This window comes from Pyxidicoccus caerfyrddinensis, from assembly GCF_010894405.1.
GTDB classification, from domain to species: domain Bacteria; phylum Myxococcota; class Myxococcia; order Myxococcales; family Myxococcaceae; genus Myxococcus; species Myxococcus caerfyrddinensis.
On record NZ_JAAIYA010000012.1, the window covers coordinates 297,741 to 355,000 of the forward strand.

Genomic DNA, 57,260 nt, shown 5'->3' on the forward strand with positions numbered 1-57,260 from the left:
GTGACGTGGTTGCCTCGCTCCACTTCAAGGAGCTGATCCGCGAGGCCCGCGCCGCCCTGTGACTTCCGCGCCCGGGTAGGGCACGGATGTCATGGTTGACCCTGAAGCCCCCGGGAATCCGGGGCACCTGATGAACCCGCCACCCCGGACCGCCCGAAACGAGGCGCTCCGGGGTGAGTCGTTTTTCGGGGCAGGGTGCCGGGCTTCCGGAGGGTGGTGCCGGAAATCCGCAAGGGGCGCCGGAGGGAGCTCCGGCGCCCGGGGACTACTTGTCGAGCTCGTCCACCAGGGCCGTCCAGTCGTCGTCTTCCTTCGCGACGCCGGCGGGAATCTGGATCATGACGGTGCGGTCGGTGGGCTCGGACTCCTCCGGGGCAGGGGCCGGGGCGGGGGCCGCGGCCTTCTTCGCGGCGGGCTTCGCCGGAGCCTTCGCGGCGGCGGGCTTCGCCGCGGCGGGGGCGGCGGCCGGGATGACCTGGTTGAGCTGCGTCCTCACGGCCAGGTCCTCGTCCTCCGCAGGGGCGGGGGCTGCCTTCGCCGCGGCGGCGGGCTTCGCGGGGGCCGGGGTGGCGGCGGAAGCGGGAGCCTTGCTCTTGAAGCGGGCCAGCTCCAGCTCGGCGACCTTGAGGGCCTTGCTCTTCTCCTGCACGGACTGCTGCAGGCGGGCCACTTCCTGGGCCTTGATGGTCTCCCGGCGCTCCAGCTCCGCCTTCTGCTTGGCGGAGAGGTCCTCCAGCTCCTTGAGCTGCCGCGTCTCCAGGTCCTTGCGCTCCTTCTGCGCGGTGGCGAGTCGGGCCGCGGCCTCGTTGGCCTTGCCCTCGGCGGTGGCCACGCGGGCGTTGAGCTCCTTCTCCACGCGGGCCTTGGCGCCCTGCGCGTTCTCCACCGCCAGCTCCAGGTCCTGGATCTTCTTCGTGCGGGTGGCGAGCTGCCCTTGCAGGTCCTTGGCCTTCGCCTCCGCGTCGGCGGTGCGGGCCTGGGCCTCCTGGGTGAGCTGGGCGACGCGCTGCTCCGCCTTGGCCAGCTTCGCGGCCAGGTCGTCCGCCGACTTCTTCGCCTCCGCGCGCTCCTGGGTCGCCTGCTGGGCCTGCTGCTGGAGCTTCGCCTCGGACTGCTGGAGGCGGGTGGCCACGTCGTTGCGCTCGGCGGTCAGCTTCTGGTGGGCGGTGCCCGCGGCGCGCAGCTGCTCCTCGCGGTCGGCGAGGGCCTTCTTGCCCAGCTCCAGCTGGTTGTTGAGGCCGGCCATCTGCTGGCCGAGCGCGTCCGCCTGGCGCTTCGACTCGGCGGCCTGCGTCTGGAGCTTCGTCTCCAGCGCCTTGAGCTGCTCGGTCCGGGTGGCCACCTCGCGGTTGAGCACCTCGGCCTGACGCATCTTCTCCTGCGTCACCTGGGTGAGCTTGCGGAGCGTGTCGGACAGCTCCTTGCCCTTGCTGGCCAGGTCGTTCTGGAGCAGCTCTTCCTTGCGCTGCGACTCCTCGGTGAGCGCGTGCAGCCGCTCCTCCAGGGTGCCCTTGGCGTCCTCCAGCTGCGCCAGCTGCGAGGAGAGCCGCGTCACCTCGGCGACGGCGGCGCCCAGCTCATGCTTGGTGAGGGTGAGCTGCTCGCCCAGGTCCTCGCCCTGGTTGCGCGCCTCGTTGAGCTGCGACTCCAGCGCGGACTGGGCGCTGGCGGCGGCCTGCCGCGTGGCGGTGTGGGCCTGCTGCTCCTTGCCCAGCGCGTCGCGAGTGGAGGCGAGCTGGCCCTGCGTCTGCTCCAGCGTCTGGCTGGTGGCCTCCAGTTCCTGGCGCAGCCCGTCGCGCTCGCCAGTGAGGTCCTGGATGTGGGCGCTCGACTCTGCGGCGAGCTTCTCGTGGGCGGCGCGCTCGGCCTCGTAGTTGCCCTGCGTCTCGGACAGCTCGCCGCGCAGCTGGCCAATCTGGCCGGTGAGCTGGTCCTCCAGCGCGTCCTTCGCCACGCCCAGGGCCTGCAGCTCCGCGGTGCGCTGGTCGCGCTCGCCGGTGGTGCGGGCCAGGGTGTCGTTCGTCTCCTGGAGCGCGCCGCGCGTCTCCTCCAGCTCGGCGTGGAGCGCGTCGCGCTGGCCGGTGGTGCTGGCGAGCTGCTCGCGCGTGTCCTCCAGCGCGGACTGCGTCTGCGTCAGCGTCTGGCTGGTGGCCTCCAGCTCGCCGCGCGTCTCCGACAGCGAGCCCTCCGTCTGGGACAGCCGCGCCTGCGTGTCCGCGAGCGTCGCTTCCGTGGAGGAAAGGGTGTCCTGCGTCTGCGCGAGCGTCTGGCTGGTGGCCTCCAGCTCGCCGCGGGTGTTGGACAGCGCTTCTTCCGTCTGCGAGAGGCGCTGCTGGGTGTCCGCCAGCGTCTGGGAGGTGGCCTCCAGCTCGCCGCGCGTCTCGGAGAGCGTCTCCTCGGTGCGGGCCAGGGTGCCCTGCGTCTCGGAGAGGGTGGCCTCCGTGCGCGACAGCGTGTCCTGCGTCTGCGCGAGCGTCTGGCTGGTGGCCTCCAGGTTGCCGCTCAGCTCGGCGATGCGCTCGTCGCGCGTCGCCACGTCGCCTTGCAGGCCCTCGATGGTGGCCTCGCGCTGGGCGACGGTGTCCTCCAGCGACGCCACGCGCGCGGTGAGCTGCTCGCCCGTGTTCTGCGACTGCTCGAGCTGCTGGGTGAGCGCCTGGATCTGGCCGGTGAGGTCCGCTTCCAGCTCGGACTTGGCGGAGCGCAGGTCCTCCAGCTTCTGGGAGAGGTCCTGCTCCAGGGCGTCCTTGGCCGTGTTGAGCGCGTGGAGCCGGTCGGTGAGGTCCGTCTCCAGCTCGTCCTTGGCCTGCTGCAGGGCCTGCAGCTCGGCGGACAGCTCCGCCTCGCGGTCCGCCAGGTGCGTCTTGACGGACTCGACCTCGCCCTCCAGCTCGCCGATGCGCTCCAGGTGCTGCTGGATGTTGGCGTTGAGCTCCGCCTCGCCCTGCTCGTTGCGGGCGATGGTCTCCGACAGCTCGCGCTCGAGGGTGCCAATCTTCGCGTCGCGGTCCTCGACGCGCTGGGTGAGCTCGTTCTCCAGGGCGTCCTTGTCCAGCCGGAGCTGGTCGCGGTCGCTGGTGGTGCTCGCGAGGTCACCTTCCAGGTCCGCCACCTGCTGCGTGAGGCGGGCCTCCAGGGCCTGACGCTCGGCGTTCAGCCGGACGATTTCGGCGTCCGCCTGGGTGCCGTGCTCCTCGGCGGCGGTGGCGCGCGCCTCCAGGGCGCGGACGGTGGTGTCGCGCTCCTGCTCGGTCTCCTGGAGCCGGTCCTGGAGGGCCTGAATCTCTCCGCTCAGCTCGGCCTGGCGCTGGTCGCGCTCGCTGACGGTGCGGCCCAGCTCGGCCTCGAAGTCGTCACCGCGCTTGCCCAGCCGGGCGACCTCCGCCTCGTGGGCGCGGAGGGCGTCCTGGAGCTTCTGCTCCTTGACCTCGAACTCCAGCGTGACGATGCCGAGGTGCTTCTCCAGCTTGTCGTACTCGCCTCGGAGGTTGTCCAGCTCCGAGAGGCGGCGAGACAGCTCGTCCTCGCGGTTGTGGACCTCCTTGCGAAGGACGTTGATGTCCTTCTCCTTGGAGGCGACGACTTCGATGAGGTCCTTCTCCGAGGAGAACTTCTGGAGGAGCAGGTCGTCCACGGCGGCGCCGTGCTCGCGCTCCTTCTGGAGCATGCCCTGCTGGGCCTCGTTGAAGCGGCGGAGCAGGTCGTCCACCTGCATCTTCAGACCTTGCAGCTCCACGTCCTTCTCGTGGAGCCGGTCCTCGCCGGAGAGGAGCTCGCGCTCGCGCACGCTCCAGATTTCGGAGAGGCGGGCGAGCTGGGCCTCGCGCGTCTTCAGCTCGTCGCGGAGGATCTGGATCTTGCCTTCCGGCGTGCCCATCAGCTCGCGCCGAGGGGGCGGGCGCTTGAGCTGTCGGGACTCGGCGAGCAGCTCCGCCTTGCGGTCGGCGATGGACTGGAAGGCGCGGTCGAGGAAGGCGCGGTCCTCCTCCGTCATCGCGCTGCGGCGCTCGCGCTTGGGCAGCTTGGGCGGGCCGCCGGCGCTGGTGCGCATGGGAGGCGGCATGGGGGGCGGCGCCTCGCGGGGCGTGCCGTTGAGCGCCGCGTCGAGCGAGGCGTCCGACTCGTCCGTACCCGGCGGGATGATGCCGTAGCTCATGGACGCGAGCTCCCCCATCTCGAAGGGGATGACGAGGTAGCCGTCCGCGGCGCCCGGCGTCTGCCGGTGCTGCGTCAGGCCATCCACTCCCGTGTCGGAGGAGAGCAGGAGAACCTTGAGGTTCTGTCCCCACTTGCCCTTCTTGATCTGCCCACAGAGAACGAAGCCGGACTGATCCGGCAGCTCGGCGCGCAGGACGACCAGATCCGGCCGACGCTTTTCCAGCTCACGCTGCGCGTCAGACGCAGTCGCCGCCATGGCCGTCTGATACCCCGCGCTCTTGAGCACGGTGGCCATGCTGAGGGCGAATTCGTTCTGGCTTTCGACGATGAGGACCCGACGCTCCATGAAGCCCTTCTGACCCGGAAAAAGTGCAGTGAAAACCGCAGCATCCTATCGGGCGCGTGCAAGCCTTGGAAAGTTTATGGGTGGCGCTCGGTTGGCTGCTTCACGAGCTCTTGCCGCGACCGACGCCCGGGGAGGTACGTACGGCCGGGGGGACGCGGGAGGGGCTGGTGTCCTCGTCCCGACCGGGGAACGTGGTCGGTGGCGTGTGGCGGTCGAACCGGATGCCATCCGGCGGACAGTACCCGTGGGCGAGCTGGGCGAACCACGGGTTGAGTGACGAGGGGACGGGCTCCGGCGCGGCGCCGTCGTCCTCGGGCTCCGGTGCGGGCTCGGCCTCCACCTCGTGCAGCTCCGCGTCCTCGTCGAGCAGGCGGGCGGCGCTGCTGACGGAGACCTCGGCTTCCTCCACCTCGTCGCTGCTGATCTCGTCCGGCTCGTCGAGACGTGGGCGCGAGTGCGCGGGAGTCGGAGAGGTATCGGAGCCATCGTCGATGGCCTGGGCCTCGTCCGGGGAGATTTCCTCGGGCTCGTCCTCAGGGGTGGCGGACGCGGGGATGGAGGCCTTGAGCGATGGAGGCGCCTGGCGCGAGGCCTGGGGGTCCACCGGGGCGAGGCGGGGCGGGCCTTCGGCCATCAGCCGTGGCGGCCGCTGGCGGGGGACGGGAGGCGGCGCGGCGGCGCGAGGCGGCAGCGAGGGCGGGCGCTCCGGCTCGGAGGGCGGGGTTCCGCCGCGGATGGGCGGGGGGCGGTCCTGATCCGCGCCGGGGAGGCCTCCGCGGATGGGCGGGGGGCGGTCCTGATCCGCGCCGGCCGTGTTCCCACGGATCGGCGCCAGACGGTCCGCTTCCGAGGAGGCGGAGCCAGGGCGCAGGACGGGGAGCGGGCGCTCGACGTCGGAGGCGGCGGTGCCTCCGCGGATCATCGGAGGCAGCCCGGAGTCAGAGGGAGCCGCGCCCGGCCGCAGCACCGGGGGAGGGCGCTCGGCCTCGGAGGAGGCGGTGCCTCCGCGAATCATCGGAGGCAGTCCCGTGTCCTGGGACGAGGAGCCCGAGCGCAACACCGGGGGGAGGGCGGTCTCCGAGGTCGGAGGGCCCGAGCGCACCACTGGAGGCAGCCCCGTCTCCGAAGGCGAGGAGCCCGGACGAACCACCGGGGGAAGGCCGGTTTCCGAATTGGGCGCGCTCGGTCGGACCACCGGAGGCAGCCCCGTCTCGGAGGTGGGGGCGCCCGAGCGAACCACTGGAGGCAGCCCGGTCTCTGAGGTGGGCGCGCCCGAGCGGGGCACGGAGGCCGCGCGCTCGGACTCGACGGACGAGGTGCCCCGGGCCGGCGTGGAAAGCGCGGACATGCGCCGCGAAGGCGTCTCCACGCGGGCCGACGTGCTGCGCCCACCATTCAGTGCGCGTGAGGGGACGCCGGGCGTCGGCGGCTCATCCTTCTTGTTCGTGGTGCCCGAATCGCGCCCCGCGGAGGACGGCGCGAACGCCGCGTCACGCATGAGCAGTGCCGCGGGCACCTTGACGATGGGCGTCGGAGCCGGCGGCTCGTCGCGGTCGAATGTGGCGGGCGTGCGGCCGCCCGAAGCAGGACCCGAGGACTCCTCACGAAGGCCCGCGCCGGAAATCCGGGGCGCGGGAGGCTCCTCGCGGTCCGCCGCCACGGGAGCGCGGACGACAGGCGTGGGCGCCGGAGGCTCCTCTGCTTCGGCCCTGGACGGCGCGCGGACGATGGGCGTGGGAGCGGGAGGCTCCTCCGCTTCGGCCCTGGACGGCGCGCGGACGACGGGCGTGGGAGCAGGAGGCTCCTCTGAATCCTGGGTGACCGGGGCGCGCACGACGGGCGTGGGCGCCGGAGGTTCCTCCCTGCTGGAGGTGCTGGGACCCCGGACGAGGGGCGTCGGCGTCGGCGCGGGCGGCTCCTCCACGAGCGAGGGCGACGTGGCCTTCCCCGGAGGGGAGTACCTCAGCGACACCGGCCCACCGGACTCCGCGCCCCCACGGCTCGAAGCGGGAAGCGCCGGGTCCACGATGACGGAGGCGGGCGAGGCGCTCTCCGCCCCCCTGCCTTTCGCGGAGCTCTCGCGCAGGGGCAGGCCCATCACCACGGGAGGCTCGGAGGGCTGCGACTCCAGCTCCGTCTTGACGAGGCGCGTGTCGACTCCCTCGTCCAGCACCTGGCCCATGACCAGCGGCACGTCCTCGCCCGTCGGCTCGGAGCTGTCGGCCTTCGCGGCCTCCGGCTTCGACGCTTCCTTCCTGGGCGTCGGCTCCGGCGGCAACAGGGCCGCGAGCCGGTTGGTGGGAGTGCCCGTCACCGTGGTGGGGGAGGGCAGGTCGTCCTCGCTCCGGGGCGCCACCGATACCGACCGCTTGTCCAGGAGCGAGTCGTAGAGGTCCAGCAGCCTTCCGCGGATGATGCCCGCGTCGAGCACCTGCTCCGCATGCGCCCGCGCCCGGCGTCCCAGCTCCATGCGGCGGGGAATGTCGCGCGCCAGGTCGACGATGTGGTTCGCGAGGGCCTGCGTGTCTCCGGGCGGGAAGAAGAGGGCCGCGCTCTGGGGAATGAGCTCGCGGGTGACGGGCAGGTCCGCGGCGATGACGGGGCGGCCGGCGGCGCAGTACTCGGACACCTTCGCCAGGGGACCGCCCTGCAGCCGGTTGCGCTCCACGTCGTCCAGGGGGAGCACGCCCACGTCCGCCAGCGCGAGCACCTTGGCCACGTCGTCGTGGTTGACGGGCGCCTGGAACTCCACCCGCTCCTTCAGCCCCAGCTCCTTCACCAGGTCATCCAGGTGCGGCTGCCAGTCCGCGTGCTGCGCGCCCACCAGGGTGAGCCGCACCTCCGCGCGCTGGGCGGCGAGCGCCACCGCGCGCAGCAGCGTGGGCAGTCCCTGCCACCCCACCTGGCTGCCCAGGTACATCAGCCGCAGCGGCTGCCCGTCCGGCGCGCCCATCGCCTCGGGGTCGTAGGCCTTGAGGTCCACCGGCGCCCGGACCACGTGGATGAGGTCCTCGCTCGCCCCGAGCGACTGGATGTACGAGCGCGTCGTCTGCGAGCCGGTGATGATGAGGTCCGCGTTCATCAGGCAGAACAGCTCCTGCCTGCGAATCTTGGAGAGGAAGCGCCGGTCCCCTTCGGTCTGCGGGTGCGTGTAGCGCAGCTCCTGGGACGGGAAGGTCTGCGCCTCGTAGACGAGCCGGTGGCCGTAGTCCGCCTTCAGCTCGCACAGCGCATAGCCGCCGAAGGGGTCGGTGAAGTGGGCGAGCGCGTACTCCTCGCTCTCCAACTGGCGGCGCACGGCGCGCTCGAAGGCCTGGATGCGAGAGGCCAGGTCGCCCGAGCCTACCGGCACCCGCAGCAGGCGGGCACCCTGGTACTTCTCGATATGGGAGTGGTCAGGGGTCTTCGCCGACAGCACCACCACGGAGAAGCGGTCTGGAAGCGCCTTGAGGTACTCCGTGACACGGCGCGACGAGCCCGACGGACCGGGGATGACGTCGAAACTGCACAGGAGCAGTCTGGGCAGGTCGCTCAAGCGTGGGCAGGATACTTTGCCCCATCGTGGGTGTCATCGGGCGATGCAGAAGAGGGGGGTCGGGCGACGAACACATGTAATGCTGGCACGTTGACCCTCCACAGCCAGCGACCTAAAGGCGACCTTGCCTATGGACGACCTCAAGAGCGTAACCGTCAGCCATCTGAGAGAGCTGGCCCAGAAGCACCTGGGGAGCGGTTACAGCAAGCTGAAGAAGGAGGAGCTCATCGCGGCGCTCGCAGCGTATGTCCCCGCGCTGGCGAAGCTCGCTCGCCTGCTGGGCATCACCGTGCCGCGCAAAAGTTCCGCCAGCAAGGCTCCTGCTCCCGCGAAGGCCGCCGCTTCCAAGGCCGTCGCCACATCCAAGGATGCCTCCAAGGACAAGAAGCCCCGGGACGCGAAGGCCGCTGCCAAGGGCGTGAAGGCGTCGAAGGCGCCCGCCCGGGAGAGCAGGGCGGCTGCCAGGGCGGCGAGCGAGTCAGGTGCCTCCACCGGGAAGCGAAAGCCGGCCGTCGAGGAGAAGAGCGTTCCGGCGAAGGCGAAGCCGGCCGAGAAGATGGGCCAGGGCCGCGTGTCCGCGCCCAAGCGGGTGGCAGCCAAGCGAGCGTCGGAGAAGCCGGGTGATGCCCCGCCGGCCCGCCCCGCTCAGGTGGTGACGTTCCCGCCGAAGCCTCGCGTCCCCCGCGAGCCGGCGATGCCCACGGCTTCCGCGCCGGTCTCCGCGGCCTCCGAGAACACGGCGGCTCCTCCCGAGAGCACTCCGGCACCTTCGCCGGAAGTCCCCGCCGCTGCCGCGCCCGCTGCGCCGCCTCCTCTTCCCGAGCAGCACGACGCGGAGCCGGTGCTCGAAGGCTTCTTCGTGGCGCGCGTCATGGGGCCGGACGAGGCACGCCGCCACCACCTGGTGGACGCGGCGTCTCAGCCGCCGACTTCACCGGAGGACGACGAGGGACTGGGCGAGCTGCCAGCGGGCTATGAGGACGACGGCGCGTTGCTGCTGCCGAGGGATCCGCAGACGCTCTTCGTCTCGTGGGACTTCAGTACGGCCGCGCGGACCCGGGCGCAGCAGGGACTGGACGCTCCGCGCGCCGTGCTGCGCGTGTTCGACGGGGAGAAGATGGCGCGCGAGCTGGACTGCGTGCTCGAGTCCCGGAGCTTCTACATCCACGGCCTGGAGCCGGGCCGGCACTACCGAGTGGAAGCGCACTTCATAGGGAGGGATGGCCGCAGTCGCCGTATCGGTCACTCCAGCAACCGGGTTGCGTTGCCGCCCAGCGGCACGTCCACGGACACCTCGATTCGTTTCCTCCGCGTGCCTCAGCGCATGCCCGAGCCGCAGCCCCTGCCGGAGGTGGTGCCGCCGGTGCGTGCCCGGACGCAGGAGGTCGAGGAGCGCGAGTACATCACCTGGCGTCGCGTGAACCTGCCGGGCAGCGCGGGCGCGCGGGACATCCCCGAGTCGCACCGCGAGCGGACCGTTCCCGCCGAACAGCCCGAGTCCCATCTCGAAGCGCCGCCGCGAGCGCCGGGTGCCTCGGACATGCGCTACATGGAGTCGCAGGAGCGCGTCCCGGGTGCTTCGGACATGCGCTACATGGAGTCCACGGAGCGCGCGCCCGGAGCGTCGGACCAGCGGTATCTGGAGTCGCCGGGCAGGGCTCCGGGGGCGTCGGAGCAGCGCTATCTGGAGGGCCGTGCGCAGCCGAGCGGGCGTCAGTACCTCGACGTGGGGCGCGCGCCGGGTGCTTCGGACATGCGCTATCTGGAGTCACCGGGCCGTGCGCCCGGGGCTTCCGACCAGCGCTATCTAGAGGGCGGCTCCCGGCCGGCCGGTGGTGCCCGGCCGCATCAATACCTCGACGTGGGCCGTGCTCCGGGGGCTTCGGACATGCGCTACCTGGACTCTCAGGGGCGTGCAAAGGGAGCCTCGGACCAGCGCTATCTGGAATCTCCTCCGCGTGCATCGGGAGCCTCGGACATGCGCTATCTGGAATCACCGGGGCGTGCGCCGGGCGCTTCCGACATGCGCTACCTGGAGTCTCCTCCGCGCGCACCGGGCGCTTCCGACATGCGCTACCTGGAGTCTCCTCCGCGCGCACCGGGCGCTTCCGACATGCGCTACCTGGAGTCACCGGGGCGTGCGCCGGGTGCTTCGGACCAGCGCTATCTGGAATCCCCTCCGCGCGCACCGGGCGCTTCCGACATGCGCTACCTGGAATACGTAGCCCGTCCGTCGGGTGCATCGGAGCAGCGTCCCACTGAATCCGCGCAGCGTCCTCCGGGGTCCTCGGAGGATCCTCTTCCCCGGAAGCCGCCTTCGGGCAGCGGCCGCTCGTGAACCCGCACGGACACTTCGAACCCTTATGAGCCTGGGCTCTCTCGCGCTGGTCCTCCACGCGCATCTTCCCTTCGTCCGTCACCCCGAGCACGAGGACTTCCTCGAGGAGGACTGGCTCTACGAAGCCATCTCCGAGACATACCTCCCGCTGCTCCTCGTCTTCGACAAGCTGGCCGAGGACGGTGTCCCCTTCCGTCTGACGATGACGCTGTCCCCCACGCTCGTCGCCATGCTGCGGGACGAGCTCCTGATGTCGCGCTATGCGCGCCGCCTGGACCAACTCTGCGAGCTGGGCGCGCGAGAGGTCCACCGCACCCGGAACGACGCCACCTTCGGCCCGCTGGCCCGCTTCCACCGCGACCACTTCGAGTCGCTGCGCCGCGCCTTCCACGACCGCTACAAGCGCGACCTCGTCCCGGCCTTCCGCCGCCTCCAGGACGCGGGCCACCTGGACATCATCACGTGCAACGCCACGCACGGCTTCCTGCCGCTCATGCAGCAGGTGCCCGAGGCCGTGCGCGCTCAGGTCACGGTGGCCGCCAACCACTACCGTCAGAACTTCGGTCGAGACCCGGCGGGCATCTGGCTGGCCGAGTGCGGCTACTACCCCGGGCTGGAGCGCGTGCTCGCCAACGAGCGCATCCGCTACTTCTTCGTGGACACGCACGGCCTCACGGACGCCACGCCGCGCCCGCTGCACGGCCCCTATGCGCCCATCTTCACCGAGACGGGCGTGGCCGCGTACGCGAGAGACCCGGAGAGCAGCCAGCAGGTATGGAGCACCGAGTTCGGCTATCCCGGTGACGGGGACTACCGCGAGTTCTACCGGGACATCGGCTGGGACCTGGACCTGGACTACATCCGCCCGTTCATCCAGCCCACCGGCGACCGCAAGAACACCGGCTTCAAGTACTTCCGCATCACCGGCAAGACGCACGACAAGCAGCCCTACAACCCGGACGCCGCCCGAGAGCGCGCCGCCATCCACGCCGGCAACTTCCTCTTCAACCGCGAGCGGCAGATAGAGCACCTCGCCTCGCGCCTGAGCGGCCGCAAGCCGGTGGTCGTCGCGCCGTACGACGCGGAGCTGTTCGGCCACTGGTGGTTCGAGGGGCCCATGTTCCTCGACTTCCTCATCCGCAAGGCCGCGTATGACCAGAAGACCTTCAGCCTGGTGACGCCCTCGGACGACCTGCGGGAGAACCCGGAGAACCAGGTGGCCACGCCGCCGCTGTCCTCGTGGGGCGCGGGCGGCTACGCGAACATGTGGCTCGACGGGGCCAATGATTGGATCTACCGCCACCTGCACCACTGCGCGAAGCAGATGGTGGAGCTGGCCCGCGACTTCCCCGACGCGAACTCCCTGAAGCGCCGCGCGCTCAACCAGGCCGCGCGCGAGCTGCTGCTCGCCCAGTCCTCCGACTGGGCCTTCATCATGAAGACGGGCACCATGGTGGAGTACGCCCAGCGCCGCACGCGCGAGCACATCCTCCGCTTCCAGCGCCTTCACGACGAGCTGCGCGCAGGCACCATCGACGAGGGCTGGCTCACCCACGTGGAGGGCCGCGACAACCTCTTCCCCGAGCTGGACTACCGCGTCTACCGGCCCGGCTGAGTGCTCCGGGAACAGGCGGGGCAGCGGACTGTTCGCCTGACGCCCCCGGCTCCCCATTTCGCTTGCGGTGCGTCTTTTCCGCCTTAGCTAGGAGTACATATGAACCGTTCTCCCGTCGCTCCCCGGAGGGCCCTGGTCGCGGCGCTCCTGCTCGTGCTGCCCGGCGTGGCTCCCGCCCAGGCTCCGGCGCCCCAGCCGGCTCCGCCGCCTCCTCCGGCGGCCAAGGCGGCTCCGGTGCCCGGGGGCAATCCGCTCCAGCCCGCCACGCGCGAGGCCCAGGCGCTGCCGTCGCTGGCGCCGCTGGTGGAGTCCGTGAAGTCCGCGGTGGTCAACGTGGACGTGCAGGCGCGCGGTGGTGGCGGACCGCGGGGCATGGAGGACAACCCGTTCTTCGACCGCTTCTTCGGCGGAGGGCGGGGCGGGCAGCAGCGAGAGCCGCTCCGTCAGGGCGCGGGCTCCGGCTTCATCATCGACCCCAAGGGCGTCATCCTCACCAACAACCACGTGGTGGAGGACGCGGTCTCCATCACCGTGCGGCTCGACGACGGACGCACGTTCTCCGGCGACGTGCTGGGCAGGGACCCGCTCACCGACGTGGCCCTGGTGAAGCTGAAGGAGAAGGTGGACGGACTGCCCACGGTGAAGCTGGGCGACTCGGACGCGCTGCGCGTGGGCGACTGGGTGGTGGCCATCGGCAACCCGTTCGGTCTGGCCTCCAGTGTGAGCCTCGGCATCGTCTCCGCGCGGGCGCGCGAGATTGGCGCCAGCGCGTATGACGAGTTCCTCCAGACGGACGCCGCCATCAACCCCGGCAACTCCGGCGGCCCGCTCTTCAACATGAAGGGCGAAGTCGTGGGCATCAACACCGCCATCGTCGGCGGCGGCACCGGCATCGGCTTCGCGGTGCCCAGCAACCTCATCCACGCGCTGCTTCCGCAGCTGCAGAAGGAGGGCGCCGTCACCCGCGCGTGGCTGGGCGTGGGCATCCAGGACCTGACGCGTGATTTGGCCGGCGCGCTCAAGCTGCCGGTGAATGACGGTGCCATCCTCACCCAGGTCAACCCGGGCTCGCCCGCGGCCAAGGCCGGGCTGAAGACGGACGACGTCGTCACCGCCATCGACGGGCGGAACGTCTCCTCCAGCAGCGAGCTGACCCGCACGGTGGCGCTCAAGCGGCCGGGCAGCGTCTCCACGCTGACAGTGTACCGCGACGGCAAGAAGCAGGACGTGAAGGTGACGCTGGGCACGCGGCCGGACCTGGAGGGCGTGGCCTCCAAGCAGCCGCGCGAGGGCGACGCGCAGGAGAGCTCGCGCCGCGTGGGCGTCAGCCTGCAGAACCTGGACGCGCGCACCGCGCAGCAGGCGGGCTTCACCGACCGCCAGGGCGCGCTCATCACCGACGTGCTGCCCGGCTCTCCCGCGGACCGCGCGCAGTTGGAGCCCGGCATGCTGGTGGTGGAGGTGAACCACAAGCCGGTGAACAACGCCGAGGAGCTGGCGAAGGTCATCAAGGGCGCGCAGGCCGGCAGCACGCTGCTGCTGCGCGTCGCCACGCCGGGTGGCAACCGCACCCTGCGTGCCCTGCGGGTGCCGTGAGGCGGACGGGACACGGAGCGGCATGAGCGTCAACTACGTCGCCCTCGGCGACAGCACGGCGGTGGGCGTGGGGGCGGCGCGCGGCGGGGGCTACCCCGAGCGCCTCGCCTCCCGGCTGCGCAATGACGGGCTCCCGGTGGGCCTCACCAACCTGGGGCAGAGCGGGGCCCGCATCCGCGACGTCTTCACGGGTCAGGTGAAGCGCGCGGTGGCCGCGCAGCCCACGCTGGTGACGCTGGGCGTGGGCACCAACGACCTGTGGCGCGGCACCTCGGTGGAGGACTTCCAGGAGGAACTGGACCGCATCGCCCGCAGGCTGAAGCAGACGGGCGCGCCGCTGGTGGTGGTGAACATCGCGGACATGGCCCTGGCGCCGGTGGCGAAGCTGGTGCCGAGCTCCCTCTACGAGGGCCGCATCGAGCCCTTCAACGTCGCCATGGCCGAGGTGGCGCGCGCGCACGGCCTGCACCTGGTGGACCTGTACACGGCGAGCAAGGAGATGATCCCCAAGAGCCCGCACTTCTTCTGTCACGACGGCTTCCACCCGTCCGACGAGGGATATGACGAGTGGGCGGACCTGCTGCTGCCCACGGTGCGCACGCTGGTGTCGCGCTGAGCTGACTCGCGCCTACGCCTTGGCCACGCCGCCCGGCGTCGTGGTGGCGGCGGGCACGTCGGCGGGAGGGGAATGGGGGCCGCGCTCGCGGCCGGGGTGCATCTCCATGCCGGACTCGTACGGGGTGGTGCGGTTGCGGCCCGTGCGCTTGCTGCAATAGAGGGCCGCGTCGGCGCAGTCCACCAGCTCCTCCTGGGTGGCGGCGTCGGTGGGGTAGTGGGCCACGCCCACGGACACGGTGACGTGGTTGCCGGGCAGACCGGGCTGGGACAGCAGCACGTTGTCCGCCACCGCGCGGCGCAGCTTCTCCGCCACCTCCACCGCGTCCTCCTTGGAGGCCTGGGGCAGCAGCAGGACGAACTCCTCGCCGCCGTAGCGCGCCAGCGTGTCCACCTTGCGCACGCGCAGGCGGAGCGCGTCGCACACGCGGCGCAGCGTCTCGTCGCCCACCCGGTGGCCCGCCACGTCGTTGAGGCGCTTGAAGTGGTCCACGTCCACCATCAGCAGCGCCAGCGGGACGCCGAAGCGCTGCGCCCGCGCCAATTCCAGCTCCATGCGCTGGAAGAGGTGTCGCCGGTTGGGCACGCCCGTGAGCGGGTCCGTCATGGTGAGCTTCACCGTCTCCGCGTGCAGCCGCGCGTTCTTCACCGCCGTGGCCGCCAGGTCCGCGACGGCGGTCAGCAGCTCGATTTCCTGCGCGGAGAAGCTGGCCACCTCGGGGCGCTGGAAGTTCATCACTCCCAGCAGCGTGCCCATGTGCACCATGGGCACCGCCAGCAGCGCGCCCGTGTCCACCGCGCCCTCCACCAGGCCGCGCCGCGCGAAGATGCTGGTGCGGTCACCCAGGTCCGGCAGGTACACCGCCTTGAGCGTCTGGGCCGCGCGCCCGCAGGCGCCCTCGCCCAGCGCGAAGATGAGCCCTTCCGCGCCGCGGCCCTCCGGCCACGCGTGCTTCACCTCCAGCAGCCCCTCCACGTTGAGGAGCATGATGGAGAAGTCCGGAATCTGGAGCCGCTCGACCACCATCCGGGTGACGGCCTCCAGCAGCTCGTCCAGCTCCAGCGTGGCATTGAGCGAGCGCGCCACGTCGAAGAGCAGCGACAGCTCGCGCAGGCGCTCCTCCAGCTCCTCCTTGAGGGCGAGCTTCTCCTTCACCACCGCGAGGTCCCGGTGGGTGTCGATTTCCTCCGCCTTCATCGCGGTGAGCCGCGCCAGCATCTGGTTGAAGGCCGCGCCCAGCCGGGACAGCTCGTCCGTGCCCCGCGCGTCCGCGCGCACCAGCAAGTCTCCCGCCTCCGCGCGCCCCATGGCCGCACTCAGCTTGCTCAGTGGGCGGGTGAGGTTGAAGTGCAACGCCAGCGCGGTGATGAGCGCCAGCAGCACGATGAACAGCACCATCGCGCCCAGCGCGCCGCGGAACATCTCCGTGAGCTGCTGGTGCAACGTCGGCTCCGCCATGCGCATCTGCAGGACACTCGCGCCGGGCACCTCGCCCTCGGAGTGGCAGCTGCCGCACTCGGGCCCGCCCAGCGGCCGCACCACCTCCGTGACACCGTCCACGGAGCGCGCCGCCTCGGGCCCGGGCGCTGTCAGCCGTTTGGTCTCCGCGTGCACCTGGCCCACCTCGTCCGGCTGGCGGGACCAGCGGATGTGCCCGTCCGGCGTCAGCACCCGCGCGTCCTCCACCGAGCGGAACAGGCGCGTGTCCGAGCGCAGCACCTCCGCCACCGCCTCGTGGGCTTTGGATACGCCCGGCGCCTGCGGCAGCGTGAAGGTGGAGGCGACGAACTCCGCCAGCGCCAGCGACTCCACCTGCGTCGCGTCCTGCACCGCCACCCGCGCCTCGCGCCAGAAGTGGCCCACGCCCAGCAACGCCACCACCAGCCCCGGCAGGGCGATGCTCCACAGGAGCTTCCTGCCAACAGTGTCGGGACCCAGGGGCATGCGCTTGTTCGCGGCTCTCCGCAGCGATGGCTTAAACTTGTTTCACGAACTTCCATCGGAATTGTCAATTGGCTGACGCGGACTGTCAAACGTACCGGCACAAGAATTTTCCTGTTCCGTTGGTGTTGCTTCCATTGCTGCGCCCCGTCATCGGCGGGTTCCTGGTGTCTCCCGGAGTCCCATGTCGACCGCGTTCCTGACGTCCTCGCTGCTGCCCGTCCCCCATGGCTTCGCCACCCGTGCGGGAGGCGTCTCGGAGGGGCCGTACGCGTCTCTCAACCTGGGCTTCTCCACCGGCGACGCGCAGGAGAAGGTGCTGGAGAACCTCCGCCGCCTGGCCACCGGCGCCGGGGCTCCGCTAGGCGCGCTGTGCCGCGTGTCGCAGGTGCATGGCGACCGGGTGCTGGAGGCGCGCGGCGGGGAAGGGGAGGCCCTACGGCCCGTGGAGGGCGAGGCGGACGCGCTGTGGACCCAGGCGTCCGGCACGTGGGTGGCGGTGGGCACGGCGGACTGCGTGCCGGTGCTGCTGGTGGACCCGGACGGCCGGCGCGTGGCGGCGGTGCACTCGGGGTGGCGGGGCACGGACGCGGACATCAGCGCGCGGGCGGTGGAGGCGCTGGTGGCGAAGGGCGCGCGGCCGGAGCGGTTGCTCGCGGTGGTGGGCCCCTGCATCCAGCGCTGCTGCTACGAGGTGTCCGGCGAGCTGGGCCAGCGCTTCACCGCCCGCTTCGGCGCGGAGGTGGTGGAGTCCGCGGGCGGCGCGGTGAAGCTGGACCTGACACGGGCGGTGCGGCTGACGCTGCTGCGCGCGGGGCTGAAGCCGGCGCACGTGGACGTGCTACCGGCCTGTACCGCGTGTGAGCCCGAGCGCTTCTTCTCCCACCGCCGCGACGCGGGGCGCACCGGACGCCACCTCAACTACGTGGTAAACCGCTTCTAGCCCCCCGAGCCGCGCCGGCCGTTTTCTTGACGCTCTCCGACGGGCCTTCCTATCCTCGGGGTGATCCCCGTCCGAAGAGGCCCGTGCCCGCGCGCTCCGTCATCTTCCGCCTGCTCGCCGCCGCGCCCCTGTGCGCGCTGAGCGCCTGCGCCTCCAACGCCGCCAGCCAGGCGGACGTGGGGGCGCTGCGAGCGGAGGTGCAGGCCCTGCGCGAGACGCAGGCCCGGCTGACCGAGCGCCTTCAGCGCCTGGAGGCGCACGACGCGGTGGAGAAGGCCCGTGCGAGCGGCGCTCCCGCGCGCGCCACCCCCGCGGACGCCAGCGGTTCTGGTGACGGCCTGGGGTCCACGCCGGACCTGGCGGTGGTGAAGCTCAAGCCGCGCAACGAGCCCGCGCCGAAGCTGCCCACCGCGGTGGCCGTGGTGGAGCCGGACTCGGAGCAGATGGAGATGTTCATCAGCGCCGTGCCGGACGGGTCCGCGGCTGCGTCGGGTGCCGAGGCCGCCACCGTGGTCGCCTCGCGCGACGACGAGGCGGAGATGAAGGACCCGGACGTGCTGGACGCCGAGTACGACAAGTCCGTGTCGCTGTTGCGCACCGGCAACGTGGAGGGCGGCGTGGAGCGCCTGCGCCGCTTCGCGGAGGAGAACCCGCGCCATCCTCGCGCCGACAACGCGCTGTACTTCAGCGGGCTCGGGCTGATCGGCCTCAGCGAGTTCAAGGACGCCGCGCGGACGTTCGAGCGGCTCATCAAGACCTATCCCGCCGGGGATGCCATGCTGGACAGCATGCTCCGGCTCGCCGAGTGCCGGATGCGGCTGAACCAGGCCGCGGATGCCAAGGCGCTCTACACCCGTGTCGTCACCCAGTTCCCGGGGACGGCCGCCGCCACGCAGGCGGAGCAGCGGCTCGCCGCGCTCCCGCAGTGAAGGCTCTTTCGAAAGGACGTCGTGCGATGCGCTCCCGGATCCTCACCTCGCTGATGTTGAGCCTCGCCGTCGCGCCGGCCTGGAGCGCACGCGCCCAGCAGGAGGGCGCCGAGGAGCAGGACCAGGACACTGGCAGCGAGACGGAAGGTGCCGAGGTCATGGACGAGGCCCCCGAGCGCCCCCAGGGCTCCGTGGCCGTTCCTCCCGGCGCGCCCAAGGGCCGCGAGAGCGCCCCGGGCGAAGTCCACTCCGTGCAGGAGGGCGACACGCTGTGGGATTTGTCCCAGCGCTACCTGGGCAGCCCCTGGTACTGGCCGAAGGTCTGGGCCTACAACCCGGAGATCGCCAACCCGCATTGGATCTACCCGGGCAACCAGGTGCGCTTCTTCGCCTCGGGCGAAGAGGTTCCCACCCGCGTGGGCACGGAGATCGCCTCCGAGGACGTGGCCGCGCCCACCGAGCTGAGCGGCGCCGACCTGGTGACGGTGACGGGGAAGATTGGCTACGACGTGTCGTCGTCGCGCCCCGTGACGACCCAGGGCTTCGTCACCCAGCGCGAGCTGGACGAGGCCGGCCGCATCGAGGGCTCGTCCTCCGGCGCGCTGATGCTGTCCTACCCGGACACCGCCTACGTGCGCTTCAAGAAGAAGGGCAGCGCCAAGGTAGGGGACCGCTACGTCGTCTACCACACCACCCAGGCCATCCAGCACCCGGTGACGAAGAAGCAGCTGGGCTACCTCACCGACTTCCTGGGCACGCTGCGCGTGATTCGCGTGAGTGACAACGTCGTCACCGCTCAGGTGGTGGACACGTGGGACGGCATGGAGCGCGGCGACCTGGTGGGCCCCGTCGGCGAGCGCCTCACCGAGCGCGTGGCCCCGAAGCCCAACGCGAAGGAGCTGCAGGCCACCGTCGTCACCGCGCTGGTGCCGTACCTGACGCTGCTCGGTGAGAACCACACGGTGGTGGTGGACCGGGGCAGCGCGGACGGCGTCCAGCTGGGCAACACCTTCACCATCCTCCGCCAGGGTGACCCGTCCCTCCAGGTGCTCGGCCAGGAGGCCAAGCCGATCACCGCCAAGGAGAAGCGCTTCCCCTGGGAGAACGTCGGCACCTGCATGGTGACCGAGGTGAAGGAGCGCACCTCCAACTGCCTCATGCTGCGCTCCATGGAGGAGCTCGTCCCCGGCGACCGCGCCGTCATGCGCGTCGGCGAGCCCACCGCCAGCCGCTGAATTCCCGGGCTCCAAGCGCCCGAAACCCGGCAGGAAATGTGCATCCCCTCCGCCACAGGAGGGGCTGAGTGCTTGACCGGTGGCGGTCCGGTGTCTATGTGTCGCGCCCCTCCTGGGGACCCATCTTCTATATAGGTGGGAAACGGGCAGGGGACGGGTATGGCGGACGCTGAGACGGACAGCCTCACGGCGGAGCAGCAGGCGTGCCTGGCACTCTGGGCCGTTCCCGGCCTGGGGCCGAGGACGCTGGCCGCCCTGCGCGCCTTCGCGGATGGAAGTCTCGCGGCGCTCGCCTCCGTCCCTGTACGGGACTGGGTGTCTCAGGCGCCGGTCTCCCCACAGGTGCGCACGCGGCTGGCGGCGGTGGACCGGCTCCCCCCGCTGGCGGAGCGCGTCCTGGCGGCCTGCCGCCGGGCCGGCATGGGCGTGGCCTTCGCCGGGCAGCACACCTATCCGGACCGGTTGCGGGAGGTGGAGGACGCGCCTCCGCTGCTCTTCCACCGGGGGTGTCCGGGACTGCCCCGGCGCCGGGTGGCCATGGTGGGCAGCCGCCATCCGGACCAGGGCTTCCTGCCCTTCGCCCGGGACTTCGCACGGAAGGTGGCGGGGGCCGGGGTGGGCGTGGTGTCCGGCGCCGCGGTGGGGGTGGACCAGGCGTGCCACTGGGGCGCGCTGGATGTGGGCGGGGAGACGTGGGCCTTCCTGGGGTCTGCCCTGGATGCGTTGGACCCGGCGCAAGCCCGCCTGCTTCCTCACTTTTTGGGGCAGGGGGGCGTGTTCTTCAGCGAGCTCCCACCCGGGGTCCGGGCAAGCGTTACCACCTTCCCGCGGCGCAACCGACTCATCTCCGGCGCATCCGATGTGGTCCTGGTGTTGAGGGCGGGGAAGGGTTCGGGGGCGCTGTACACGGCGGAAGCGGGGCGGGCACAGGGGCGGCCGGTGTTCGCGCTGCCGGGGGACGTGAGGCAGGCGGCGGCGGTGGGGTGCAACCAGCTGCTCCGGGACGGGCATGCGAGCGCCTGCATGGGCCCGGAAGATGTGTGGAGGGTGGTGGGCGTTCAGCCGGAAACCGCGGGGCCGCGGGACATCACGGCGTCGTGGGAGGAGCTCTCCGCGGAAGCGAAGGGCACTTATGGGGTGTTGGACCGGGTTCCCCGGACATTTGACGAGGTGCTGGTCGGCAGCACCCTCTCACCGGCGGCGCTGACCAGCGCACTGGTGGAGCTGGAGTTGACGGGGCTGGTCATCCAGCACCCGGGCAAGCTGTACGAAAAGGTCTAGGTAGGAGAGTCATGGCCACGCGGACGAAGAAGCAGGTGGAAGAGACGGAGGCGGCGGCGGAGACGAAGTCGCCCCGCAAGGCGGCCGCCAAGAAGAAGACGGCCGCCAAGAAGAAGCCGGCGGCCAAGGCGAAGAAGACGGCGGCCCGCCGCCGCGGCAAGAAGGGTGACGACGAGCTGCCCACCGTGGAGGCGGACGCGGACGACGAAGTCGCGCCCCGCGGCAAGGGCCCCCACTACCTCGTGGTGGTGGAGTCTCCCGCCAAGGCGAAGACCATCAAGAAGTACCTGGGCTCCGGCTACACGGTGAAGGCCTCCGTGGGCCACGTGAAGGACTTGCCCAAGAGCAAGATGGGCGTCGACGTGGAGCACGACTTCCAGCCCGAGTACGAGGTCATCAAGGGCAAGGAGAAGGTGCTCAACGAGCTCAAGAAGATGGCGAAGTCCGCCGACAAGGTCTTCCTCGCGACGGACCCCGACCGCGAGGGCGAGGCCATTGCCTGGCACATCAAGGAAGAGCTCGCCCATCCGGACGCGATGCGGGTGACCTTCAACGAAATCACCAAGAAGGCCGTCCAGGAAGCCATCGCCCAGCCGCGCGAGCTGAACCAGGACAACTACGACTCGCAGCAGACGCGCCGCATCCTCGACCGGCTGGTGGGGTATCAAATCTCCCCGTTGCTCTGGCAGAAGATCCGCCGGGGCCTGTCCGCCGGCCGCGTGCAGTCGGTGGCGGTGCGCCTCGTCGTGGAGCGCGAGGCCGAAATCAAGGCCTTCGTCCCCGAGGAGTACTGGTCGCTGGACGCGCTGCTGGCCGGTTCCGCCGGTCCGCCGCCCTTCAAGGCGAAGCTGTCCAAGGTGGACGGCAAGAAGATGGAGCTGAAGGACCGCGCCACCACCGAGGGGCTCGTCGCCGAGCTCCAGGGGGCCGAGTTCGTCGTGGCCAAGGTGGACCGCCGCGAGCGCCGCCGCAACGCGCCCGCGCCGTTCATCACCTCCAAGCTGCAGCAGGAGGCCGCCAACCGGCTGTCCTTCACCGCCAAGAAGACGATGACGCTGGCCCAGAAGCTCTACGAGGGCGTGCCCCTCGGCGAGGAGGGCCAGACGGCGCTCATCACGTACATGCGTACGGACTCCACCCGTCTGTCCGACGACGCGGTGAAGCAGGTGCGCGAGTTCATCGACGGCAAGTACGGCAAGGAGTTCCTGCCGGCCGAGCCGGTGGTGTACCGCTCCCGCAAGAGCGCGCAGGACGCGCACGAGGCCATCCGTCCCACGTCCCTGGAGTACCCGCCCGAGCGCGTGCGGCCCTTCTTCGAGGCCATGGGCGAGTCGGACATGTTCCGCCTCTACGAGCTCATCTGGAACCGCTTCGTGGCGTGCCAGATGATGCCGGCCGTGTATGACCAGACGAGCGCGGACATCTCCGCGGGCCGGGCCACGTTCCGAGCCTCGGGCAGCACGCTGAAGTTCGCCGGCTACCTGGCCGTCTACGGCGCGGGCCTCACCCCCGAGGAGGAGGCCGAGAAGGAGAAGGCGAAGGCCGCCGGTGAAGAGGGCGCGGATGGCGCGGATGCCATCGGCGAGCTGCCCTTCCTCACCGAGGGCGAGAAGCTGGCCCTCCAGAAGCTGCTCCACGAGCAGCACTTCACCCAGCCGCCCCCGCGCTTCAGCGAGGCCACGCTGGTGAAGGAGCTGGAAGAGCGCGGCATCGGCCGCCCGTCTACCTACGCCGCCATTCTCTCCACCATCCAGGACAAGAAGTACGTGGAGAAGCTGGAGGGGCGCTTCCGGCCCACGGACCTGGGGCAGATGACCAACGAGATGCTGGTCAAGCACTTCCCCCACGAGCTGGACGTCACCTTCACCGCCACCATGGAGGAGAAGCTCGACCAGATCTCCGAGGGCGGCACGAGCTGGAAGGCCGTGCTGCACGACTTCTACGGGCCCTTCAAGGAGACGCTCGAGAAGGCGAAGGCGGAGATGCGCGACGTCAAGCGCGAGGAAATCAAGACCGACATCTCCTGCGAGAAGTGCGGCAACCCCTTCGTCATCAAGTTCGGGAAGATGGGGCACTTCCTCGCCTGCTCGAACTACCCCGACTGCAAGAACACCAAGGACTTCAAGCGGGACGCCGAGGGCAAAATCGTCATCGTGGAGGAGGAGACCACGGACGAGAAGTGCGAGAAGTGCGGCAAGCCCATGGTCATCAAGCGCGGCCGCTTCGGGCGCTTCATGGCCTGCTCCGGCTACCCGGACTGCAAGACGTCCAAGCCCATCTCCATCGGCGTGGGGTGCCCGGAGTGCAAGCAGGGCTACCTCACCGAGCGCCGCAGCGGCCGCGGGAAGATCTTCTTCGGCTGCAACCGCTACCCGGACTGCAAGTTCGCCGCCTGGGACAGGCCCCTGGCCGAGCAGTGCCCGCAGTGTGCGTCCCCGTACCTCCTGCAGAAGTTCTCCAAGCGGGACGGCGCCTACATCGCCTGCCCGAACAAGGAGTGCGACTACCGGCGTGAGGTCGTGGAGCAGGCGGGCGTACCCGGCTCACCGGAAGCCTCCTCGGCTGCTTGAAAGCCCAGTAGTTCCAACGGGCTGGGCCCGCCCCGTGGCTTGACACGCTCGGCGGGCCCGCCCTAGAAGTCCAGGCTGCCCCCTCCCTGGGGAGAGTCCTGTGGATGCCCGTGTCCGGACGGGCCCACCCGGGGGGACGGGCGTCGAAAGGACACCAGGCGCGATGATTCACTCGGTGAGCGAGCTGCTGCTGGACGTGACACTTGCGGCCACGGAGGGCGGCAAGATGGGCGTCACGGACTCCGTCATCAAGTTCTTCAAGGATGGCGGCCCGTTCATGTTCGTGAACCTGTTCTGGCTGGCGTGCTCGCTGGCGGTGGCGCTGGAGCGCATCGTCACCGTGGTGTTCCGCTACAACCTGCCCGCGCCGCCGTTCATGGAGCAGATCGCCAAGCTGGTGCGCAGCGGCAACCTGGACCGCGCGGTGAAGGTGTGCAGCATGGCGCCCAACTCGCCGCTGGCGAAGGTCATCCGCGCGGGCCTGGTGAATGCCAACCGCGGCGAGATTGAAGTCGCCAAGGCGGTGGAAGAGGCCATCGTCGAGCACAGCCCGGGCGTGTCCAAGCGGATTCCGTGGCTGTGGTCCCTCGCCAACATCGCCACGCTGGTGGGCCTCGTCGGCACCATCTTCGGCCTCATCGGCACCTTCCAGGCGCTCGGCAACGTGCCGGCGGAGCAGAAGCAGGTGCTCCTGTCGGACGGTATCTCCAAGGCGATGAACAACACCGCCTTCGCGCTCTCCATCGCGGTGCTCTGCATCGTCTTCCACCTGTTCCTCACCTCGTACGCGAAGGGGTTGGTGGAGTCGATGGAGCTCAACGCGCTGAAGCTGGAGAACCTCCTGTCGCGTCGCGGCTCGGTGGACCCGGCCACCACGGAGCTCGAGTCCCGCGCGTCGTAAGGCGCACGGTTCGCGTCCATGGCGTTCCACTACTCCCGGCGCAAGCTGAAGGTCCGTGAGGAAGAAGAGTCGGGCGAGCTGAACATCGTCCCGTACCTCGACATCCTCATGAACCTCATCATCTTCATGCTGCTGTCCATCACCGGCCTCGCCACGTTCGGCATCTTGAACGTGAATGCCCCCAGCTACGGCGCGCCCAGCGCGGGCATGACGCAGGAGGGGCAGGACGAGCAGAAGCTGACCTTGTCCGTGCTCATCTCCAAGAAGGGCCACTTCGTCAGCAGCCAGAACGCCATCCTCGGCCAGGAGGGCGCGGCGGCGGACCAGCCCACCGTGCCGGTGCTGGCGGACGGCGCCTACGACTTCCGGGCGCTCAACGCGAAGATGGTGGAGATCAAGGCGGCATTCCCCACGGAGACGAAGGTCATCGTCGGCGCGGATCCGGACATCCCCTACGAGGCCCTCACCCAGACGCTGGACGCCATCCGCGAGACGCAGGCCAGCCCGCACCGCCTGCTGTTCCCGGACGTCACCCTCGGGGCGATCTGAACCATGGCCGAGTCGACGACACCCGCCCTGAGCGAGGCCGACGAAGAGACGCTGGCGCGGCTGCGCTACCGCAAGGCGCTGGCGCGCAAGAAGCGCAAGGAGCGCGAGGCCGCGGGGGAGATCAAGGAGCTGAACATCACCGCGATGATGGACATGATGACCATCCTCCTGGTGTTCCTGCTCAAGTCCTTCGCCTCGTCCTCCGCCGCGGTGACGGCGTCCGAGGACGTTCGTCCGCCCGTGTCCACCACGCGCGCCACGCCGAAGGACACCGTGGCCGTCACCATCACCCCCAAGAACATCCTGGTGGGGGAGCGTGAGGTGCTGCGGCTCCAGAACGGCGTGATTCCGGGCGACAAGCTCCAGGGCCGGCTGGTGTTGCCGCTGGACGCGCAGCTGAAGAAGGAAGTGGAGAAGCTGAAGTACATCGCCGAGCGGAACCCCTCCGCCCCCTTCAGCCGGGAGCTGTCCGTCATCGCGGACAAGAAGGTTCCCTACGACATGCTCCTCACCGTGCTCTACACGGCGGGGCAGAACGAGCTGGAGAACTACCGGTTCGTCGTCCTCCAGAAGGAAGGCGAGTAGGGCGCCCCCCGACGGCGGGAGCGCCCCTCTTGCAGCGGACGGGAGGCTAGAGCGAGGGCGTGGCCATGGGCCCGCCGCGCGTCTCCAGCTCGTGGATGCTGGCATCCTCCTCGCAGCGGATGGCGAAGGGCAGGGCTTCCAGGCGCTCGATTGGAATCTCGAAGCCGCAGTCCACGCAGTCTCCGAAGACGCCCATTTCCATGCGGCGCAGGGCCGCGTCGATGAGCATGATTTCGCGCCGCTGCGACTCGAGCAGGCTGGACAGGGTGTAGTCCGCCAGCTCCGACTGGGCATTCTCCTCGTACTCGGGGTCCCTCTCCTGGTCCTTGAGGGCCGTCAGCTCGCGGTGCGCCCCCGCATTCGCCGTGAGGATTTCCCGGCGGCGGCGCTGGAGGAGCTCGCGAATCCTGTTCAGGTCGTTGCTTCGGGCCATGGCCATGTCTCCGATGCTCCCGTCTTCGAGTTCATTTCCGCTCGGCCGGATGCAAGGTCGCTCCGGCACGGCGAACGCGAGAAACGTAGGGGTTCAACCCAGGTAGGGAAACCGCGCCTTCCAACGGGGGACTCCGGTGGGTTGCTGGGCAGGCGGGCAGGCGGCATGCCCTGGGAGACAGTGGTTGACGCGCCCGCTTTCACTTCTGGGAAAGGGCGGCCCGGTCCTGCTAACTGTTCTCCGACGGGCGACGGCGCGCGCCCGGGAGGAGCGGGATGGCTGACGTGAAGCAGCGGGTGACGGTGATTGGCGGAGGCCTGGCGGGCAGCGAGTGCGCATACCAGCTCGCCCGGCGCGGCGTGGCCGTGGAGCTGCGCGAGATGAAGCCGCACAAGCGCTCGCCGGCCCACAAGTCGGACCAGTTCGCGGAGCTGGTGTGCAGCAACTCGCTGCGCTCGGACAACCCGGAGAGCGCCATCGGCCTGCTGCACGCGGAACTGCGCGCGCTGGGCTCGTTGGTGCTGGGCACCGCGGACGCGCACCGCGTGCCCGCGGGTGACGCGCTGGCGGTGGAGCGCGAGCGCTTCTCCGGGGCGATCACGGAGACGCTCCAGCGCATGGCGGGCGTGGAGGTGGTGGCGGGCGAGGTGGAGCGACTGCCGGACGAGGGCCCGGTGGTGGTGGCCACGGGGCCACTCACCTCGGACGCGCTCACCCGCGAGCTGGAGCGGCACGTGGGGACGAAGCTCTACTTCTACGACTCCATCGCGCCCATCATCTCCGGGGACTCCATCGACCTGAACGTGGCCTTCCGGCAGAGCCGCTACGGCAAGGGCGGCGGGGACGACTACCTCAACCTGCCGATGACGCGCGACGAGTACTACCGCTTCATCGCCGAGGTGAAGGCCGGCCAGAAGGTGGTGCCGCACGCCTTCGAGGAACCGAAATACTTCGAAGGGTGTCTGCCGATTGAAGTGATGGCGGAGCGCGGCGACGACACGCTGGCCTACGGGCCGATGAAGCCGGTGGGCTTGAGAGACCCGCGCTCGGGCCAGGAGCCCTACGCGGTGGTGCAGCTGCGCATGGAGGACACGGCGGGCACGTCGTGGAACATGGTGGGCTTCCAGACGCGGCTGACGTGGGGTGAACAGAAGCGCATCTTCAGCACGTGCATCCCGGGCCTCCAGCAGGCGGAGTTCCTGCGGATGGGGCAGATCCACCGAAACACCTTCATCGACTCGCCCCGGCTGCTGTCGAGGGACCTGTCGCTGAAGTCGGAGCCGAGGCTGTACTTCGCGGGGCAGATTTCCGGCGTGGAGGGCTACGTGGAGAGCGCGGCGTGCGGATACCTGGTGGCGCTGGCGCTGCACGCGCGGCTGACCGGGAAGGAGTTCGTTCCGCCGCCGGCCACCACGGCATTGGGCGCGCTGTTCCGTCATGTGACGGGAGAAGCGCACCCGCCGGACTACCCGCACCAGCCCTCCAACATCATCTTCGGCCTCTTCCCGCCGCTGGCCGGGCGGGTGAAGAAGGCGGACAAGCGGGCAGCGTACTCGGCGCGGGCGAAGCAGGCCCTGGCGGAGTGGCTGCCGCACGCGGGCGTGCCGGGCACGTCCGAGCACGGGGAACAGAGGAGCGCATGATGCGGACGCGGCAGGGGCGACTTCTGGGTGCAGGTTTGCTGGCCGCGCTCGCGGTGGCGGGTGCGGGCTGCAAGAAGGGGAATGAGGGAACTGGCGGCGCGGCGGCGCCCGCGGCCAGCAGTGGCTCGGCGGGTGGAAGCGCGGCGCGCGCTCCCGCGCCCAGCCGTGGCGCTCCGGAGGCGGGGCAGGGGCTCTTGCTGGCGGCGGGCCGCGCGGCGGACCTGCGCGTGACGCCGGACGGGCTGAAGGCCACGTACCTGCTTAACGGCCAGAAGCCCCGGCTGGACGGGGTTCCTCCGCAGATGCTGCTGGGGCAGCTCTACGTCGTCGCGGTGGAGGGCGGCGAGCCGCGCAAGCTGGGCGAGGGCGTGACCAACGTGCCGGGCGGGCAGCTCATCACTCCGGACTCGAAGCACGCGCTGTTCCTCACGGGCTACAACCCGGCCTCGCAGTCCGGCTCGCTGAATGTCGCGGCGCTGGACGATGCGAAGGCCGAGCCCACGGTGTTGGGCACGGCGGTGAGCTACATGCTGCCCAGCCCGGACGGAACGCGACTGGCCTTCGTGGACGCGGGCCGGTTGAAGCTGGGGCCGCTGCCCTCGGGCCCCTTCACCGAGGTGGCGGGGGAGGTGAGCACCGCGCAGTTCACCCCGGACGGGAAGACGCTGCTCATCAAGCGCCGGCTGACGGCGGCGGGTGGGCTGGCGGCGGTGTCCGTGGAGCAGCCGGAGGCGGCGCCGCGCAAGCTGGCGGACCAGGTGGGTGACTACGCGGTGTCGCCGGACGGGCAGCACGTGGCCTTCCAGGTGAAGAGCGAGTCCGTGCGCGGGCTCTATGACTTGTACCTGGCGGAGGTGCCGGCGCTGAAGCCGAAGCGGCTGGCGGTGGCGTCGAGCGCCTTCGCCTTCTCGCCGGACAGCAAGTGGCTGGGGCGCACGGAGAACGGGAAGCCGGACGTGCCGGGTGATTTCTACGTGGGGCCCGCGGCGGGTGGCGCGGGGCGCAAGCTGGGAGAGCGGGTGGAGAAGTTCGCCTTCTCGCCGGACTCGCAGGCGGTGGGCTTCCTGGAGAAGTACGACCAGACGGCGGGCGCGGGGCTGATGTCGGTGGCGGCGCTGCCGGACGGGGCGACGAAGCAGGTGGGGGGGCGCGTGCCCAACTTCCTGTGGGGCTCGGATGGGAAGTACGTGTTGTTCCTCTCGCGCTTCCTCAAGCCCGAGTACTCGGTGGACCTGATGCTGTACCCGCTGGGCGCGGAGAAGGCGGAGAAGGTGCACAAGGGCGTGTTCGGCTATGGCTTCATGCCGGGCAACACTCAGGTGGTGTTCCGCTCCAACTGCATCCGCAACGGGCGCTCGTGTGACTTCAAGGCGCTGGGGCTGCCGCGCAGCGGCGAGCCGCAGACGTGGGTGCAGGGCATCTTCAGCTACAAGCTGTCCTCGGACGGCCAGCGGGTGCTCTTCACGTATGCGCGGATGGACTCGGACACGTATGACGTGGCGGTGTACGACGTGAAGACGCAGGCGCGCAAAACGCTCGACCAGGGCGTGCAGGTTCCGGTGTCGTTCGCGGGCAAGGACGACTCGCGCGCCGTGTACATCATCGCGCAGGGGCCGAAGGCGGGCGTGTACAGCGTGCCCGCCACGCTGGAGACGGCCGCGCAGAAGTAGCGAGGACCGGAGAGGGCGGAAGCGGAAAGCCCGCACGCCCTCGCCGGAAGCGTGCAGGTCCGCGGGCGGTGTGCTTACTTCCGCCGCCCGATGGCCTCTCTCATTTATCGCCGCTATGGCGGCTCGCTCCAGGTGGACCTTCCCTCCTTCGACGTCCTCGAGGAGGCGGTGCGCATCCCCGAGACGCAGTGGATTGCCACCGCGTGTCCGCTGGAGGGGCTGAACTGCGACCCGCGCTTCCTGACGTTCCTGGACACGGACGGCAACGGCCGCATCCGCGTGGCGGAGGTGCGTGCCGCGGTGGAGTGGGCGGCGAAGCAACTGAAGGACCGCAAGCGCGCGGACGAGGGCAGCCCCATGCTGGAGCTGGACGCCCTCACCGAGGAGGCCCGGCCGCTGCGGGGCGCGGCGGAGACCATCCTCCGGACGCTGAAGGCGCCGGACATGGCGCGAATCTCCCTGGACCAGGTGCGGGCCAGTGAGTCGGCGCTGCGCGCGGCGGGGCAGAACGGGGACGGCATCGTCGCCCCGGCGCACCTGCCCGAGCACCTGCGCCCGCTGGCGGTGGACCTCATGGCCTGCTTCCCGGAGGTGAAGAACCGGGCGGGCGAGGCGGGCATCGACCCGGCCATGGTGCAGCGCTTCCGCGAGGAGCGCACGGCCCTGCTCGCGCACCTGGATGCGCGCAGCGCGGCCTTCACCCTGGGCGACACGAGCCTGGACACGGCGAAGCGCATCCGCGAGGTGGCGCCGTGGCTGGAGGCGTACTTCATGCAGTGCCGGCTGGTGGCCGCGCAGCCGGAGGCCGCCGCGAGCCTGCGCCTGCGCGCGGAGCGAGTCGAAGGCGTGCTGGGAGATGTGGCCGCGCTGGGGAAGGCGGCGGGAGACCTGCCCATCGCTCCGCCCGAGCCCGCGGGCGTGCTGGAGTGGTCTCGCATCCACCGCGGTCCGGCGTACGAGACGCTGGAGGCATTCCGCCGCGACGTGGCGACGCCGGTGACGGGAGACGCGAGGCGGCTGACGGACCCGGCCTGGCGGGAGATGGTTGCGAAGGCGGACGCGGTGCTGGCGTGGCAGGCGAAGCTCGACGCGAGCCCGGTGCGCAAGCTGGTGGAGGTGCGCCCCACTGTCGAGGCCGCGGACCTGGCGGCGATTGAGTCGGCGTGCGCCGCGGACCTGTTGCTGAAGCCGACGCTGGACGCCATCGTCGAATTGGAGCGGCTGGTGCTTTACCAGCGCTGGCTGTTGGTGTTCGCGAACAACTTCATCAGCATGCCCAACATCTACATGCCGAGGCGGCTGGCGCTGGTGGAGAAGGGGACGCTCATCCTCGGCGGGCGCAAGTACACGCTGTCGGTGCTGACGACGAACCGGGCGGCGCACGCGGCGCTCACGGCGCAGGGGACGACGTGTGTCCTCTACGTGCAGGTGGCGCCGAAGGACGGGGCGCCGAGCTACGAGGTGGCGGTGCCCGTCACGCGCGGGCGGAGCACGGACCTGGTGGTGGGCAAGCGCGGCATCTTCTACGACGTGGACGGCAAGGAGCACGACGCCACGGTGACGCACGTCATCCGCCAGCCCGTGTCGCTGTGGGAGGCGATGACCATGCCCTTCACGCGCATGGGCGCGTTCATCACCAGCAAGGTGGAAGGGCTGGCGACGGCGGGCGAGAAGACGTTCGATACGACGCTGGAGAAGGGCTACACGCAGACGGTGGCGGCACCGGCGGCGGCTGCGCCTGCTCCGGCGGCAGCGGCACCGGCCACGGGCGGTATCGCGGGAATGGTGGCGGCGGGCAGCATCGCGGCGGCGGCGCTCGGTTCATCGTTCGCGTTCATCGTGACGCAGGTGAAGTCGCTGACGCTGGTGGACCTCATCTCGGCGGCGACGTTGATTGCGATTGTGGTGATGGCTCCGGCGGGGTTGTTGGGTTGGTTGAAGCTGCGGCGGCGCAACCTGGCTTTGCTGCTGGAGGGCTCGGGCTGGGCGCTGAATGACCGGCTGATGCTGACGCCCGCGCTGTCGTCCCTGGTGACGCGCCGGCCGAAGCTGCCGAAGGGCGCGCGGGTGGACCGGATGGACATGGTGCGTCCGGAGCTGATTCGCCAGCAGGAGGAGGACGGCGAGACGGAGGGCCTGTCCGGCTGGGCGCGGCTGGGAATCGCACTGCTAGTTCTGTTCGTGCTGCTCTGGCAGGTCCGCATACCGATTCTCACCGCGATGTGCGGAGCGCGCTGGCTGTCCGAGGACACCTGCGCGGTGGTGTTGCCGTCATCGGTGGAGCCTGCTCCGGCGACGCCTCCCGCGGCGGCTCCCGCGACGAAGTAGGCAACGGGCCGGGAATCTTGCGAGGATCTCCCGGCCCCGTAGGCTGACCGCGCCATGACGAACCTGTCGCCGCTCTTGGAGCAGTTCCGCGTCCACCTGGAGGACGAGAAGGGCTCGTCCCCGCACACGGTGCGGAACTACCTCATCGACCTGGTGGACTACGAGCGCTACCTGGTGGAGCGGATGAAGCTGTCGCTGCTGGCGGGCACGCACGCGGCGATTCGCGGCTACCTCGGCACGCTGAGCACGGACCACGCTCCCGCGAGCCGGGCGCGGCGGCTGGCGAGCATCAAGTCGTTCTACAAGTACCTCGTGCGGCAGAAGCTCTTGCCGGCCAGCCCGGCGAAGCTGGTGAAGAGCCCGAAGCTGCCGAAGGCCCTGCCCAAGGTGCTACCGGTGGAGGAGGTCTTCGCGCTCCTCGACGTGCACGACCTGAAGACGGTGCTCGGCCTGCGGGACAAGGCCATCCTGGAGATGCTCTACGCGGGTGGGCTGCGCATCAGCGAGCTGTGCGGCCTGGACCTGCTGGACGTGGACCGGAGCGGGCGCATCGTCCGTGTCATGGGCAAGGGCAGCAAGGAGCGGCTGGTGCCCGTCAACGCGCAGTCCATCCGCGCGTTGGAGGCCTGGCTCGCGCGCCGGGGTGAGCTGCTGGCCACGCCGAAGGCGGGGCAGGACGCGGAGGCCATGTTCCTCAACTTCCGCGGAGGCCGGCTGACGCCGAGGAGCATCGCGCGGCACCTGGATGCCCACGTGCTCAAGTGCGCGCTGGCGCGCCACGTGAGCCCGCATGCGCTGCGCCACTCGTTCGCCACGCACCTGCTGGGCGGCGGTGCGGACATCCGCAGCATCCAGGAGCTGCTCGGCCACGCGAGCCTGTCCACCACGCAGCGGTATACCCAGGTGACGTGGGAGCAGCTCCAGCAGGTCTACGACGCGGCGCACCCGCGCGCGTGATGGGGCAGGGCAGATCGCAGCGAGGAGTCGAGCATGGACGTCATCTCAGGAATCTTCACGGCCCTGTCGTGGCTCCTGCTGGGAATAGGGCTGTTCGTCGACGGCGCCTGCCTCGTGTTGCTGGTCCGCGCGCTGTCTGGGCAGCGCGCGGCGTCCGGAGTGCCTCTCGTTTCGCTTGTCTGCTATGGGCTCTGGTTCAACGTCCAGACGACGCCCATGGGGCCGCACCCATCGGGCTGGCTCCTGCTGGGGCTGTTTCTGTTCCACGTGGTGGTGCAGTTCGGACTGGCCTGGGCATTCGGCAGGACGAGAGGGAATTCGTGACGCTTAGCCCTGCCCGCCCGGGCCCGTGAACGGTACGCGAGCGGACAGCCAGCCACTGTTCCTTGGAAATGCGGCGCTCGGCTTGTTAGACCCGTGGCCCTATGTTCCACGGCACCACCATCCTCTGCGTGCGGCGTGACGGGAAGGTCGCCATCGCCAGCGACGGCCAGGTCTCCTTCGACAAGACCGTGATGAAGAACACGGCGAAGAAGGTGCGGAAGCTCGGTGAGGGCCAGGTGCTCGCCGGTTTCGCCGGCAGCACCGCCGACGCCTTCACCCTCTTCGAGCGCTTCGAGGGCAAGCTCAAGGAGCACCAGAAGAACATGGCGCGCGCCTGCGTCGAGCTCGGCAAGGACTGGCGCACCGACCGCTTCCTCCGCCGCCTGGAAGCCCTCCTCATCGTCGCCGACAAGGATAAGACCTTCATCCTCTCCGGCGCCGGTGACGTGATTGAACCCGACTACGGCATCGCCGCCGTGGGCAGCGGAGGCCCGTACGCGTTTGCCGCCGCGCGCGCCCTCATGGCCCACACCCAATTGCCCGCCCGCGAAGTGGCCCAGCAGTCCCTGTCCATCGCGGGCGAAATCGACATCTACACCAACTCGAACATCACCATTGAAGAGCTCTAGGAGTCACCGCCCGTGGCCGAACCGCGAAAGATGTCCGCCTTCACGCCTCGCGAGGTCGTCAGTGAGCTCGACCGGTACATCGTCGGGCAGAACGCCGCCAAGCGCGCCGTGGCCATCGCCCTGCGCAACCGCTGGCGCCGCCAGCAGGTCTCCGACGACCTGCGCGACGAAATCCACCCGAAGAACATCATCATGATTGGCCCCACCGGCGTGGGGAAGACGGAGATTGCCCGGCGCCTCGCGAAGCTCGCGCAGGCCCCCTTCGTCAAGGTGGAGGCCTCCAAGTTCACCGAGGTCGGCTACGTCGGCCGCGACGTCGAGTCCATGATTCGCGACCTCGTCGAAGCCGCCATCGGCCTCGTCCGCGAGGAGGAGACAGAGAAGGTCCGTCCCCGCGCGGAAGAGCTCGCCGAGGACCGCCTCATGGAGTTGCTCCACAACGGCGGCGCGCCGCGCCCGTCCCCGTCGCCGCCCTTCGGCTTCTCCCCGCCGCCGCAGCCCTCGCCCCAGCGCCTGGGCGACTCCGAGCGCGAGAAGCTCCGCGCCCAGCTGCGCGCCGGCACGCTCGATGACCAGTACGTCGAGGTGGAGACCGCCGACTCCGCGCCCACCTTCATGCGTGGCTTCTCCGGCCAGGGCATGGAGGAGATTGGCGTCAACCTCCAGGACCTCTTCAAGAACATGCCGGGCATGAACAAGACGCGCCGCCGTCGCGTGCGCGTGCCCGAGGCGCTTCAGCTGCTGCGCCAGGAAGAGGCCGCGAAGCTCGTGGACCCGGACCGCGTCCAGCGCGAGGCCGTCGTCCGCGCCGAGTCCAGCGGCATCGTCTTCATCGACGAAATCGACAAGATTGCCAGCCGCGAGGGCGGCAAGGGCGGCGGGGGCCCGGACGTGTCCCGCGAGGGCGTCCAGCGCGACATCCTCCCCATCGTCGAAGGCAGCACCGTCACCACCAAGTACGGCATGGTGAAGACGGACCACATGCTCTTCATCGCCGCGGGCGCCTTCCACGTCTCCAAGCCCAGCGACCTCATCCCCGAGCTGCAGGGGCGCTTCCCCATCCGCGTGGAGCTGGAGCCGCTGTCCGGCGAGGACCTCATCCGCATCTTGCGCGAGCCGAAGAACTCGCTCCTACGCCAGTACACCGCGCTGCTCGCCACCGAGGGCGTGCGCCTGTCCTTCACCGACGACGCCGTGACGGAGCTGGCGCGCATCGCCCAGCAGGCCAACGAGCGCACGCAGAACATTGGCGCGCGGCGGCTGCACACCGTGCTCGAGCGGTTGCTGGACGAGGTGTCCTTCTCCGCCACGGAGATGGGCCCCCGCGACTTCCAGGTGGATGGTGCCTATGTGCGCGAACGCCTGACCTCCATCGTCCAGGACGAGGACCTGTCGCGCTACATCCTCTAGCGCGCTATATGCGCGCTTCAGGCCCCGAAGAAGGATGACCGCCTTGCCGCAACCCCCGCCGTCTCCCGCTGCCCCGTCCTCCGCCCCCACGCCTGCCAACGACGCCATCATCCAGAAGGCGAAGCGGCACCTGCTGCAGAACTACAAGCAGCAGCCCATCGTCCTGGTGCGAGGGCAGGGGACCCGGGTGTGGGACGCGGACGGACGCGAGTACCTGGACCTGCTCGGCGGCATCGCCACGTGTGCGCTCGGCCACTGCCACCCCGAGGTGACGGCCGCGGCGAAGGCGCAGCTCGACTTGCTCTGGCACGTCTCCAACGTCTTCTACTCGCAGCCGCAGATTGACCTGGCCGCGCAGCTCACCGAGTGGTCCGGACTGCCGCGCGCCTTCTTCTGCAACTCGGGTGGCGAGGCCAACGAGGCGCTCCTCAAGCTGGCCCGCAAGGTGATGAAGGACCGCGGCACGCCCGAGCGCTTCGAGGTCATCTCCTTCGAGAAGAGCTTCCACGGCCGCACGCTCGCCACCGTCACCGCCACCGGCCAGCCGAAGTACCACGCGGGCTTCGAGCCACTGCCCGCCGGCTTCACCCACGTGCCCTACGGCGACATCGAAGCCGTGCGCCGCGCCGTGGGCCCCGCCACCGCCGCCATCCTCGTGGAGCCCATCCAGGGCGAGGGCGGAGTGCGCGCCGCGCCTCCGGGCTTCCTCACCGCCCTGCGCGCCCTGTGCGATGAGCGCGGGCTGCTGCTCCTGGTGGACGAGGTGCAGACGGGCATGGGCCGCACTGGCAAGCCCTTCGGCTTCATGCACGAGGGCATCCGCCCGGACGCCATCAGCCTCGCCAAGGCGCTGGGCAACGGCCTGCCCATCGGCGCCATGCTCTGCCGTGAGGAGCTCGGCGCCAGCCTCGTCCCGGGCACGCACGGCTCCACCTTCGGCGGCAACCTCGTCTCCGCCGCCGCCGCCAACGCGGTGCTGCGCATCCTCCGCCGTCCCGAGACGCTCCAGGACGTCACCGAGAAGGGCGCGCACTTCCTCGCCCGCGCTCGCGAGCTGCAGGGGCGTCTGCCCGCAGGCCGCATCCAGGCCGTGCGCGGCCAGGGCCTGCTGCTGGGCCTGGAGTTGGACCGCGACGTGGCCCCCGTCATCGCCAGCCTCCGCGAGGCAGGACTCCTGGTGAATGCCGCCGGCGACCGCACGGTGCGCTTCGCGCCCCCCTTCATCGTCACCCGGCAAGAGTTGGACGAGGGCCTCGCCATCGTCGAGCGCGTGCTGGCCGCGCTCTGACGCGGTGCCAATCCCAGAAACCCGGAAAACCCAGCAACGGACGTTTGACGCCCCGCGTCCGGAACCCTAGTCTGGGCCTTCCCGCTGCCCTTTCGCGGACCGTCCTTGTGAGCGCGCCAAACACGATCGTCGGGCTGGGGGCCCGGACGGACCACATCGCCACCGTGCCCAATGTGGACCCGGCTCGCCTCCAGCTCACCGCGGAGGAGGGCACGGTGCTCTCGCTCGTGGGCCGCGTGGAGCGCATCGAACAGGTGCTGGCCCGCTCATCGCTCGGCGAGGCGAGGACGATTGCGGTGCTGCTGGCGCTGCGCGCCAAGGGCGCCATCGTCCCCGCCCGCGTGGTGCCCCGCGCCCAGCCCGCGCCCTCGGTGGACGCGGCGCTGCTCGAGGAGGTGGACCTCGAGCCGGAGCGGAAGAAGGAAATCATCGAGCTGGAGCGCGCGCTGGACTCGCTGGACCACTTCGCCGTGCTGGGCCTGAAGCCGGGCGCCTCTCCGGCGGACGTGAAGACGGCGTATTACAACGCCTCGCGCCGCTTCCATCCGGACCGCTACTTCGGGAAGAACCTGGGCAGCTTCCGCGCTCGCATGGAGCGCATCTTCCGGCGCCTCACCGACGCCCACAACGTCCTCACCCAACCGGACAAGCGCGAGGCGTACCTCCGGGCCAACCCCGCGCTGGGGCTCGCCGCCGCGGCCGCCACGCCGGCTCCCGCGGCCCCGCCGCCGCCCGAGCCGCCCCCACCGCTCACGCCCGTGCCGCCCCCGGTCCACGTCGCCTACACCCCGCCGGCCCCGCCGCCGAGGCCCGCCGCGCCGCCGCCCCGGGCTCCGCCCACGCCCGCGCCGCCTCCGGTGAATGACGCGGAGTCCGAGGCCCGCCGCGCCGAGCGGCAGGCCCGCCTGGCCCGGCACCCGTACATGGCGCGGACGGGCAAGCTGTCCGAGCTGCTGGCCCGGGGGAAGGCCGCCGTCGCCAAGGGCGACTGGGAGCGGGCGTACCAGGACTTCCACCAGGTGCAGATGTTGGACCCGAAGAACCGCGAGGCCGCGACGCTGCTGGTGGAGGCCCGCCGCCGCCACGACGCGCAGCGGGCCGCCGTCGAGCTGGCCCGCGGCAAGACGCTGGAGCAGGGCGGCGACGCCAACGGGGCCTACGCCGTCTACCGGCTCGCCAGCTCTCTGGACGAGCAGAGTGCCGAGGCCGCCTTCCGCGCCGCGCGCCTGGGGTACCAGCTTGGCCAGGAGGCGACGGAGGTGAAGTCGCTGGCGCAGCGCGCCGTGGACCAGCAACCGGAGCGCGTCGAGCACCATGTGCTGCTCGGAAAGGTGCTCATGGACGCCGGATCGAAGAAGCTCGCCAAGCGGGCCTTCGAGGAAGCCACGAAGCTGGATCCAGACAACGCCGAGGCGAAGGCGGCCCTCAAGAAGCTGCGCTGGACGTTCTAGGATGTGTACGGTTCCCCATGGCTGAAGCCGAACCCCTCATAGGCATCGACCTGGGGACGACGAACAGCATCGTCGCCACCGTCCAGGACGGCCAGCCCATCGTCATCAAGAACCGCACGGGTCTGGCGCTCACGCCGTCCGTGGTGGCGGTGTCGAAGAACGCCAAGCGGCTGGTGGGGAGCATCGCCAAGCGCCAGGCGATTACGAACCCGCAGGAGACGGTGTACGCCGTCAAGCGGCTCATCGGCCGGAAGTTCTCCTCGCACGAGGTGCAGAACGCGCTGCGCTCGCTGCCCTACGAGGTGGTGGCCGGGCAGCACGATGACCTGCGCGTCCGCATGGGTGGCAGGGATTTGTCCGTCCCCGAGCTCAGCGCGATGATCCTCCAGGAGCTGAAGGCGGACGCGGAGGCGCACTTCGGCCGGCCCGTGAGCAAGGCCGTCATCACCGTGCCGGCGTACTTCAACGACGCCCAGCGCCAGGCCACGAAGGACGCGGGCCGCATCGCCGGGCTGGAGGTGCTGCGCATCATCAACGAGCCCACCGCAGCGGCGCTGGCCTACGGCTTCGGGCGCACGGTGAACGGGCGCGTGGCGGTGTTGGACCTGGGCGGCGGCACCTTCGACGTGTCGGTGCTGGAAATCAATCAGGGCGTCTTCGACGTGGTGGCCACCGGCGGCGACACGTACCTGGGTGGAGAGGACTGGGACAACCGCATCATCGAGTGGCTGGTGTTCGGCTTCGCCAAGGAGCACGGCATCGACCTGCGCAAGGACCGCATGGCGCTGCAGCGGCTCAAGGACGCGGCGGAGAAGGCCAAGGTGGAGCTGTCCAGCGTGCGCGAGGCCCAGCTCAACCTGCCCTTCATCAGCACGCCGCCCGGAGGCGGGGCCGCGCTGCACCTCCAGTCCACGCTCACCCGCGACAAGCTGGATGACCTGACGAACGACCTGGCCGAGCGCGTGGTGGGCATCACCACCGAGGTGCTGGGCGAGGCGAGCGTGCGTCCCTCGGAGCTGAAGGAGGTCATCCTCGTCGGGGGCATGTCTCGCATGCCCAAGATTGTCGAGGCCGTGCGCGGCTACTTCCGCCGCGAGCCGTGCAAGGGCGTGCATCCGGAGGAGGTGGTGGCGCTGGGCGCCGCCATCCAGGCCCACGCGCTGGTGGAGCAGGAGAGTGAGTTGCTCCTGCTGGACGTGACGCCGCAGAGCCTGGGCGTGGCCATCGCCGGCGGCTCCGTGAAGCGCATCATCCCGAAGAACACCACGGTGCCCACGTCGGCGACGGAGGTGTTCGCCACGTCGAAGGACTTCCAGCACACGGTGAAGATCATGGTGCTGCAGGGCGAGCACGAGCTGGCGCACCAGAATGAGCTGCTGGGCGAGTTCGTCCTCACCGGCCTGCGCGAGGCACCGCGCGGGAAGGTGGAGATCGACGTGACGTTCGACATCAACGCGGAGGGCATCGTCTCCGTGTCCGCGAAGGACCGGGACACGGGGCTGCGCCAGTCCATCACCGTCACCGCGTCCAGCGGCCTGACGGAGGAGGAGCTGCAGCGCATCATGGAGGAGCAGCGCGAGTACCTCATGGCCGCGCGCATCTCCGACGAGCTGAAGACGAAGCGCATGGAGCTGGACTCGCTGGCGCGCGACGTGGTGGACGCGCTGACTCGGGCGCGGCTGTTGCCGGGCGGTGGCGGCCTGGGGCCGGACGCGGTGCCCCGGGCGGAGCAGGCGCTGGAGCATGCGCGCAGGGTTCGGGAGAACGAAGATGTGGGGTCGCTCGCGCGGGCCTGTGAGCTGCTGTCGGGCTCGCTCACGCAGCTGCGCAAGCCCGGCCCGGGTGGGATGGGGCGATAGATGAGTCCCCAGCGCGCGAATCAGCTCATCGAGGCGGGACTGTGGCTGCGTCTGAGCGGCGACATGCGGGGCGCGCAGCGCCTCTTCGAGCGCGCCCTGCAGCTGGACCCGGGCAACACGCGCGCGAAGGAGTACCTGGAGGCCGCGGTGGCGGCGCTGTCCGCGGGAAGCGTGACGCCCTTCTCACCGCCTCCGGCGGACGTGGTGCCGCTCCCGGCGCAGGTGCTGGGGCGGATGGCGCCGGCGACTCCCTCGCTGGATGGAGACTGGGGCGCGTGGGCGGAAGGGCAGGGCGGACCGCCGGAGGGCGCGAGTTGGAAGACGCCCGCGCCGGTGTATCTGCCGGAGGTGCCGGGCGGCAGCCGCGTGGACGCGATGGAGTTGCTGGCGAGGGAGGACGACTCCGACGAGCCGCAGGTGTTCGCGTTGCCCGACAACGACACGCAGGAGTACGGCGTCCCGCGAGGTGACACGCAGGAGTACGGCGTGCCCCCGGCGGACGGCGAGCTGGAGCTGCTGCTGCGCGGGGCGGAGGACCTGCTGGAGCTGGATGACCACTCCGGCGCGGTGGACCTGCTGTTCAAGGCGCAGGAGCTGGCGCCGGGAGACCCGCGCGTCGAGGCGCTGCGACAGCGCAGCGAGCGGATGCTGATGGCGATGCTGGAGTCCAAGCTCGGCGATTTGGGGCGAGTGCCCCGGGTGCGCCTGCAGCCGGACGACATCATCTGGCTGAACCTGGACCACCGCGCCGGCTTCGTGCTGGCGCAGATTGACGGCGCGGTGTCCTACGAAGACTTGTTCGCCCTGTCCGGGATGACGCGGCTGGATACAGCGCGCATCCTCGCGCAGCTGTTGGACGAGGGCGTCATCACCGCGGGCTGAAGCTCAGCCCCGGACCACGCCGGTCCACGTCCCCGTCACCACGACCTTGCCGTGCTGGTTGCGCGACTCGGTGGTGACGACGACGAAGCCCATGCGGGCCTTCTCGTAGATGTCCGCGATGCGGCCAGTGGACGTCATCACATCGCCAGGGCGCATGACGTCCAGGAACTCCAATTCCTGCTCGCCGTGGACGACCCGCTGGATGTCGATGCCCATTTCCGGGTCCGACAGTGCCGCGCTGAAGGGGCGGATGGCGAACACCACGGCGAAGCTGGGGAACGCAATCACGTCCCCATACGGCCCGGCCTTCGCGGCCTGCGCGTCGTGGAGGAGCGGGCTGACGTGGGGGAGCGGCTCGCCCGGGGTGCCGGCGCCGGGCACCGCACCGCCAATGGCGAGGGTGAACTCGCGCAGCTTCTCCGCGCCAATCGTGTAGACGAAGGGGCCGTACTCACGGCCGATGAAGCGCTTGTCGAGGGCCATGGCGTTACTCGAGGGAGGCTTCGACGACGGCGCCCTTGAGGACGTCCTCGCCGCGCTGGTTGGTGGCGCTGATTTCCGCCGTGAGCCGGCCGTCCTGGATGGCGGTGACCTTGCCCTGGAAGGTGATGGTGTCCTCGGGCCGCACGGGCTTCGAGAAGCGCACCCGCACGCGGCGCACCCGGCCCGGGTCTCCCACGAACACGCCCACGGCCTCGACGGCCCAGCCCAGCGTGCACAGCCCCTGGAGGATGTTGCCGCCGAGGCCCACGGCCTTGGCCGCCTCGGGGTCGATGTGGATGGGGTTGAAGTCCCCGGAAGCACCCGCGTAGTAGATCGGCCGGTACCGATCGCACTCGCGGACGTGCGTGAACGTGTCGCCTGTCTGGAAGGTGCGTGGCATCACCGACCTGTCTACCACGCCCGGGCCCTACTCCAGGAAGGTGAACCCGTAGCTGCCCTGTCCACCATCCGGCAGGTACATCACCAGGAACGCCGTGCCCCCCGCCGGCACCGTGAAGTCCACGATGGGATTCCGCCGGGTGAACAGCGGCTGCCTCAAGTCGCTGGCGAGGTACACCTCCACCACCGGCAGCACCCGGCTCGACCCGCTTTCGAACGTGAGGCGGTAGTGGCTCGTGGTGCTCGCGGAGAACTCGAACCAGTCCTCGTCACGCTGGTACTCGAGGCGCCCGTAGACGGTGTCGAACGCGTCGGGAGCGATTCGCGTGGCGAGGTCCGGGCCGTCCGAGTGGTCGTCCTCGCCCAGCTCCGTGAAGGTGAGCACGTAGTTCCCGGTGGCCGCGGAGATGTCCACCGGCGAGTGGCTCACGCGCAGGAAGTAGGGCGCCGTGGTGGGCGTCTTGAAGGTCATCTCCGCGCGAGGCCGCCCGTCCACCGCGTCCAGCCACACGCCGCCCTGGTCGAACGCGTCCACGCGGGGCAGCAGGCTGCCGCCCTCGGGCACCACCGTCACCGAGTAGATGCGGCCCGCCCGCGCCTCGAAGCGGAAGAAGTCCAGGTCTCCAATGGGGTCGATGCTCCGCGGGTTGACGCGCCCGTCCGGCACCAGCGTCCGCGCGCGCGCCTGGCAGTCATCCGGCTCCGCCGCGTCCCCGGGGTGCTCCGCGCAGTTGGCCTCGCTCACCCGTTCACACGCGCCGCTCGGGCGGGCCACGTAGCCCGCGTCACACAGACACCGCGCTTCGTCTCCCTCCACCACGCACTGAGAGCGGTTCGGCTCACGGCAGGTGGACGGCGTGCAGAGGGGCTCGTCACCGCCCGATTCGACGACGCACCCGGTGGTGGCGAGGACCGCCGCGAGGAGGAGGACGCGCGTGCCCATGCTCAGCGCCCCTGTCGGTGGCTGGAGTCCGCGTCCTCGCGCTCGGGCGAGGGGCCGTGGTCCAGCGGGTCGTCCACGTGGGTGTCCTCGCGGCGCTTGCGGTACTGCTCGCGCACGTACGTCACCAGCTGGTCCAGGTACGAGGAGAGGGGAGGGCACCGCACGCCCGTGCCGTCCAGCAGCTCCAGCGTGTTGTGGCAGTTGTAGATGGCCAGGTGATTCACGTAGCTGATGGCCGCGCGCTGGGGCCGGGCCAGCTTCTCCAGCACGGGCAGCCGCAGCATCACATCCGCCGCGCGGGCGGAGAGGTTGAAGCGCGGCAGCTTCTTGTTGGCCTTTTCCGCGATGAGCTCGTACACGCGGCGCGCGCTCATGGGGTTGGGGTCCACCAGGTGGAACGTCCGCCCCGCGGCGCGCGGGTCCTTGGACAGCCGCAGCACCGCGTCCACTACGAAGTCCACCGGCACCACGTTGAGCGGCGCCACGCCGTTGCCCGGCAAGGGCAGCGGCACCACCAGCGGCGACGTGACGAGCAGGATACCCAGGTAGTAGGGCCCCTCGAACTTGTCGATTTCCCCCGTGCGCGAGTCCCCCACCACGCTGGAGGGACGGAAGATGGTGATGGGCAGGGTGGCCCCCGCGCGCAGCACCAGCCGCTCCGCCTGGAACTTCGTCTCCTCGTACGGGTTGCGGAAGGCCTGGCCGCGGTCCAGCTCGTCCTCGGCGATGACGCCCACCCTGTCTCCGGACACGTAGCAGGTGGAGAAGTGGTTGAAGCGCGCCAGGTGCGAGCAGTCCCGCGCCAGCTCCAGCATGTTGCGGGTGCCGTCCACGTTCACCCGCCACGCCGTGTCCTTGGGCACGCCCAGCTGGGCCACCGCCGCGAGGTGGAAGATGTCCGTCACCCGCTCGCACAGGCGCTGGTACTCCTCGCCGGACAAGCCCAGGTGCATGTCCACCACGTCGCCGGTGAGCAGCTCCACCGGGGCGCCCTTCATCTTGGCCGCGTGCTTCTGCGCGTCCTTGAGGTGCTTGGGCTGCACCAGCGCGTAGATGTGCCCTTTCGGGTCCTCCCGCGCGATGTGCTCCACCAGCCGCTTGCCGATGAACCCGGGGTAGCCGGTGATGAAATACGTCCCGGCGCCGCCGCCCTTCTTGCGCGTCTCGCTCATGCGGCGCGCAGCATACCCGCCCGTCAGCCCCGCGCGAGCATGGCCCGCCAGACAGATTCCACCTGGGCCCGGGTGTCAGCCAGGTCACCGCTGTTGTCGATGACCCACGTGGCGTGCGCCCGCTTCGAGTCCAGGGGGAGCTGGGCGGCCAGCCGGCCCTCCGCCCCCGCCGCGTCCAGCCCGTCCCGCGCCATCAGCCGGGCCTTCTGCAGGTCCCGGGGCACCCACACCACCGCCACGCCCTCCATCCACTCGTGCATGCCCGCCTCGATGAGCAGGGGCACGTCGTAGATGACGCGCTTCACCCCCCGCGCCTCCAGGGCCTGGACCTTCTCCAGGAAGGCCTCGCGCACCCGGGGGTGGATGATGGCGTTGAGGGCGGCGCGTTCGGTGGCGTCCGAGAAGACGCGCGCACCCAGCTTCACCCGGTCCAGCCGGCCGTCGGGGCCCAGCACGCCGGGGAAGCGCGCGGCCACGTCGGCGAGGCCCGGGGTGCCGGGCTCCACCACCTCGCGGGCGAGCACGTCCGCGTCCAGCACCTCGGCGCCCAGCTCGCGGAGCATCCGCGTGACGGTGCTCTTGCCGGAGGCGATGCCGCCCGTCAGCCCGAAGACGTGCATGGGGCCCAGGCCTACTTCGCGGCCTTCTGCGTGGTGAAGGTGAACGACTGCACCGTCTTGCCGTCCTCGTTGAAGAAGATGGCCAGACCCAGCTTCGGGTACAGGAAGTAGGTGCGGAAGTCCTCCGTCAGCTTGCGCAGGTAGCACGGGGTGGCGGGCGCCGGGCCGGCGGGGCAGGCCGGGCCGTAGCTGTTCTCGATCGTCTCCTTGTCGATGACCGGCCCCGGGAACACGTCGATGCGCTCCACCAGTTGGGAGCCGGGGTCGACCTTGAACTGGGCCTGGGTGGTGCCCTTGATGGCCTCCTTGCCCAGGTAGGCGATGATCTCCTTGCCGTCCTGGGTGACGGTGCGCGAGGGCTCACCGAACTTCTTGATGATTTCCTCGCGCTTCGAAGTGCCGGGCTCGATGCCCTGCCAGGGCTTGGCAGCGGCGGGTACGGCGAAGGCGAGCACGGCGAGCAGGGTCAGGGTCCGCATCACGATTCCTCCCTAACGGATCGGGCAGGCAGGGCTCAAGAAATCCACAGTGTTTCAAACGGATGATGCTGGCCGGCATTCAATCACGAGACGCCTTGCCCCGTCCGGGGGGGTCTGCTAGTCGGACCGTCATGCCTGCTCCTGGCTCCAGGATGATGCTCCTGCTCGCCCTCGCCCTCGGTGGCGCGGCCGCCGCCGCCGACTTCGTCGGCCCGGACAGCTGCAAGGGCTGCCACCCCGAGGCCTACGACGCGTGGATGCAGTCCAAGCATGCCCGCGCGGAGAACTCGCTCTCCGAGCAGCAGCGCAAGGACGGCCGCTGCCTGTCGTGCCACTCCCCGGACCAGGGTGCGCAGGCCACCGCCAGCGTCACCTGCGAGACGTGCCACGGCGGCGGCCAGTACTACTCGCCCGAGTACGTGATGAAGGACTCGGAGCTGTCCCGGCTGGTGGGCTTGGTGGACCCGTCGGAGAAGCAGTGCCGCTCCTGCCACGACGCTTCCTCGCCCTCCCTCCGGCCGTTCGACTTCAAGGAGTCGCTCAAGGCCATCGACCACTGGTCCGCCGAGCGAGCCCGCCGCTCCGGCCGGACCGACGCGTCCACCACCTCCACCTCCACGGCGCCAGCCCCGGCCAGCGCCAAGAAATAGCCGCGTGATCAAGGTCAAGGTTCTCGACGCCCGCTTCGTCGTCACCGCCGTGGAGCCCAAGGGCTACCCGCCGGGCCATACCGCGGAGGTGGCCTTCGTCGGCCGCTCCAACGTGGGCAAGTCTTCCATGATCAACGCGCTCACCAACCGCAGGAAGCTGGTGCGCGTGTCGAACACCCCGGGCCGCACCCGGACGCTCAACTTCTTCGACGTGGACCTGGAGCGCAACGGCGTGCGCCACGCGGTGCGCCTGTGCGATTTGCCCGGCTACGGCTTCGCCAAGGCCAGCAAGACGGACAAGAAGCAGTGGGAGGAGATGATCACCACCTACCTCGAGAAGCGGCACCGCCTGGAGGCGGTGGTCAGCATCATCGACGCGGAGGTGGGGCCTACCCCGGACGACCTGGCCACGCTGGACTACCTCCAGGCCCACAACCGCCGCATCCTCGTCGTGGCCACCAAGGTGGACCGGCTCACCAAGGCCCAGCGCAAGCCCCGCATGATCGCGCTGTCCCAGGCCATGGACCTGCCCCTGGAGGTCATCCTTCCCTTCTCCGCGACGGAGAAGCTGGGAGTCGATGAAGTCTGGGGAGCCCTCCTCGATACATTCGGGAAGTCCACCCGGGTTTGAGTTGACCGGGTGCGGCGAAAAACGGTTTCCTGACCTCCTGTTCGCGCCATTGCCGGCGCTGGAGGTCTCACATGCGCCAGCAGTTCCTCGTTGCCGCCGTGCTCGCCACGGTGGCCCTCACGGCCTGTAGCTCGGGCGGAGGCGCGGGCAAGCCCGACGCCGGCGGTTTCGGCAACCCCCAGGGCAACACGGACGGCGGCCGCGACGGCGGCGGTGGCACCGGTACGGGCGATGGCGGCACCGGCGACGATGATGCCGGCACCTCGGTGGGCATCCCTCCCGGCGGCTTCGACCTGGACGGCGGCGTGTCCAGCGGCGCGGTCCAGGTGGACGGCGTGCAGCAGGACCCCCAGGGTAACATCATCCTCGGCGGCGGCAGCACCGCGCTGGCCTTCGCGTGGATCGCCAACAACAACGCGGGCACGGTGTCCAAGTACGACACGCGCACCGGCAAGGAGGTGGGCCGCTACCACGCCGTCATCCCCGTGGACGGCAAGGGGCAGCCCAACGGCGTGCGGGGCAACGAGCCCAACATGCCCAGCCGCACCGCGGTGGACCTCTTTGGCGACGTGTGGGTGGCCAACCGCGCGCAGGACGTCCAGGGCTCGGTGACGAAGATCGCCAACAGCAAGGCCTACTGCAAGGAGCGCAACGGCGTTGCCGGCATCCAGACGAGCGAGGACAAGAACGACGACGGGAAGATCGACCCGGCGACGGAGATGATCATCCCCACCGACTGGACGGACCCGAAGCAGTACGACGAGTGCCTCCTGTTCAGCACCCCCGTGGGCCCCTCCGGCACGGGCGCCATCAAGACGCGCGCCATCGCCATCTCCCAGGGCATCGAAAACAGCGCCGGCGACATCTGGGTAGGCATCTGGGCCAACGCGCGCATCATCAAGCTGGACCCCGAGACTGGCCAGCAGGTGCAGGTCAACGGCGCGGGCGCCATGGACATCCCCGTGTTCCAGTCGGGCTCGGGCCCGTACGGCGCGGCCATTGACGGGCAGCAGCGCCTGTGGATGGTGTCCGCCAACCTGAGCCCCCTGCGGCTGGCGCTCATCGACACCGGCAACGGCGAGGTGGTGAACATCGACGGCAAGGCGTTCATCTCCCCGCCCGCGGCGCTGGGCACCTCCGGCGCGTACGGCATCGCGGTGGACGGCAAGGACCGGGTGTGGATTGCCGGCTGGACGTCGGGCGCCAAGGCGTGGCGCTACACGCACAACGGCCTGTCCGGCACGCTGGGCGAGTGGAAGGTGTTCGACTTCTCCAACGCCATCAGCCAGATCAACACGAAGATGCGCCGCGCGCGCGGCATCGCCGCGGATGACAAGGGCTTCGTGTGGATGAGCTCGGACACGGGCACCCAGCCCGGCAACGACGCGGCCACCCGCGGCGCCTCGCAGCTCATCGCCTTCAACGGCGACACGGGCGACATCAAGAAGTTCCAGTGGACGGACAGCCAGCAGGTGGACTTCATCGACGCCACGGACGGCAACTCGTACACCGCCATCGGCGTGGGCCTGGACGCGGACAACAACGCGTGGGTGAACAACAACTCCGGCAACGTCATCCGCGTGGACCGCGAGTCGGGCAACATCCTGCGCACGCAGAAGCAGGGCAGCGGCCTGTACACGTACTCGGACTTCACGGGCTACCAGCTGCGCAACTTCACCGCGCCCTCGGGCTGGTACCGCCAGATCTTCACCGGCTGCGGCTCCAACACCGTGTGGCGCACCGCGAAGTGGGACGTGGAGAAGCCCGCGGGCACGGACATGAACGTCTACGTCACCGTGTCCAACCGGCGTGACGGGCTGGACAACCCCGCCAACCGAAAGGGCCCCTTCGTCGCCCAGCCGGTGGACCTGACGGCGCAGGGCTTCCCCAAGGGCAACTACCTGCGCATCGAGTTCGAGCTGAAGTCCACGGACCGCATCCTCAACGCCACGCCCAAGCTGAAGTCGTTCGATGTCGACTTCCAGTGCGAGGTCGTCATCCGGTAGTCGCCGCTCGCGTGGCGTTCCCCTCCCGGCCCGGGAGGGGGTGTGGTAGGCACGCCGCCGTGTCTGAAAACGGCAAGGGTAATGGCAAAGACGCGCAGCTCGCCCCGCGCGAGCTGCGCCAGCGGTTGATGCGGCTTTCCCCGCGGCAGCGGATGGACGCCCTCATCGAGGCTCCGGATGCGCGAGCAGTGGTGCGCTCGCTGCCTCCGGAGGACCTCTACGTCACCATCCAGGAAGTGGGGATGGCGGACGCGACGGAGCTGGTACAGCTCGCGTCGCCCGGCCAGTTCCGCGCCTTCGTGGACCTGGGCGGCTGGCACCGCGACAAGGTGGACTCGCACGCGGTGCTCACCTGGCTGCGCGCCGCGCGCGGCGGGTTCGACGACACCGAGGAGTTCCTCCGCAAGCTGCACGCGGTGGACCTGGAGGTGCTGGAGCTCCTGCTGCGCGAGTTCTCCGAGGTGCATGACCTGGAGGAGAACCCGGACGTCAACCCGCCCGGCGTGACGATGGAGACGCCCGAGGGGCGCTACCTCATCGAAATCAAGGCCGAGGGCGTGGAGATGTCCGCCGTGCGCTCGCTCCTCAATGACCTCATCGCGGAGAACCCCTTCGAGGCGGTGCGGCTGCTGGAGGCCGTGCGCTGGGAGATTCCCAGCGAGATGGAGGAGACCGCCTACCAGTTCCGCCGCGGGCGGCTCCTGGACATGGGCTTCCCCACGCTGGAGGACGCGGTGGCCCTCTTCAGTCGCGTGGACGTGGGCGCCCCGGTGGACACGGCGAAGGCGCCGGGCACCGCGCTGGCGGCCACCGGCGGGCACGTGGACTACCTGGAGGCGGCCTTCCGCGGGCTGACGATGCTGGAGCGGGAGAACGCCGAGGACGAGCTACGGGACGTGGCCAACGCCGCGCTGGTGGCGGAGCTGGCGGACCCCGGCGACCTGGACGCCACGCGCCAGGCGGCGGAGATGGTCCGCGACTACCTCTCGCTGGGCCTGGAGCACCTGACGGGCGCGGACCCGGCCCGCGCCTCGGACGCGCTGCGCGACACGCCGCTGCGCCGCGTCTTCCAGGTGGGCTTCTCGCTGACGCTCCAGCTCAAGTTCCGCGCGGACCGGCTGGTGAAGGCGCCGGGCGCCATGCTCGAGGGCGTGCTGATGGTGCTGCCGGAGGAGGCCGCGGCAGTGGAAGCGCTCCGGCGCAAGCGGCCGCGCCGCGCGCTGCGGGTGGACGGCGCGGAGCCGGTGCCCTTCCGCTCCCTGCGCGAGGTGGCCTCCACGGAGGCGCTGCTGGCCCGTGCGGAGGCCCAGGTGGCGCTGCTGCGCGGGGTGCTGGGCGGCTCCGCCGAGGCGGCGCACACGGCGGTGGCCCGCTTCGGCGTGCCGCTGGAGACGCTGGGCGTGGAGCGCCTGCTGGCCGCCGCGGTGGCCATGGCGGTGCTGGAGGGCCGGGCGGACGCGCGCCCCGTGCCCCTGGGCCGCACGGTGGAGCTGGGCCAGCGCCTCTTCGAGGGCACCCCCGAGGAGCCGCGCCTGCGCCCCTCCGCCGCCGACCGCGCCTTCGCCGGCCTGGAGGCGGCGGTGCCCCCCGAGGCCCGGGATGAACTGCGCCGCCTGGTGGGACTCACACTCACCCGGCTGTTGGACGAGCTGGGCACGGCGTGGCTCCAGGAAGGGCGGTTGGATCCGATCGCCACCGCCGTCCTGCCCATGGAGAGCAGCCCGGTACCGTAGGTTTTTCAGTCCGGGGCGGCCTCGGGGGCTGAAGGGGCCGCCCAATCGTAGGAGATCCAAGCCTTTGCCCGTGAGGGCGGCTGGCATGTCCTCTGCTACCGGCAGGGCACGCGTGATTGTGCGCGAGGCAACTGCCGGGAGGTGGAGGGAATGGTACCGGGCGAGCAGCAGGGACAGCGCCGTGATGTGTTGGCTTTCTATGCGCTGACCGCGTTCGCGGCGGTGATGTACGCGGCGCCGGGTGAGTGGATCCCCGCGTTGGCGGAGCTGCGGCTGGCGCTGGTGACTTCGGTGCTGGCGGCGGGATTGATGGTGATGCGGCGGCTGGGCAAGGCCGAGCCTCTCTACGTGGACGGCTCGCGGGGGCTGGCGCTCATCGGCTTCTCGACGCTGGCGGTGGCGTCGCTCGCCTGGTCGCTGAACCCGGAGGTGACGCAGGCGACGGGCGTGGAGCTGCTGAAGCTCACGGCCATCTACCTCACCATCGTCAACGTCATCACCAGCGGCAAGCGGCTCGCGGTGGTGTGCGGGGCCATGGTGCTGGCGTCGGTGGTGACGTCCATCGGCGTCATCAACTGGTACATGGTGGGCGAGGACCTGGTGGAGGGCTTCCGCGCGCGGTGGGTGGGCGTCTACGCGGACCCGAACCACATGGCCATGAACATCGGCCTGGTGGTGCCGCTGGCCGTCGCCTTCATGGCGCGCAAGGGCAGCGCGTGGGTGTGGCGGCTGGCATGCCTCGTCGCGGCGGCGCTGGCGGTGACGGCGATTGTCTTCTCGCACTCGCGCGGCGGCTTCATCGGCCTGTCGCTCGCCATGGGCGTCTGGGCGGTGCGCGAGAAGCGCCGCATGCAGGCGGTGGTGGTGGGCTCCCTCTTCGTGGTGGGCCTGCTGGTGTTCGCCCCCAAGAGCTTCTGGGAGCGCAACGAGACGGTGGCCACGTTCCACGAGGATGCGTCCGCCATGGGCCGCGTGTACGCGTGGCAGGTGGCCAGCCGCATCAGCCTGGACCGGCCGCTCCTGGGCGTGGGCGCGGGCAGCTTCCGCTACGCGTGGCCGCTGTACGCGCCTCCCGAGGCGCGCCGGGCCTACGTGGCCCACAACATCTTCCTGGACGTGATTGGCGAGCTGGGCTGGGTGGGCCTGGCCTTCTTCCTGGTCTTCGCGGGCGGCTCCGCGGGCGGCGCCTTCGCGGCGTCGAGAAACCCGGAGATGGGCTGGCTGGCACGGGCGCTGTCGGCGTCCATGGTCGGCTACCTCGTGTGTGACTTGTTCTCCGGCTACATCCTGTCCGCGCACTGCTACGTGCTCTTCGGACTGGCGGCGGCGGCGCAGCGGATTGCTCGCGCGGCGGAGGCGTCTTCTTCGGTGGCGGTGGTGAAGGTTCCGGCTCCCAGGGAGCCGGCGGTGGCGGGTGGTTGGGAGGGGTCTGGACATGCGGCGTGAGGAGGTGCGGATGGGGCGGGAGCCCCTCCGCCTGGTGCAGTTCACCCGGTCGTTCCACATTGGAGGGACGGAGGTGCAGGTGCTGGAGTTGCTGCGGGGGTTGCCCCCCAGCTACCGGCTCCAGGTCTCCGTGCTGGAGGACGCGGGGCCACTGATGGGCTCGCTCTGGAAGCTCGGCCACGCGCCGGAGGCCTTCCCGCTCAAGGGCTCTGTGGCGCAGCCCAACACCGCGTACCAGGTGTACCGGATGGCGCGCTGGCTGAAGCAGCACCGCGTGGAGCTGGTGCACGTGCACGACTTCTACTCCACGCTCATCGCCGTGCCGGCCGCGAAGCTCGCGGGGGCGAAGGTCATCGTCGGGCGGCTGGACTTGTCCCACTGGCAGGGAAGGGTGCGGCGCGCGGTGCACGCGCAGCTGACGCGGATGGCGGACCACGTCATCGCCAACGCGGAGGCCATCCGGAACATGCTGGTGTCCGAGGAGGGCCTGCCCGCCTCGCGCGTCTCCGTCATCCACAACGGCCTGGACCTGCGGCGCTTCGACGCCCGCGTGCGCGAGGGCCTCAAGGGGCCCCTGCCGGACACGGGCGGCGCACCGGTGGTGGTGCACGTCGCCAACATGAACCACCCCGTGAAGCGGCAGGAGGACCTGCTGCTCGCGCTGGCCATGCTCCGCCACGGCGGCACGAAGCTGCACGCGTACCTCGTGGGGGACGGCCCGCGCCGGCCGCAATTGGAGAAGCTGGCCGTGGAGCTGGGCGTGACGGACACCGTCCACTTCCTCCGGCACCGCACCGACGTGCCGGCCATCTACGCGCGCGCCAACTTCGGCGTGCTGTGCTCCACCGCGGAGGGCATGTCCAACGCCGTCATGGAGGGCATGGCCTCCGGGCTGCCCATGGTGGTGACGCGCGTGGGCGGCAACACCGACCTCGTCCAGGACGGCGTGCGCGGCCTCATCGTGCAACCCGAGCAGCCCTCCCAGCTCGCCCAGTCGTTTGCCCAGCTCCTCTCGAATCCAGAGAAGGCAAGAGCCATGGGCCGGGCCGCGCGGGACTTCGTGGCGAGGGAGTTGTCCCTGGACAAGATGATCCGGGTGCACGACGCGCTCTACCAGAAGGTGGCGCGCGGCACCGGCGCCTGAGGCATGTCAGACCGGCGTGGATACTTCCGCACGCCGTCGACGAAATCGAAGGGCGGGCCCTACGTAGGAAGGAGGGAAGCCTCTCTCCTACATGAGGACCCACCCATGCATCTCGCCCTCCTGGTCATCCTGGCTGCTGCCCCGGCAACACCCCAGACGTGGAAGTTTGAAACGGATGGCACTCCCGAGGTCCATATCTCCAATGTGGATGGCGCGGTTCGGGTGGATGCGGTAGACGGGAATAGCGTGGTATTTGAGGTAGTTCGGGAAGGCCCGGACTCGGCCCGGAACAAAACCGAGGTCGAAGTCGTCCAAGAAGGCGACGTGGTGAGGGCGCAGGTGTGCTGCGGGAAGTGCGAGGAGGAGCGGCACTCCTGCAAGGGCGACCTGGGGAAGGTGCGGTTCGCGGTGAAGGTGCCCCGGAGCACGGAGCTTCACGTCAGTGTCGTGAACGCGACGGTGTCCGTGGCGGGTGTGACTGGGGAGCAGGAGATTTCGGCCGTCAACGGCCGTGTGGAAGTGAACGGCTCCGAGCGAAGGATTTCGGTCAGCGCCGTAGATGGTGAAGTGGTGTTGGCACCGCGGAAGGTCGTGACTACTTCTGTGAGCACCGTTTCAGGGGATATCCGGCTGAAGCTGCCGGCCAAGGCGGACGCGAAGGTGGAATTCAGCTCCGTCAGCGGAAGTTTCAATGGGAGTTCCGTCGCGCTCGGCTCGAAGGAAAAGAGCTACGGCGCCGGCTCCCAGGAAGTCGAGATCAGCACCGTGAGCGGCTCGCTCACGGTCCAGGAATAGCTTTCGAGGCCCGTCAAGCACTGGGCCCGGGGCGCTCGCCGGTGAAACTCCAAGGCGCCGGCGAGCGCTCATTTTTCGCGAAGCCCCGGGTGGCCCTTCAGGCACCCGGGGCTTCGTCTATGCGGCGGGCGGGGAGGCAGCCGCGCCGCTACCCCGGTGCTCGGCGCCAATGGCGTCCCGCACCTGGCTGAAGCCATCCCGGGCGAGCAGGGCGGCGAGGCCGGGGAGGATGCGGCCCACCATGCCGGGCCCCTCGTAGATGAAGCCCGTGTAGACCTGCACCACGGACGCACCGGCGCGCAGCTTCTCGTACACGTCCTCGGCGGTGAAGACGCCGCCCACGCCGATGATGGGCAGGGCGCCGCCGCTGCGCAGGTACGCGCGGCGGATGACGGCGTTGGCCGGCTCGCGCACGGGCGCTCCGGACAGGCCGCCCGCCTCCTTCGCCAGCGGGTGCTCGAAGGGGCGGGCGATGGTGGTGTTGGTGGCGATGATGCCCGCGAGGCCGCACGCGCGCACCACGTCCACCACCTCGTCCACGGCCTCGGGCGTGAGGTCCGGGGCAATCTTCAGGAACAGCGGCTTGCCGGGGGCCACCGAGGCCAGTCGCTCCTGCACCGCGCGCAGCAGGTGGCCCAGCTGCTCGGGCTCCTGCAGCTTGCGCAGGCCGGGCGTGTTGGGCGACGAGGCATTCACCACCACGTAGTCGCCCAGCGGCGCGAGCGCGTCCACGCAGGCCACGTAGTCGTCCACCGCCTTCTCCAGCGGCGTGTCCTTGTTCTTGCCGATGTTGACGCCCAGCGGGCCGGGGCGCCACGTGAGCGCGCGCAGGCGCGTGGCGGCGTCCGTGGCGCCGTGGTTGTTGAAGCCCATGCGGTTGATGACGGCGCGGTGCTCCGGGAGGCGGAACAGGCGCGGCGTCGGGTTGCCGGGCTGGGGCCGGGGCGTGAGGGTGCCAATCTCCACCGCGGAGAAGCCGCAGGCGAAGAGGCCGTCCACCGCCTCGGCGTCCTTGTCCAGGCCGGCGGCCAGGGCCACGGGGTGGGCGAAGCGCAGGCCCGCGACGTCCACGGCCATGCCCGGCGTGGCGCCACGCAGCGCCTTCGCGCGCATGGATTCGCACAGGCCGTGGGCGCGGCCGAGCTGGTGCAGCCCGGCCATGCCCAGCCGGTGCGCGCGCTCCGCGGAGAGCTGGAAGAGGAGCGAGCGGGTGAGTCCGTACATGGGCACGCTCAGGCGGGGATGAACGAGGCCTGCCGGGCCCAGGCGAGCGTCTGGTCCACCTGCTCCGGCGTGAGGATGCCGTTCTGCTCGATGATTTCGATTTCCCGGCGCATGTCCGTCTCGAGCAGGTAGGGGCCGTCGGTGTTGATGGTGAACTTCACCTTGCGGTCCCAGAAGGTGCGGCAGATGTGGCGCAGCTCCTCCACGCCCTCCACCGCCTTGGTGTGCAGGTTGGACGTGGGGCACAGCTCCAGGACGATGTCGTTCTCCCGCAGCACCTTCATGGCGTGCTCGTCGTAGGCGGCGCGGATGCCATGGCCGATGCGGTGCGGCTTGAGCTTCTCCACCACGGACATGACGCCCTCGGCGCCGGTGCCGCGCGTCTCGCCGGTGTGCACGGTGCACTTGAGGCCGGCCTTGCGGGCGCGCGCGAAGAGGTCCTCGTACTCGGCCACGCGCTCGGGCTTGAGCTCCATGGCGTTGGTCTCCGTGCCGGCCAGGTCGATGCCGTACACGCCGCGGGTGCGGTACTTGATGGCCTTGTCCACGATGATGTTGTTGAGCTTGTGGTCGAACTCGCGGGCGAGGCAGAAGATGAGGCCCATCTTCACGCCGTACTCCAGCACCGCGCGGTCCATGCCGCGCAGCGCGGCGTGGATGATGTGGTCCAGGTCCAGCTCGGAGTTGAGGTTGCGCTTCATCGGGTTGAAGCGCAGCTCCATCTGCGTCACCCGGCTGCCGCGGTACTCCTTGCCGATGACCTCGTAGACGGAGCGCTCAATCGCGCTCGGCGACGACTGAATCTTCTCCGTCCAGGTGTGGAGGATCTTCAGGTAGTCGTCGAGGCTCCCGACCTTGCCGGGTCGGGAGGTGATGAGCTCCACGAAGTCGAAGTAGTTTTTGACGGGGAGCTTGAAGCCCTGCTGATGGGCGATGGACCAGAGGATGTGGGGCGCAACGGCGCCGCCCACATGGATGTGCAGGTCGATGAGTTCGCGTGCCATGGCGGCATGTATGCACAGTGCCGGGCGCGCGTAAAGGTTACCGCCGGAGCAGGACGTACACCGCCCCGGCGCCCCCGTCCTGCGGACGTGCGGTGGCGAACGCCAGCACCATGTTCCCCACGCGCTTCTGGGACAGCCAGGCGCGGACGCTCTCCTTGAGCACGGGAATCTGGTCCTTGGAGTTCAACCCACGTCCGTGAACGATGAGCACACACCGCTTCTTGGCGCGGCGGCTGTCCGCCAGGAAACGCTCCACCGCGTCCCGGGCCGCCGCCTGCGTCATGCCGTGCAGGTCCAGCTGGCCCTGCACGGAGAAGTCGCCCCGGCGCAGCGAGCGCAGCAGGTTCCGGTCGATGCCCGGCCCCGCGCCCTCGAAGTATTCGTCGCCGCCGGTGATGTCGAAGTCACCCTGGCCCGCGACGAGCTCCGAGAGCTCGGCGAGCGCCTCTGCATTCTCGTCGATGAGCTCGGGCAGGCGCGGGTTGGGCGCCGGGGCCTCGCCGCGGTGGGTGATCTGCTGCACGCCGTCCATGGCGGAATAGAAGAGGGCGGCCTCGTCGGCCTCGCTGAGCTTGGGGCCCTTCTTCGCCTTGGGAGGGGGCGGTGGGGCCTTGCGCTTCGCGGCCTCGGCGGCAGCGGCGGCGGCCTTGTCCTGGGCCTCCTTCTTCTCCTGGTCCTTCATCGCCTTGATGGCGGACTTGAAGGGGTTGTTGTGGAACGCCTCGTCCTTCTTCTTCTGGCTCATGGGATTCCTGGGTTTAACCCGGCGCTACAGTCCGCGCAGGCGCCGAATCTCTTCATAGGCGTCCCGGACCTCCTGGAAGCGGCGGGAGGCCTGCTCGGCGGCCCGCCTTCCGGCGTGGGAGGCCTTGTCGGGGTGGTGCTCGGCGGCGAGCTGCCGGAAGGCGCGCTTCACCTCCGCGTCTGTGGCCTCGGGGGTGAGGCCGAGCACGGCGTAGTGGTCGTCGCCTTCGCCCAGGTGCTGGGCGGCGATGGCCTGCTCGTCCTCCTCGGAGAGGTCCAGGCCCCGGGCCGCGCGGCGGAGCGCCTCGCGCTCGGAGCGCTGGAGGGCGCCGTCCACCAGCGCCACCTCGAAGAGGGCGTCGAGCAGCCGGTGGCGGTCGGCATGGGAAAGCTGCGCTCCGCAGGACTGCGCGGCGGCGTCCAGGTCCGGGGGGCGGTGGAGGAACTCCTTGAGGTGCCCGCGCACGAGCTGCAGGGACTCGGGGCCGTAGCCGAGGACGCTCTCGAAGTAGAGGCGCACCTCGCGCACCTCCTCGCGGCGGACGTCACCGTCGGCGTGGGCCACCTCGATGAAGAGGGCGCAGAGGTCGCGGGTCAGCTCGTCGACGGGCGCCTCGTGATTGCCGTCCTCGGGGCGGCCCTCGTCGACGGTGCGCGGGGCGGGTGGGAGGAAGTCGGTGAGCACGTCCGACGTCTCGGTGAACTGGGAATGCTGCTCGTCGTGCCGGTGGCCGACGAAGCCTCCCAGGACGGCAAGGAGGACGATGGCGAGCGGGTGTCCGATGAGCAGGCCCACCGCCAGCCCGACAATCGCCCCCAGAACTTTTCCCGCGCCCATGGCCGAGGTTTCGCTCCCTTTCCGCCGGGGAGTTTTGCATAGAGTGCGCCGCATTATGGCCCAGTTGATTGATGGCAAGGCAGTGGCGGCGCGGGTGCGGGCGGAGGTGAAGGCGGAGGTGGACCGGCTCAAGGCGGAGCGCGGCATCACCCCCGGGCTCGCCGTGGTGCGCGTGGGCGAGGACCCCGCGTCCCAGGTCTACGTCGGCGGGAAGAAGAAGGCCGCCGCGGAAGTGGGCTTCAACTCGTGGGAGCACCACCGCGACGCGAGCATCACCCAGGACGAGCTGCTCGCGCTGGTTCGGCAGCTCAACGACGACCCTGCGGTGCACGGCATCCTCGTGCAGCTGCCGCTGCCCAAGCACATCGACGCGGACGCCATCATCTCTGCGGTGAAGCCGGAGAAGGACGCGGACGGCTTCCACCCGATGAACGCCGGCAACCTGCTGCTGGGCCGGCCCGCGACGCGCGCGTGCACGCCCTACGGCATCATGCGGCTGCTGGAGGAGATTGGCTGCGACCCGGCCGGCAAGCGCGCGGTGGTGGTGGGGCGCAGCAACATCGTCGGCAAGCCCATGGCGCTGATGCTGCTCCAGAAGAACGCCACGGTGACCATCGCCCACAGCAAGAGCGACGTGCGCCGCGAGGTGGAGGGCGCGGACATCGTCGTCGTGGCGGTGGGCGTGAAGGAGCTCGTCAAGGGCGAGTGGATCAAGCCCGGCGCGGTGGTCATCGACGTGGGCATGAACCGCCTGCCGGACGGCAAGCTGGTGGGCGACGTGGAGTTCGCGAAGGCCGCCGAGCGCGCCTCGTACATCACCCCCGTGCCGGGCGGCGTGGGGCCGATGACCATCGCCATGCTCATCCGCAACACGCTGGAAGCGGCCGAGCGCGGCGTGAAGTGACGCCCCCGCGCCCGGGCGGAGCTACCCGCGCAG

General features: G+C 70.2%; 47 protein-coding genes (2 of these 47 cut by a window edge). 32 read left to right on the top strand and 15 right to left on the bottom strand.

The window, feature by feature from the left end; genetic code table 11:
* Positions 1-62 carry the 3' end of a hypothetical protein gene (locus G4D86_RS28795; RefSeq protein ID WP_163997260.1) on the top strand. The gene continues 160 nt to the left of window position 1, outside the view, so the window shows 62 of its 222 coding nt (coding positions 161-222); its start codon lies beyond the left edge, outside the window; it ends in the stop codon at positions 60-62.
* A 203-nt stretch (positions 63-265) separates the two neighbouring features.
* Here G4D86_RS28795 and G4D86_RS28800 read toward each other — a convergent pair whose 3' ends face one another.
* Together G4D86_RS28800 and G4D86_RS28805 are read right to left on the bottom strand one after the other, a co-directional pair.
* Positions 266-4,504 (bottom strand): response regulator, encoded by a 4,239-nt coding sequence (locus tag G4D86_RS28800; protein WP_163997261.1) that lies wholly within the window; start codon positions 4,502-4,504, stop codon positions 266-268.
* 100 nt (positions 4,505-4,604) lie between these two features.
* A complete protein-coding gene (locus G4D86_RS28805) occupies positions 4,605-8,039 on the bottom strand; it encodes a glycosyltransferase (RefSeq protein ID WP_163997262.1) in 3,435 nt (1,144 codons plus the stop codon).
* 130 nt (positions 8,040-8,169) lie between these two features.
* Between G4D86_RS28805 and G4D86_RS28810 the strand changes: the two genes are divergently transcribed.
* The 4 genes from G4D86_RS28810 (at position 8,170) to G4D86_RS28825 (ending at position 14,204) form a co-directional block, all read left to right on the top strand.
* The gene (locus G4D86_RS28810; RefSeq protein WP_163997263.1) at positions 8,170-10,377 is read left to right on the top strand and encodes a DUF4912 domain-containing protein; all 2,208 of its coding nucleotides are present in this window, start codon (positions 8,170-8,172) and stop codon (positions 10,375-10,377) included.
* Between the two features lie 25 nt (positions 10,378-10,402).
* Positions 10,403-11,992: a glycoside hydrolase family 57 protein gene (locus tag G4D86_RS28815; RefSeq protein WP_163997264.1), complete on the top strand. Its 1,590-nt coding sequence runs from the start codon at positions 10,403-10,405 to the stop codon at positions 11,990-11,992.
* Between the two features lie 99 nt (positions 11,993-12,091).
* Positions 12,092-13,588, top strand: coding sequence for a trypsin-like peptidase domain-containing protein (locus G4D86_RS28820; protein ID WP_163997265.1), 1,497 nt, complete (start codon positions 12,092-12,094; stop codon positions 13,586-13,588).
* Between the two features lie 22 nt (positions 13,589-13,610).
* Complete coding sequence (locus tag G4D86_RS28825) at positions 13,611-14,204, top strand: SGNH/GDSL hydrolase family protein (RefSeq protein WP_163997266.1); 594 nt, start codon at positions 13,611-13,613, stop codon at positions 14,202-14,204.
* 12 nt (positions 14,205-14,216) lie between these two features.
* Here G4D86_RS28825 and G4D86_RS28830 read toward each other — a convergent pair whose 3' ends face one another.
* Positions 14,217-16,148: a GGDEF domain-containing protein gene (locus G4D86_RS28830; RefSeq protein ID WP_163997267.1), complete on the bottom strand. Its 1,932-nt coding sequence runs from the start codon at positions 16,146-16,148 to the stop codon at positions 14,217-14,219.
* Positions 16,149-16,329: 181 nt separating this feature from the next.
* On the opposite strand from G4D86_RS28830, the gene pgeF reads away from it, so the two are divergent.
* The 8 genes from pgeF (at position 16,330) to G4D86_RS28870 (ending at position 25,138) form a co-directional block, all read left to right on the top strand.
* Positions 16,330-17,088, top strand: coding sequence for a peptidoglycan editing factor PgeF (pgeF, locus tag G4D86_RS28835; RefSeq protein WP_163997268.1), 759 nt, complete (start codon positions 16,330-16,332; stop codon positions 17,086-17,088).
* An 83-nt stretch (positions 17,089-17,171) separates the two neighbouring features.
* Entirely contained in the window at positions 17,172-18,017 is an 846-nt protein-coding gene (locus tag G4D86_RS28840; protein WP_163997269.1) for a tetratricopeptide repeat protein, read from the top strand.
* 26 nt (positions 18,018-18,043) lie between these two features.
* Positions 18,044-19,252 (top strand): LysM peptidoglycan-binding domain-containing protein, encoded by a 1,209-nt coding sequence (locus G4D86_RS28845; protein WP_205519792.1) that lies wholly within the window; start codon positions 18,044-18,046, stop codon positions 19,250-19,252.
* A 159-nt stretch (positions 19,253-19,411) separates the two neighbouring features.
* Complete coding sequence (locus tag G4D86_RS28850) at positions 19,412-20,533, top strand: DNA-processing protein DprA (protein WP_163997271.1); 1,122 nt, start codon at positions 19,412-19,414, stop codon at positions 20,531-20,533.
* Positions 20,534-20,544: 11 nt separating this feature from the next.
* On the top strand, positions 20,545-23,103 hold the full coding sequence (topA, locus tag G4D86_RS28855) for a type I DNA topoisomerase (RefSeq protein ID WP_163997272.1): 2,559 nt from the start codon (positions 20,545-20,547) through the stop codon (positions 23,101-23,103).
* 163 nt (positions 23,104-23,266) lie between these two features.
* Complete coding sequence (locus tag G4D86_RS28860) at positions 23,267-24,004, top strand: MotA/TolQ/ExbB proton channel family protein (protein WP_163997273.1); 738 nt, start codon at positions 23,267-23,269, stop codon at positions 24,002-24,004.
* Between the two features lie 18 nt (positions 24,005-24,022).
* Positions 24,023-24,553, top strand: a complete 531-nt coding sequence (locus G4D86_RS28865; protein WP_163997274.1) for an ExbD/TolR family protein — start codon at positions 24,023-24,025, stop codon at positions 24,551-24,553.
* Between the two features lie 3 nt (positions 24,554-24,556).
* Positions 24,557-25,138, top strand: a complete 582-nt coding sequence (locus tag G4D86_RS28870) for an ExbD/TolR family protein (protein WP_163997275.1) — start codon at positions 24,557-24,559, stop codon at positions 25,136-25,138.
* 46 nt (positions 25,139-25,184) lie between these two features.
* On the opposite strand, the gene G4D86_RS28875 is transcribed toward G4D86_RS28870, so the two are convergent.
* Positions 25,185-25,577 carry a TraR/DksA family transcriptional regulator gene (locus G4D86_RS28875; protein WP_420718241.1) on the bottom strand — a complete coding sequence of 131 codons (393 nt, stop codon included), beginning with the start codon at positions 25,575-25,577 and terminating at the stop codon, positions 25,185-25,187.
* 269 nt (positions 25,578-25,846) lie between these two features.
* On the opposite strand from G4D86_RS28875, the gene trmFO reads away from it, so the two are divergent.
* The 11 genes from trmFO to G4D86_RS28930 all read left to right on the top strand — a co-directional run bounded on the left by trmFO (position 25,847) and on the right by G4D86_RS28930 (position 40,012).
* The gene (gene trmFO, locus G4D86_RS28880) at positions 25,847-27,214 is read left to right on the top strand and encodes a methylenetetrahydrofolate--tRNA-(uracil(54)-C(5))-methyltransferase (FADH(2)-oxidizing) TrmFO (RefSeq protein ID WP_163997277.1); all 1,368 of its coding nucleotides are present in this window, start codon (positions 25,847-25,849) and stop codon (positions 27,212-27,214) included.
* Positions 27,214-28,884: a gliding motility protein gene (locus tag G4D86_RS28885; RefSeq protein WP_420821871.1), complete on the top strand. Its 1,671-nt coding sequence runs from the start codon at positions 27,214-27,216 to the stop codon at positions 28,882-28,884. Before trmFO ends, G4D86_RS28885 begins: the two co-directional genes overlap by 1 nt.
* Before the next feature lie 90 nt (positions 28,885-28,974).
* Positions 28,975-31,212 carry a kinesin gene (locus G4D86_RS28890; protein ID WP_163997279.1) on the top strand — a complete coding sequence of 746 codons (2,238 nt, stop codon included), beginning with the start codon at positions 28,975-28,977 and terminating at the stop codon, positions 31,210-31,212.
* Positions 31,213-31,266: 54 nt separating this feature from the next.
* On the top strand, positions 31,267-32,169 hold the full coding sequence (locus tag G4D86_RS28895) for a tyrosine recombinase XerC (RefSeq protein WP_163997280.1): 903 nt from the start codon (positions 31,267-31,269) through the stop codon (positions 32,167-32,169).
* A gap of 33 nt (positions 32,170-32,202) precedes the next feature.
* On the top strand, positions 32,203-32,493 hold the full coding sequence (locus G4D86_RS28900; RefSeq protein ID WP_163997281.1) for a hypothetical protein: 291 nt from the start codon (positions 32,203-32,205) through the stop codon (positions 32,491-32,493).
* Between the two features lie 101 nt (positions 32,494-32,594).
* Positions 32,595-33,122, top strand: coding sequence for an ATP-dependent protease subunit HslV (hslV, locus tag G4D86_RS28905; RefSeq protein ID WP_163997282.1), 528 nt, complete (start codon positions 32,595-32,597; stop codon positions 33,120-33,122).
* A gap of 12 nt (positions 33,123-33,134) precedes the next feature.
* Positions 33,135-34,532, top strand: coding sequence for an ATP-dependent protease ATPase subunit HslU (gene hslU / locus G4D86_RS28910; RefSeq protein WP_163997283.1), 1,398 nt, complete (start codon positions 33,135-33,137; stop codon positions 34,530-34,532).
* 34 nt (positions 34,533-34,566) lie between these two features.
* Positions 34,567-35,820, top strand: a complete 1,254-nt coding sequence (locus tag G4D86_RS28915; RefSeq protein ID WP_163997284.1) for an aspartate aminotransferase family protein — start codon at positions 34,567-34,569, stop codon at positions 35,818-35,820.
* A 107-nt stretch (positions 35,821-35,927) separates the two neighbouring features.
* Positions 35,928-37,271, top strand: coding sequence for a J domain-containing protein (locus G4D86_RS28920; RefSeq protein WP_163997285.1), 1,344 nt, complete (start codon positions 35,928-35,930; stop codon positions 37,269-37,271).
* Positions 37,272-37,288: 17 nt separating this feature from the next.
* On the top strand, positions 37,289-39,130 hold the full coding sequence (gene dnaK, locus G4D86_RS28925; RefSeq protein ID WP_163997286.1) for a molecular chaperone DnaK: 1,842 nt from the start codon (positions 37,289-37,291) through the stop codon (positions 39,128-39,130).
* Entirely contained in the window at positions 39,131-40,012 is an 882-nt protein-coding gene (locus tag G4D86_RS28930; RefSeq protein WP_163997287.1) for a hypothetical protein, read from the top strand. It begins immediately after the preceding gene.
* A gap of 3 nt (positions 40,013-40,015) precedes the next feature.
* Here G4D86_RS28930 and G4D86_RS28935 read toward each other — a convergent pair whose 3' ends face one another.
* The 6 genes from G4D86_RS28935 to G4D86_RS28960 are packed head-to-tail and all read right to left on the bottom strand — an operon-like array spanning position 40,016 to position 44,108.
* Positions 40,016-40,495 (bottom strand): FAS1-like dehydratase domain-containing protein, encoded by a 480-nt coding sequence (locus tag G4D86_RS28935; RefSeq protein ID WP_163997288.1) that lies wholly within the window; start codon positions 40,493-40,495, stop codon positions 40,016-40,018.
* Positions 40,496-40,499: 4 nt separating this feature from the next.
* Entirely contained in the window at positions 40,500-40,895 is a 396-nt protein-coding gene (locus G4D86_RS28940; RefSeq protein WP_163997289.1) for a MaoC family dehydratase, read from the bottom strand.
* Positions 40,896-40,922: 27 nt separating this feature from the next.
* Entirely contained in the window at positions 40,923-41,837 is a 915-nt protein-coding gene (locus G4D86_RS28945; protein WP_163997290.1) for a hypothetical protein, read from the bottom strand.
* Positions 41,838-41,839: 2 nt separating this feature from the next.
* Complete coding sequence (locus tag G4D86_RS28950) at positions 41,840-43,009, bottom strand: SDR family oxidoreductase (RefSeq protein ID WP_205519794.1); 1,170 nt, start codon at positions 43,007-43,009, stop codon at positions 41,840-41,842.
* Positions 43,010-43,032: 23 nt separating this feature from the next.
* Positions 43,033-43,629, bottom strand: a complete 597-nt coding sequence (coaE, locus tag G4D86_RS28955) for a dephospho-CoA kinase (protein ID WP_163997291.1) — start codon at positions 43,627-43,629, stop codon at positions 43,033-43,035.
* Between the two features lie 11 nt (positions 43,630-43,640).
* Complete coding sequence (locus tag G4D86_RS28960) at positions 43,641-44,108, bottom strand: hypothetical protein (protein ID WP_163997292.1); 468 nt, start codon at positions 44,106-44,108, stop codon at positions 43,641-43,643.
* Positions 44,109-44,260: 152 nt separating this feature from the next.
* On the opposite strand from G4D86_RS28960, the gene G4D86_RS28965 reads away from it, so the two are divergent.
* The 7 genes from G4D86_RS28965 (at position 44,261) to G4D86_RS53145 (ending at position 52,513) form a co-directional block, all read left to right on the top strand.
* On the top strand, positions 44,261-44,758 hold the full coding sequence (locus G4D86_RS28965) for a cytochrome c3 family protein (protein ID WP_240360523.1): 498 nt from the start codon (positions 44,261-44,263) through the stop codon (positions 44,756-44,758).
* A 7-nt stretch (positions 44,759-44,765) separates the two neighbouring features.
* Positions 44,766-45,389, top strand: a complete 624-nt coding sequence (gene yihA, locus G4D86_RS28970; RefSeq protein WP_163997347.1) for a ribosome biogenesis GTP-binding protein YihA/YsxC — start codon at positions 44,766-44,768, stop codon at positions 45,387-45,389.
* 71 nt (positions 45,390-45,460) lie between these two features.
* Positions 45,461-47,395: an NHL repeat-containing protein gene (locus G4D86_RS28975; RefSeq protein WP_163997294.1), complete on the top strand. Its 1,935-nt coding sequence runs from the start codon at positions 45,461-45,463 to the stop codon at positions 47,393-47,395.
* Positions 47,396-47,454: 59 nt separating this feature from the next.
* Positions 47,455-49,128 (top strand): DUF6178 family protein, encoded by a 1,674-nt coding sequence (locus G4D86_RS28980; protein ID WP_240360524.1) that lies wholly within the window; start codon positions 47,455-47,457, stop codon positions 49,126-49,128.
* Positions 49,129-49,278: 150 nt separating this feature from the next.
* Positions 49,279-50,574, top strand: a complete 1,296-nt coding sequence (gene exoJ, locus G4D86_RS28985; protein ID WP_163997296.1) for a spore coat polysaccharide polymerase ExoJ — start codon at positions 49,279-49,281, stop codon at positions 50,572-50,574.
* Positions 50,564-51,718 (top strand): spore coat polysaccharide biosynthesis glycosyltransferase ExoK, encoded by a 1,155-nt coding sequence (exoK, locus tag G4D86_RS28990; protein WP_163997297.1) that lies wholly within the window; start codon positions 50,564-50,566, stop codon positions 51,716-51,718. The genes exoJ and exoK overlap by 11 nt, the downstream gene beginning before the upstream one ends.
* A gap of 105 nt (positions 51,719-51,823) precedes the next feature.
* Positions 51,824-52,513, top strand: coding sequence for a DUF4097 family beta strand repeat-containing protein (locus G4D86_RS53145; protein WP_240360525.1), 690 nt, complete (start codon positions 51,824-51,826; stop codon positions 52,511-52,513).
* Between the two features lie 117 nt (positions 52,514-52,630).
* Here the strand turns inward: G4D86_RS53145 and G4D86_RS29000 are convergent, their stop codons facing one another.
* From G4D86_RS29000 to G4D86_RS29015, 4 genes are read right to left on the bottom strand one after another with little or no spacing between them, the layout of a single operon-like run.
* The gene (locus G4D86_RS29000) at positions 52,631-53,737 is read right to left on the bottom strand and encodes a quinone-dependent dihydroorotate dehydrogenase (protein WP_163997298.1); all 1,107 of its coding nucleotides are present in this window, start codon (positions 53,735-53,737) and stop codon (positions 52,631-52,633) included.
* An 8-nt stretch (positions 53,738-53,745) separates the two neighbouring features.
* On the bottom strand, positions 53,746-54,741 hold the full coding sequence (locus G4D86_RS29005) for an amidohydrolase family protein (RefSeq protein ID WP_163997299.1): 996 nt from the start codon (positions 54,739-54,741) through the stop codon (positions 53,746-53,748).
* 37 nt (positions 54,742-54,778) lie between these two features.
* Positions 54,779-55,486, bottom strand: coding sequence for a Smr/MutS family protein (locus G4D86_RS29010; protein WP_163997300.1), 708 nt, complete (start codon positions 55,484-55,486; stop codon positions 54,779-54,781).
* Between the two features lie 24 nt (positions 55,487-55,510).
* A complete protein-coding gene (locus tag G4D86_RS29015) occupies positions 55,511-56,323 on the bottom strand; it encodes a TerB family tellurite resistance protein (RefSeq protein ID WP_163997301.1) in 813 nt (270 codons plus the stop codon).
* Positions 56,324-56,375: 52 nt separating this feature from the next.
* Between G4D86_RS29015 and folD the strand changes: the two genes are divergently transcribed.
* Positions 56,376-57,227, top strand: coding sequence for a bifunctional methylenetetrahydrofolate dehydrogenase/methenyltetrahydrofolate cyclohydrolase FolD (gene folD, locus G4D86_RS29020; protein WP_163997349.1), 852 nt, complete (start codon positions 56,376-56,378; stop codon positions 57,225-57,227).
* A gap of 21 nt (positions 57,228-57,248) precedes the next feature.
* On the opposite strand, the gene G4D86_RS29025 is transcribed toward folD, so the two are convergent.
* Positions 57,249-57,260, bottom strand: the 3' end of a protein-coding gene (locus G4D86_RS29025; RefSeq protein ID WP_163997302.1) for a hypothetical protein. Its footprint extends 1,047 nt past the window's final position; only the last 12 of its 1,059 coding nucleotides appear in the window; the start codon falls outside the window, past its right edge; it ends in the stop codon at positions 57,249-57,251.

Bases quoted from the DNA above. Each gene is read 5' to 3' on its own strand.
- G4D86_RS29000 (WP_163997298.1), bottom strand. From the start codon at position 53,737: ATGTACGGACTCACCCGCTCGCTCCTCTTCCAGCTCTCCGCGGAGCGC.
- G4D86_RS53145 (WP_240360525.1), top strand. From the start codon at position 51,824: ATGCATCTCGCCCTCCTGGTCATCCTGGCTGCTGCCCCGGCAACACCC.
- G4D86_RS28885 (WP_420821871.1), top strand. From the start codon at position 27,214: ATGCGGACGCGGCAGGGGCGACTTCTGGGTGCAGGTTTGCTGGCCGCG.
- G4D86_RS28960 (WP_163997292.1), bottom strand. From the start codon at position 44,108: ATGCGGACCCTGACCCTGCTCGCCGTGCTCGCCTTCGCCGTACCCGCC.
- G4D86_RS28825 (WP_163997266.1), top strand. From the start codon at position 13,611: ATGAGCGTCAACTACGTCGCCCTCGGCGACAGCACGGCGGTGGGCGTG.
- G4D86_RS28830 (WP_163997267.1), bottom strand. From the start codon at position 16,148: ATGCCCCTGGGTCCCGACACTGTTGGCAGGAAGCTCCTGTGGAGCATC.
- G4D86_RS29010 (WP_163997300.1), bottom strand. From the start codon at position 55,486: ATGAGCCAGAAGAAGAAGGACGAGGCGTTCCACAACAACCCCTTCAAG.
- G4D86_RS28820 (WP_163997265.1), top strand. From the start codon at position 12,092: ATGAACCGTTCTCCCGTCGCTCCCCGGAGGGCCCTGGTCGCGGCGCTC.
- G4D86_RS28915 (WP_163997284.1), top strand. From the start codon at position 34,567: ATGACCGCCTTGCCGCAACCCCCGCCGTCTCCCGCTGCCCCGTCCTCC.
- G4D86_RS28975 (WP_163997294.1), top strand. From the start codon at position 45,461: ATGCGCCAGCAGTTCCTCGTTGCCGCCGTGCTCGCCACGGTGGCCCTC.
- hslV (WP_163997282.1), top strand. From the start codon at position 32,595: ATGTTCCACGGCACCACCATCCTCTGCGTGCGGCGTGACGGGAAGGTC.
- G4D86_RS28940 (WP_163997289.1), bottom strand. From the start codon at position 40,895: ATGCCACGCACCTTCCAGACAGGCGACACGTTCACGCACGTCCGCGAG.
- G4D86_RS29015 (WP_163997301.1), bottom strand. From the start codon at position 56,323: ATGGGCGCGGGAAAAGTTCTGGGGGCGATTGTCGGGCTGGCGGTGGGC.
- topA (WP_163997272.1), top strand. From the start codon at position 20,545: ATGGCCACGCGGACGAAGAAGCAGGTGGAAGAGACGGAGGCGGCGGCG.
- G4D86_RS28865 (WP_163997274.1), top strand. From the start codon at position 24,023: ATGGCGTTCCACTACTCCCGGCGCAAGCTGAAGGTCCGTGAGGAAGAA.
- G4D86_RS28800 (WP_163997261.1), bottom strand. From the start codon at position 4,504: ATGGAGCGTCGGGTCCTCATCGTCGAAAGCCAGAACGAATTCGCCCTC.
- G4D86_RS29005 (WP_163997299.1), bottom strand. From the start codon at position 54,741: ATGGCACGCGAACTCATCGACCTGCACATCCATGTGGGCGGCGCCGTT.
- G4D86_RS28890 (WP_163997279.1), top strand. From the start codon at position 28,975: ATGGCCTCTCTCATTTATCGCCGCTATGGCGGCTCGCTCCAGGTGGAC.
- G4D86_RS28875 (WP_420718241.1), bottom strand. From the start codon at position 25,577: ATGGCCATGGCCCGAAGCAACGACCTGAACAGGATTCGCGAGCTCCTC.
- G4D86_RS28845 (WP_205519792.1), top strand. From the start codon at position 18,044: ATGCGCTCCCGGATCCTCACCTCGCTGATGTTGAGCCTCGCCGTCGCG.
- G4D86_RS28870 (WP_163997275.1), top strand. From the start codon at position 24,557: ATGGCCGAGTCGACGACACCCGCCCTGAGCGAGGCCGACGAAGAGACG.
- G4D86_RS28810 (WP_163997263.1), top strand. From the start codon at position 8,170: ATGGACGACCTCAAGAGCGTAACCGTCAGCCATCTGAGAGAGCTGGCC.
- coaE (WP_163997291.1), bottom strand. From the start codon at position 43,629: ATGCACGTCTTCGGGCTGACGGGCGGCATCGCCTCCGGCAAGAGCACC.
- G4D86_RS28860 (WP_163997273.1), top strand. From the start codon at position 23,267: ATGATTCACTCGGTGAGCGAGCTGCTGCTGGACGTGACACTTGCGGCC.
- G4D86_RS28945 (WP_163997290.1), bottom strand. From the start codon at position 41,837: ATGGGCACGCGCGTCCTCCTCCTCGCGGCGGTCCTCGCCACCACCGGG.
- G4D86_RS28950 (WP_205519794.1), bottom strand. From the start codon at position 43,009: ATGAGCGAGACGCGCAAGAAGGGCGGCGGCGCCGGGACGTATTTCATC.
- G4D86_RS28930 (WP_163997287.1), top strand. From the start codon at position 39,131: ATGAGTCCCCAGCGCGCGAATCAGCTCATCGAGGCGGGACTGTGGCTG.
- exoK (WP_163997297.1), top strand. From the start codon at position 50,564: ATGCGGCGTGAGGAGGTGCGGATGGGGCGGGAGCCCCTCCGCCTGGTG.
- G4D86_RS28850 (WP_163997271.1), top strand. From the start codon at position 19,412: ATGGCGGACGCTGAGACGGACAGCCTCACGGCGGAGCAGCAGGCGTGC.
- dnaK (WP_163997286.1), top strand. From the start codon at position 37,289: ATGGCTGAAGCCGAACCCCTCATAGGCATCGACCTGGGGACGACGAAC.
- G4D86_RS28895 (WP_163997280.1), top strand. From the start codon at position 31,267: ATGACGAACCTGTCGCCGCTCTTGGAGCAGTTCCGCGTCCACCTGGAG.
- G4D86_RS28900 (WP_163997281.1), top strand. From the start codon at position 32,203: ATGGACGTCATCTCAGGAATCTTCACGGCCCTGTCGTGGCTCCTGCTG.
- exoJ (WP_163997296.1), top strand. From the start codon at position 49,279: ATGGTACCGGGCGAGCAGCAGGGACAGCGCCGTGATGTGTTGGCTTTC.
- trmFO (WP_163997277.1), top strand. From the start codon at position 25,847: ATGGCTGACGTGAAGCAGCGGGTGACGGTGATTGGCGGAGGCCTGGCG.
- G4D86_RS28935 (WP_163997288.1), bottom strand. From the start codon at position 40,495: ATGGCCCTCGACAAGCGCTTCATCGGCCGTGAGTACGGCCCCTTCGTC.
- G4D86_RS28815 (WP_163997264.1), top strand. From the start codon at position 10,403: ATGAGCCTGGGCTCTCTCGCGCTGGTCCTCCACGCGCATCTTCCCTTC.
- pgeF (WP_163997268.1), top strand. From the start codon at position 16,330: ATGTCGACCGCGTTCCTGACGTCCTCGCTGCTGCCCGTCCCCCATGGC.
- G4D86_RS28965 (WP_240360523.1), top strand. From the start codon at position 44,261: ATGATGCTCCTGCTCGCCCTCGCCCTCGGTGGCGCGGCCGCCGCCGCC.